This window comes from Actinomadura sp. NPDC000929, from assembly GCF_040492065.1.
In the GTDB taxonomy this organism is placed as follows: Bacteria; Actinomycetota; Actinomycetes; order Streptosporangiales; family Streptosporangiaceae; genus Spirillospora; species Spirillospora verrucosospora.
The window spans coordinates 1-57,372 of the sequence record NZ_JBEUPA010000021.1; the positions used below are offsets into that span (position 1 = coordinate 1).

At 70.3% G+C, this 57,372-nt stretch carries 50 protein-coding genes, 1 tRNA gene and 1 riboswitch; of the genes, 11 read left to right on the forward strand and 40 right to left on the reverse strand.

Going from position 1 to position 57,372, the window contains the following annotated elements; translation table 11 throughout:
- Positions 1–502 precede the first annotated feature (502 nt).
- From ABWI04_RS10770 to ABWI04_RS10785, 4 genes are all read right to left on the reverse strand, one after another.
- Positions 503–826, reverse strand: coding sequence for a histone-like nucleoid-structuring protein Lsr2 (locus tag ABWI04_RS10770; protein ID WP_089316904.1), 324 nt, complete (start codon positions 824–826; stop codon positions 503–505).
- A 973-nt stretch (positions 827–1,799) separates the two neighbouring features.
- Positions 1,800–2,423 carry an RDD family protein gene (locus ABWI04_RS10775; RefSeq protein ID WP_345179791.1) on the reverse strand — a complete coding sequence of 208 codons (624 nt, stop codon included), beginning with the start codon at positions 2,421–2,423 and terminating at the stop codon, positions 1,800–1,802.
- A 7-nt stretch (positions 2,424–2,430) separates the two neighbouring features.
- On the reverse strand, positions 2,431–3,246 hold the full coding sequence (locus ABWI04_RS10780; protein ID WP_353832269.1) for an RDD family protein: 816 nt from the start codon (positions 3,244–3,246) through the stop codon (positions 2,431–2,433).
- 5 nt (positions 3,247–3,251) lie between these two features.
- Positions 3,252–3,773: an amino-acid N-acetyltransferase gene (locus tag ABWI04_RS10785; RefSeq protein ID WP_378189577.1), complete on the reverse strand. Its 522-nt coding sequence runs from the start codon at positions 3,771–3,773 to the stop codon at positions 3,252–3,254.
- Between the two features lie 270 nt (positions 3,774–4,043).
- A riboswitch (cyclic di-AMP (ydaO/yuaA leader) is annotated at positions 4,044–4,251 on the forward strand.
- A 3-nt stretch (positions 4,252–4,254) separates the two neighbouring features.
- Here ABWI04_RS10785 and ABWI04_RS10790 point away from each other — a divergent pair.
- Positions 4,255–5,250: a C40 family peptidase gene (locus tag ABWI04_RS10790; protein WP_345179787.1), complete on the forward strand. Its 996-nt coding sequence runs from the start codon at positions 4,255–4,257 to the stop codon at positions 5,248–5,250.
- A gap of 303 nt (positions 5,251–5,553) precedes the next feature.
- Here the strand turns inward: ABWI04_RS10790 and ABWI04_RS10795 are convergent, their stop codons facing one another.
- On the reverse strand, positions 5,554–5,784 hold the full coding sequence (locus ABWI04_RS10795; protein ID WP_021591725.1) for a transcriptional regulator: 231 nt from the start codon (positions 5,782–5,784) through the stop codon (positions 5,554–5,556).
- A 416-nt stretch (positions 5,785–6,200) separates the two neighbouring features.
- Between ABWI04_RS10795 and ABWI04_RS10800 the strand changes: the two genes are divergently transcribed.
- Positions 6,201–7,295, forward strand: a complete 1,095-nt coding sequence (locus ABWI04_RS10800) for a LacI family DNA-binding transcriptional regulator (protein ID WP_353832270.1) — start codon at positions 6,201–6,203, stop codon at positions 7,293–7,295.
- A 55-nt stretch (positions 7,296–7,350) separates the two neighbouring features.
- Positions 7,351–8,577 (forward strand): cytochrome P450, encoded by a 1,227-nt coding sequence (locus ABWI04_RS10805; protein WP_353832271.1) that lies wholly within the window; start codon positions 7,351–7,353, stop codon positions 8,575–8,577.
- Here ABWI04_RS10805 and lysX read toward each other — a convergent pair.
- The 12 genes from lysX to ABWI04_RS10865 form a co-directional block, all read right to left on the reverse strand.
- Entirely contained in the window at positions 8,564–10,018 is a 1,455-nt protein-coding gene (gene lysX, locus ABWI04_RS10810; RefSeq protein WP_353832304.1) for a bifunctional lysylphosphatidylglycerol synthetase/lysine--tRNA ligase LysX, read from the reverse strand. The genes ABWI04_RS10805 and lysX overlap by 14 nt on opposite strands.
- A gap of 89 nt (positions 10,019–10,107) precedes the next feature.
- Entirely contained in the window at positions 10,108–10,890 is a 783-nt protein-coding gene (locus tag ABWI04_RS10815; protein WP_345179783.1) for a type III pantothenate kinase, read from the reverse strand.
- A 14-nt stretch (positions 10,891–10,904) separates the two neighbouring features.
- Complete coding sequence (gene nadC, locus ABWI04_RS10820; RefSeq protein ID WP_353832272.1) at positions 10,905–11,762, reverse strand: carboxylating nicotinate-nucleotide diphosphorylase; 858 nt, start codon at positions 11,760–11,762, stop codon at positions 10,905–10,907.
- The gene (locus tag ABWI04_RS10825) at positions 11,759–13,672 is read right to left on the reverse strand and encodes an L-aspartate oxidase (RefSeq protein WP_353832273.1); all 1,914 of its coding nucleotides are present in this window, start codon (positions 13,670–13,672) and stop codon (positions 11,759–11,761) included. The genes nadC and ABWI04_RS10825 overlap by 4 nt, the downstream gene beginning before the upstream one ends.
- A gap of 77 nt (positions 13,673–13,749) precedes the next feature.
- Positions 13,750–14,166, reverse strand: a complete 417-nt coding sequence (gene panD / locus ABWI04_RS10830) for an aspartate 1-decarboxylase (protein WP_089316894.1) — start codon at positions 14,164–14,166, stop codon at positions 13,750–13,752.
- Entirely contained in the window at positions 14,166–15,026 is an 861-nt protein-coding gene (panC, locus tag ABWI04_RS10835) for a pantoate--beta-alanine ligase (RefSeq protein WP_353832274.1), read from the reverse strand. Before panC ends, panD begins: the two co-directional genes overlap by 1 nt.
- A gap of 188 nt (positions 15,027–15,214) precedes the next feature.
- The gene (locus ABWI04_RS10840; protein WP_345179776.1) at positions 15,215–16,099 is read right to left on the reverse strand and encodes a Rossmann-like and DUF2520 domain-containing protein; all 885 of its coding nucleotides are present in this window, start codon (positions 16,097–16,099) and stop codon (positions 15,215–15,217) included.
- A gap of 243 nt (positions 16,100–16,342) precedes the next feature.
- Positions 16,343–18,838, reverse strand: a complete 2,496-nt coding sequence (locus ABWI04_RS10845) for an ABC transporter permease (protein ID WP_353832275.1) — start codon at positions 18,836–18,838, stop codon at positions 16,343–16,345.
- The gene (locus tag ABWI04_RS10850) at positions 18,838–19,611 is read right to left on the reverse strand and encodes an ABC transporter ATP-binding protein (protein ID WP_345179773.1); all 774 of its coding nucleotides are present in this window, start codon (positions 19,609–19,611) and stop codon (positions 18,838–18,840) included. Before ABWI04_RS10850 ends, ABWI04_RS10845 begins: the two co-directional genes overlap by 1 nt.
- 291 nt (positions 19,612–19,902) lie before the next feature.
- A complete protein-coding gene (locus ABWI04_RS10855) occupies positions 19,903–20,232 on the reverse strand; it encodes a chaplin family protein (RefSeq protein ID WP_345179772.1) in 330 nt (109 codons plus the stop codon).
- A 162-nt stretch (positions 20,233–20,394) separates the two neighbouring features.
- A complete protein-coding gene (locus tag ABWI04_RS10860) occupies positions 20,395–21,084 on the reverse strand; it encodes a response regulator (protein ID WP_345179770.1) in 690 nt (229 codons plus the stop codon).
- A 73-nt stretch (positions 21,085–21,157) separates the two neighbouring features.
- On the reverse strand, positions 21,158–22,327 hold the full coding sequence (locus ABWI04_RS10865) for a sensor histidine kinase (RefSeq protein ID WP_353832276.1): 1,170 nt from the start codon (positions 22,325–22,327) through the stop codon (positions 21,158–21,160).
- A 100-nt stretch (positions 22,328–22,427) separates the two neighbouring features.
- On the opposite strand from ABWI04_RS10865, the gene ABWI04_RS10870 reads away from it, so the two are divergent.
- The gene (locus ABWI04_RS10870) at positions 22,428–23,444 is read left to right on the forward strand and encodes an SAM-dependent methyltransferase (protein ID WP_353832277.1); all 1,017 of its coding nucleotides are present in this window, start codon (positions 22,428–22,430) and stop codon (positions 23,442–23,444) included.
- Positions 23,445–24,053: 609 nt separating this feature from the next.
- Here the strand turns inward: ABWI04_RS10870 and ABWI04_RS10875 are convergent.
- The 3 genes from ABWI04_RS10875 to ABWI04_RS42805 all read right to left on the reverse strand — a co-directional run bounded on the left by ABWI04_RS10875 (position 24,054) and on the right by ABWI04_RS42805 (position 27,900).
- A complete protein-coding gene (locus tag ABWI04_RS10875; RefSeq protein WP_353832278.1) occupies positions 24,054–25,262 on the reverse strand; it encodes a cytochrome P450 in 1,209 nt (402 codons plus the stop codon).
- Positions 25,263–25,696: 434 nt separating this feature from the next.
- Positions 25,697–26,842: a PH domain-containing protein gene (locus ABWI04_RS10880; protein ID WP_345179765.1), complete on the reverse strand. Its 1,146-nt coding sequence runs from the start codon at positions 26,840–26,842 to the stop codon at positions 25,697–25,699.
- A 398-nt stretch (positions 26,843–27,240) separates the two neighbouring features.
- Positions 27,241–27,900, reverse strand: a complete 660-nt coding sequence (locus ABWI04_RS42805; RefSeq protein WP_502913128.1) for a PH domain-containing protein — start codon at positions 27,898–27,900, stop codon at positions 27,241–27,243.
- 79 nt (positions 27,901–27,979) lie between these two features.
- On the opposite strand from ABWI04_RS42805, the gene ABWI04_RS10890 reads away from it, so the two are divergent.
- On the forward strand, positions 27,980–29,128 hold the full coding sequence (locus tag ABWI04_RS10890; RefSeq protein ID WP_345179762.1) for an NADH-quinone oxidoreductase subunit D: 1,149 nt from the start codon (positions 27,980–27,982) through the stop codon (positions 29,126–29,128).
- A gap of 44 nt (positions 29,129–29,172) precedes the next feature.
- Here the strand turns inward: ABWI04_RS10890 and ABWI04_RS10895 are convergent, their stop codons facing one another.
- The 11 genes from ABWI04_RS10895 to dacB form a co-directional block, all read right to left on the reverse strand.
- Positions 29,173–29,682, reverse strand: a complete 510-nt coding sequence (locus ABWI04_RS10895; protein WP_345179761.1) for a DUF3180 domain-containing protein — start codon at positions 29,680–29,682, stop codon at positions 29,173–29,175.
- Positions 29,679–30,266, reverse strand: coding sequence for a 2-amino-4-hydroxy-6-hydroxymethyldihydropteridine diphosphokinase (gene folK, locus ABWI04_RS10900; RefSeq protein ID WP_345179759.1), 588 nt, complete (start codon positions 30,264–30,266; stop codon positions 29,679–29,681). The genes ABWI04_RS10895 and folK overlap by 4 nt, the downstream gene beginning before the upstream one ends.
- Complete coding sequence (gene folB, locus ABWI04_RS10905) at positions 30,263–30,628, reverse strand: dihydroneopterin aldolase (RefSeq protein ID WP_185028816.1); 366 nt, start codon at positions 30,626–30,628, stop codon at positions 30,263–30,265. The genes folK and folB overlap by 4 nt, the downstream gene beginning before the upstream one ends.
- Positions 30,625–31,062, reverse strand: a complete 438-nt coding sequence (locus ABWI04_RS10910; RefSeq protein ID WP_141580195.1) for a nuclear transport factor 2 family protein — start codon at positions 31,060–31,062, stop codon at positions 30,625–30,627. The genes folB and ABWI04_RS10910 overlap by 4 nt, the downstream gene beginning before the upstream one ends.
- The gene (folP, locus tag ABWI04_RS10915; protein ID WP_353832279.1) at positions 31,059–32,030 is read right to left on the reverse strand and encodes a dihydropteroate synthase; all 972 of its coding nucleotides are present in this window, start codon (positions 32,028–32,030) and stop codon (positions 31,059–31,061) included. Before folP ends, ABWI04_RS10910 begins: the two co-directional genes overlap by 4 nt.
- Before the next feature lie 157 nt (positions 32,031–32,187).
- Positions 32,188–32,793 carry a GTP cyclohydrolase I FolE gene (folE, locus tag ABWI04_RS10920; protein WP_345179801.1) on the reverse strand — a complete coding sequence of 202 codons (606 nt, stop codon included), beginning with the start codon at positions 32,791–32,793 and terminating at the stop codon, positions 32,188–32,190.
- A gap of 32 nt (positions 32,794–32,825) precedes the next feature.
- Positions 32,826–34,829 (reverse strand): ATP-dependent zinc metalloprotease FtsH, encoded by a 2,004-nt coding sequence (ftsH, locus tag ABWI04_RS10925; protein WP_345179752.1) that lies wholly within the window; start codon positions 34,827–34,829, stop codon positions 32,826–32,828.
- 378 nt (positions 34,830–35,207) lie between these two features.
- Positions 35,208–35,771, reverse strand: coding sequence for a hypoxanthine phosphoribosyltransferase (hpt, locus tag ABWI04_RS10930; RefSeq protein WP_345179751.1), 564 nt, complete (start codon positions 35,769–35,771; stop codon positions 35,208–35,210).
- Positions 35,772–35,894: 123 nt separating this feature from the next.
- Positions 35,895–36,893, reverse strand: a complete 999-nt coding sequence (gene tilS, locus ABWI04_RS10935; protein WP_353832280.1) for a tRNA lysidine(34) synthetase TilS — start codon at positions 36,891–36,893, stop codon at positions 35,895–35,897.
- A 66-nt stretch (positions 36,894–36,959) separates the two neighbouring features.
- Complete coding sequence (locus tag ABWI04_RS10940) at positions 36,960–38,069, reverse strand: Rv3626c family coenzyme F420 biosynthesis-associated protein (protein ID WP_345179798.1); 1,110 nt, start codon at positions 38,067–38,069, stop codon at positions 36,960–36,962.
- Positions 38,070–38,209: 140 nt separating this feature from the next.
- Positions 38,210–39,529, reverse strand: coding sequence for a D-alanyl-D-alanine carboxypeptidase/D-alanyl-D-alanine endopeptidase (gene dacB, locus ABWI04_RS10945; protein WP_353832281.1), 1,320 nt, complete (start codon positions 39,527–39,529; stop codon positions 38,210–38,212).
- Between the two features lie 218 nt (positions 39,530–39,747).
- Here dacB and ABWI04_RS10950 point away from each other — a divergent pair, with 218 nt between their 5' ends.
- Complete coding sequence (locus ABWI04_RS10950; protein WP_179837865.1) at positions 39,748–40,239, forward strand: inorganic diphosphatase; 492 nt, start codon at positions 39,748–39,750, stop codon at positions 40,237–40,239.
- Between the two features lie 147 nt (positions 40,240–40,386).
- On the opposite strand, the gene ABWI04_RS10955 is transcribed toward ABWI04_RS10950, so the two are convergent.
- On the reverse strand, positions 40,387–41,622 hold the full coding sequence (locus ABWI04_RS10955) for a C40 family peptidase (RefSeq protein ID WP_353832282.1): 1,236 nt from the start codon (positions 41,620–41,622) through the stop codon (positions 40,387–40,389).
- Positions 41,623–41,790: 168 nt separating this feature from the next.
- Positions 41,791–43,299: an RNA polymerase sigma factor gene (locus tag ABWI04_RS10960; RefSeq protein ID WP_353832283.1), complete on the reverse strand. Its 1,509-nt coding sequence runs from the start codon at positions 43,297–43,299 to the stop codon at positions 41,791–41,793.
- Positions 43,300–43,849: 550 nt separating this feature from the next.
- Here ABWI04_RS10960 and ABWI04_RS10965 point away from each other — a divergent pair.
- Complete coding sequence (locus ABWI04_RS10965) at positions 43,850–44,626, forward strand: MerR family transcriptional regulator (RefSeq protein ID WP_353832284.1); 777 nt, start codon at positions 43,850–43,852, stop codon at positions 44,624–44,626.
- Positions 44,623–47,046 carry a VIT domain-containing protein gene (locus tag ABWI04_RS10970; protein WP_353832285.1) on the forward strand — a complete coding sequence of 808 codons (2,424 nt, stop codon included), beginning with the start codon at positions 44,623–44,625 and terminating at the stop codon, positions 47,044–47,046. Before ABWI04_RS10965 ends, ABWI04_RS10970 begins: the two co-directional genes overlap by 4 nt.
- Positions 47,047–47,492: 446 nt before the next feature.
- Here the strand turns inward: ABWI04_RS10970 and ABWI04_RS10975 are convergent, their stop codons facing one another.
- Positions 47,493–48,944, reverse strand: coding sequence for an MFS transporter (locus tag ABWI04_RS10975; RefSeq protein ID WP_345179737.1), 1,452 nt, complete (start codon positions 48,942–48,944; stop codon positions 47,493–47,495).
- A 102-nt stretch (positions 48,945–49,046) separates the two neighbouring features.
- Between ABWI04_RS10975 and ABWI04_RS10980 the strand changes: the two genes are divergently transcribed.
- Complete coding sequence (locus ABWI04_RS10980) at positions 49,047–49,421, forward strand: MarR family winged helix-turn-helix transcriptional regulator (RefSeq protein WP_345179736.1); 375 nt, start codon at positions 49,047–49,049, stop codon at positions 49,419–49,421.
- Between the two features lie 116 nt (positions 49,422–49,537).
- Here the strand turns inward: ABWI04_RS10980 and ABWI04_RS10985 are convergent, their stop codons facing one another.
- Together ABWI04_RS10985 and ABWI04_RS10990 are read right to left on the reverse strand one after the other, a co-directional pair.
- Complete coding sequence (locus ABWI04_RS10985) at positions 49,538–50,071, reverse strand: DinB family protein (protein WP_353832286.1); 534 nt, start codon at positions 50,069–50,071, stop codon at positions 49,538–49,540.
- A gap of 428 nt (positions 50,072–50,499) precedes the next feature.
- Positions 50,500–50,793: a hypothetical protein gene (locus ABWI04_RS10990; RefSeq protein WP_345179732.1), complete on the reverse strand. Its 294-nt coding sequence runs from the start codon at positions 50,791–50,793 to the stop codon at positions 50,500–50,502.
- Positions 50,794–51,279: 486 nt separating this feature from the next.
- Here ABWI04_RS10990 and ABWI04_RS10995 point away from each other — a divergent pair, with 486 nt between their 5' ends.
- Positions 51,280–51,639: a hypothetical protein gene (locus ABWI04_RS10995; RefSeq protein ID WP_353832287.1), complete on the forward strand. Its 360-nt coding sequence runs from the start codon at positions 51,280–51,282 to the stop codon at positions 51,637–51,639.
- A 368-nt stretch (positions 51,640–52,007) separates the two neighbouring features.
- Here the strand turns inward: ABWI04_RS10995 and ABWI04_RS11000 are convergent.
- The 3 genes from ABWI04_RS11000 to ABWI04_RS11010 form a co-directional block, all read right to left on the reverse strand.
- Positions 52,008–52,083 (reverse strand) — tRNA-Thr (locus ABWI04_RS11000).
- Between the two features lie 64 nt (positions 52,084–52,147).
- Entirely contained in the window at positions 52,148–53,629 is a 1,482-nt protein-coding gene (locus ABWI04_RS11005; RefSeq protein WP_345179728.1) for an alpha/beta hydrolase, read from the reverse strand.
- 92 nt (positions 53,630–53,721) lie between these two features.
- Positions 53,722–54,414 (reverse strand): TetR/AcrR family transcriptional regulator, encoded by a 693-nt coding sequence (locus ABWI04_RS11010; RefSeq protein WP_353832288.1) that lies wholly within the window; start codon positions 54,412–54,414, stop codon positions 53,722–53,724.
- Positions 54,415–54,519: 105 nt separating this feature from the next.
- On the opposite strand from ABWI04_RS11010, the gene ABWI04_RS11015 reads away from it, so the two are divergent.
- A complete protein-coding gene (locus ABWI04_RS11015; RefSeq protein WP_353832289.1) occupies positions 54,520–56,007 on the forward strand; it encodes an MDR family MFS transporter in 1,488 nt (495 codons plus the stop codon).
- Positions 56,008–57,017: 1,010 nt separating this feature from the next.
- Here the strand turns inward: ABWI04_RS11015 and ABWI04_RS11020 are convergent.
- Complete coding sequence (locus tag ABWI04_RS11020) at positions 57,018–57,227, reverse strand: hypothetical protein (RefSeq protein WP_353832290.1); 210 nt, start codon at positions 57,225–57,227, stop codon at positions 57,018–57,020.
- Positions 57,228–57,372 lie beyond the last annotated feature (145 nt).

A 57,372-nucleotide genomic window follows, 5' to 3' on the forward strand; every position in this document is an offset into this window, starting at 1 on the left:
TCGGTACCGATGTAGTTGTGGTTGAGCATCCTGGCCTCTTCCTGAGCCAGAACGACAACCCGCCGCGCGCGGTCGGTGAACCTCTCGAACATCTCGTCGCTCCTCACAGAGCGGTTGGGCAGAGTCCGGAACGTCCGGAACTGTCCTTCCGCATGCTAGCCCGCCCCGAGGAGGCCGCCCGGTGCACTCCCACCAGGAGACGTTCCCCAGCTATGCGCTGTTCAGTCTCATCCAACTACCGCATCGGTGCGTCATGTTCCCGCTACGCCCCAAGCGAACGAGGGGCTTTCCGCAGGTCCGTCAAGGCGCGGGCCGAGAGTGCCGAATGGGGGTGGAGTTTCCACCCGCGCGCCCTGTGTACCTCACGGCGGACTCGCCGAACCGCACAGGCGCTACGCCACAAGCGAACGACTCCGTCCCGCGAACGGGGGACGACTCACGGCGCCAACGGCGAACGGCCCGCCTCGCGAACGAAGACGGGCCGCGTGCGGTCCGGGCGGGATCAGTTGGCCGCCTCGTACTGCTCGATCACGTGGGCCGGGATGCGGCCGCGCTCATTGACCTTGATGCCGTTGTTCTTGGCCCAGGCGCGGATCTCGGCGCTGCGCTCACGGCTGGACGCGCCGCGCTGCCGGCGGCGGCGGTTGACCGTGCCCGCCTTACGGGACTTCTCAACGAACGGCTGCAGCGATTCCCGCAGCTTCGTCGCGTTGGCGCCACTGAGGTCGATCTCGTAGGAGGCGCCGTCGATCGAGAACGCTACGGTCTCGTCCGCCTCGCCACCGTCGAGGTCGTCGACGAGAAGCACTTGAACCTTCTGTGCCATGGGGACAGACCTTTCAGCTTGAGCAAACTCCAATCGAGTGACAAAGATATACCTAGAACTTCGCGGATGACAATTCCGCCATCCACCGGAACCGACACTCGCGCGAAGTCGCCTTGCCGCTCGTTACCGGCTGTAATCGGCCTCGTCGTTTCGGGTGCGCACGTCCCTCGGGTCACGGCTGGGTCCGGCCGGGCGTCCATGAATTTCCAAGCGGCGGCGGCGCGCCCGGGTTTTCAGGGGTGACCGGTGTCACGAGGTGGTGCGCTGACCTGCACCGCCGTCCGCGCATTGGTCCAGGTTTGCACGCGGCGGCGCGGCGATTAACCTCCCGTATCGCTACTAACCGCGTGCCCGCACTGGAATACGCGGCCGACCCGGGCACCTGATCAACCTCCGGACCGGCGGATGTGGACGAATAACGCCGGGGCGGCCCGCACCGAAATCTGTTGCCGCGGCCGGACCTCGAGAAGTCCGCGCCCTGCTCAGGACGCGGATGCGGCACACCGAGCACCATCGCCATGAAATCGGGAGATTTGGACACAATCCCACCGCCGACCCCAGTTCTTCGGCCCGGTGCCGCCGACCCGAGCGGAGCCGTCCTCCGGCCGCACCGCCGCCACCGGCATGCCGCACGAAAGGTCCGTTCCAAGGGCGAGAGCTCGCCATCCGGAGTAAGTCCACGGCCGCCGACAAGCGGCGTCGTTCCGGTCACCGCAACACCATCGGAGGGAACTGTCAAAGCGGAGGCGACGTCCGGGACGAGACACATCCCACCGGTTTCAGGACCGTAACCAGAACGAGCGGGCATATGCCGTCGACACCTCGGACGTCCGGAAACAGCGGCCATCTCGACCAAAGCATGTATGGCACATGCGAGTGGACCAGGGCATGCGTCCGGCCGCGCCCGTGAGTGCGCGGTATCGGACGGGTGTTATCGGACCCCGCACGCACTCCCGGTGCGGCGGAGAGGGCCTCAGAAGGCCGAGGATTCGGGCCGCGGGCGTTTTACCACGAGGGTGCCCGCGAGCCTGTCATGAACAGCCTGGCGGCGACTGCCCTCGAACAGGACCCCCGCGTTCACGACCCAGAAGACGCTCGCGAGCAGACCGAGTACCGGAATCGGACGCAGCCCGATCGGCACCGAATAGACGGCGGCCCGCAGAACGCAGCGCAGAACGTCCGGGCGCGTGGACGCGTCCACGACCTCAGCACCGTTGGGAGCGGCGGCCTCCGCGGGCTCGGGGGCCGCCACGGGCACGAAACCCGGCACGGACACGGGAAGGGCCGACACGTCACCGAGACCGGCGCTCCCGCCCGCTCCGCCGCTTCCCTCTGGCGACGCTTCAGGGGCCTCCTGAGCCGTCGCAGCGACCACCTCGATGCCCGCGACGCGCTTGCCGAGCGTCCGGCCCCAGAGGGCGAGCTGGACGGCCTCGTACAGCAGCATGCATCCGGCCACGGCGGACGGGGCGATGACGTCCGCCGTGTGCCCGGACACCAGTTCGCGGACGACGAGAACGACGGGGACTCCGACGACGAGCGTGTCGACGACGCGTGCCAGGAGCCTCTGCCCCGGCTCGGCGAGCGTTGCCGCCATCGTGGCCTTAGCCCGCGTACTCGGAGTACTCGGACTCGTCATATCCGACCCGCTCGTCGATGACGAGCGTGCCGGCGAAGCGGTCGTGCAGCGACTGGTGCAGAGGCTGATCCCAGATCGCCCACAGGTAGGCCATCAGCGCGCCCGCCCAGACCAGCACCATCCCGTACGCGGCGTAGTCCCACACCATCACCGCGAGGACGAGGAAGAAGAACACGCCGAGCTGGTAGCCGACGTGGGTGATCCCCGCACGCCAGACAGCCTGCGTCGTGGTGATCGGGGTGCCCGCGGGCCTCGCCTGAACGACCCCCAGGCCCAGAACACGCTTCCCCAGCGTCCGTCCCCACATGGACAACTGCACGGCCTCATAGATGAACGGCAGCACAGACAGGACACAGAAGAGGGTGAAGATGATGGGCCAGTTCCACACACCACCCTCGTCCTCCGTCTTGCTGCCCGGCTTGCCCAGACCGAACGCGCCGATCGTCACCGGCAGGACGAGTGCGAACCCGAAGACCGCGACGAGCGCGTTGTCGATGATTCGCGCGCCCGCCCTACGGTGAATGGGCGCCAGCGCCACGTCACCGCCGCCGTCGTAGGAACCGCCGCCGTCGTACGAGCCGTAGTCCTCGTAGCCGGGCTGCTGGTTCCACTGCTGCTGCTGCGTCTGCCACTGCTGCTGGGGCTGCTGTTCCCACTGCTGCTGCGAGGACGGCTGCTGTGGTTGCTGCCACTGAGAACCTTGGTACGGAGGGGGCGGGCCGTAGGAACCCTGCCCCTGCTGGGGCTGGTAAGGCCGCCCGCGGTGGGGGGAATCGCTCATTCGGGTCAGTCCTCCAGGCGAAGCAACATCCGGGTGTTGCCCAACGTATTCGGCTTGACCCGGTCGAGGTCCAAGAACTCTGCCACGCCTTCGTCGTAGGAGCGGAGAAGTTCCTCGTACACCTCTGGCGACACCGGAGTCCCCAGGATCTGCTGGAAGCCGTGGCGAGCGAAGAACTCCACCTCGAAGGTAAGGCAGAACACACGGCGGACGCCGAGTTCTCGCGCGTTCTCCAGGAGGCGGGTCACGATGCGGTGCCCGATTCCCCGTCCGCCGCATCCCTTGTCCACGGCGACCGAGCGGACCTCCGCGAGGTCCTCCCACATGACATGGAGCGCGCCGCAGCCGATGATCGGCCCGGGCGTCCCGTGCTGCACGTCCTCGGCGACCCAGAACTCCTGGACGTCCTCGTACAGCTTGACCGTCGTCTTCTTCAGCAGGCGACGCCCCGACCCGGCGTACAGGTCGACGAGCCTGCGGATCTCCTGGACGTCGGCGGTACGGGCACGCCGGATCACGACTTCCACAAACAGGCGAGATTATCGAACGCCGCAGCGCACCAGGGCACGCCCTCCCACCCTTCCGCGCCGGGCGGCGCGCGCTACTGACTAGATAAAAGGGGCCAGGTACTGCCAGGGGCCGACCGAGAGGGGGGCGACAACACCGCGCGCGGGACGCGTCCGCCCGGCGTTCTCCTCGTTCACCGCGCCGCGTGACCTGCGAATTCGCATGTTCTGGTTGGCATCCAATGCGGGGTCCGTTAGTGTCCTGCGCTGACGTCGGCCCACCGCAGGACGGGGGCCGATCCGCCGAGTCCCCCGGGTCGCAACCAGCTGCCCGAGGAGCCGGGGACCCACTTTCGGAGCGTTTCGGGAGATCTCCCTGAGCGACCGAATGCGAGGGGTGAATCCGCGACCGCGGGCGATCGGTTCGCTCACGGGCGCGGGCGGGCTGCTCCGGCCCCGACCCGTCAGCTGACCCGGTAGGCGGCTGAGGAGAGGAGTATTCGTGAAGCGATCGCGGCATGCTTCCCTTTCACGCTTCCGGGGGCGCGCGACCATCGTGGTCGGCGCGCTCGCCGTCGTTTCGGCCGCTCCGCACGCGATCGCCCCGCAGACGATCGCCGTCGCGCACGCCGACCCCGAGCCCTCCGCCAAGGAGCTGAGGACGAAGGCGCTCAAGCTCGCCGACCAGCTGGAGCAGCTCACCGAGCAGTACAACGGGCTCAAGGTCAGGCTCGCCCAGTCGCAGCGCGCCGCCAAGGTCGCCACGGAGAACGCCAAGCGGCAGGAGAAGACGCTGGAGACGCTCCGCCAGAAGGTCGGATCCCTCGCGGCGACGAGCTACATGCAGGGCGGCTCCGACCCCACGGTGTCGTTCGTCGCCTCCCAGGACCCCCAGTCCGTCCTCGACCAGGCCGCGACCCTCCACTACTTCGCCAAGCAGGACAGCACCCAGGTGCTCGGGCTGATGCAGGCCATGCAGTCCGCTCAGCGGGCCCGCAAGTCGGCCGAGGCCCGCGCCAAGCAGGTGAAGGAACTGAAGACGCAGCTCGACTCGCAGCGCACGAAGATCACCGACGCCTACGAGAAGATCCGCGGCAAGCTCGTCGACAAGGACCCGACCCAGCTCGCCAAGCTCCCCGTCATCGGCACCGGCAAGGCGGCGCAGGCGCTCCGCTACGCGATGAGCAAGATCGGCCGCCCTTACGTGTGGGGCGCCGCCGGTCCGACCACCTTCGACTGCTCCGGCCTCACGATGTGGGCCTACAAGCAGGTCGGCATCAACCTGCCGCACTACACCGGCAGCCAGTGGAACGCCGGAACGCACGTGTCGCGCAGCGAGCTCCAGCCGGGCGACCTCGTCTTCTTCTACGCCGACCTGCACCACATGGGGATCTACGTCGGCGGCGGCAAGATGCTGCACGCCCCGCACACCGGCGACGTCGTGAAGATCGCCTCCATGGACGGGCGCCCCTTCGCCGGCGGCGTCCGCGTCGCCTAGAACTCCGCCGTCGCACGACCGGCCAGGCCGGTCAACGCATGGCGTGCCGGCCGACCGCGGTGTCGAGTGACGCATCGCCACGGCATAGGCCGGTCAGTCTGGTCGTGAGGGATGAAGCCTGCCGGAGATCGGGGCGGGTCAGGTGGCCTGTCAGGCCCGAACGCCGTCCGCGGCGACGCCTCCTGCAGGGACCTACCTGCCAGGGCGCGGGCGCCGCCGCTGCGGGGGTGGACGGAATTCGGATCAACCGCCGTTTCTCCGGGTGACGCTCGCCGTCCCCTGGCGAGCGTCGGGGGTGCCTCGCTAGATGAGCTGCCTCCGGGCCGCCCACACCACGGCCTCGATAGGGGTGTTGACCTCCAGCCGGTCGCAGATCGTCCGCAGCCGGCGCCGCAAGGTCCGAGCGCTCAGTTCCAGCTTGCGTGCCGCCACATCGGCGGTGACACCGCTGGCGATCTGGGCGAGCAGCCGGATCTCTTCCTCGCTCAGCCCGAAATCGTCGGTGCCACGACGTGCGAGTGTGGCTGTTTCCACTCCGTCCTCCCTCGTCCGTGGTGATGACCGCGGGGATGCAGCCGTCCGCTGCACAGGCACGGGTTGGGCCTCGATCTGTACGCGCGTTGGGTTGCCGGGTCCGGACCCTTCCGGACTTAGATCATCGGGTTCCTTTTCTGTCTCGCGCGCTTGGCCGGAGGTGGCCGCATGGCCGATTGCGGGGGTGTACGGGGGAACTCCGGGTGACGATTCACTCGTTGGCCTGCCGAGAAAGACGGGATGTGATCGCCAGCCATCCGCCCGTCCCCTCTCGCCGAACCCACCGGTCCTCGCGGTGAACGAAGATCGTGAATCGTTTCAAGCTACGCTTCGGCTCGGAACGCTAGGCGGCCGGATCCGGCCCGTCAAGCGCCGGTCAAGAGCGTTGTGTGCCCGATCGCTCACCATGTGTGACCGTGCATTCGGCGCCCCGCCATGCCAAACTCCACTACCTGGGAAAACGCCCATGGAGCGGGACGAGGAGCGAGTTGCCACAGACCAGTATTCGTGAGGTCGCGAGGCGTGCTGGAGTCTCAGTTGGGACCGTTTCGAATGTCCTAAACCGGCCAGATCTCGTGGCCGAAGCTACCCGTGACCGCGTCCGCGCCGCGATCGAGGAGCTCGGATTCGTCCGCAACGAGTCCGCGCGCCGGCTCCGCACGGGCCCCGAGCGGACCGCGGGCGAGTTCGGCGACCAGCCGCGCCGGGCGTTCGGCGTCCTCGTCGAGGACCTCACCAACCCCTACGCGACCGACGTCGCCCGGGGCGCCGAGGCGGCGCTCAACGCGGCGGGCCACGACGCCCTGTGGCTGTCCAGCGACCACTCCCCCCGCAAGGAGCGCCGCCTGCTGGAACTGCTCGCCGACCAGCGGGCCGCCGGGGCCCTGGTCATCCCGGTCGGGATCGGCCCCCGCGACATCTCCCGGCTGCGCGCCGCGGGCATGAGCGTGGTGCTGATCGACCGGGACGCCTCCGACGTGTGCTCCGCCCGGGTCGACCACGTGGCGGGCGGCGAGGCCGCCGCCGCGTACCTCCTCGGCATCGGACGCGATCGCATCGCGTTCGTGACCGGGATCCCCGAGCCGCAGCCCTGCGTGGAGCGCCGGGACGGGGCCGCCCGCACGATCGTCGAGGCGGGCCTCGGCAAGCCCCCGGTCCTGGTCAAGGACGCCCTGAGCCCCACGGAGGGGCAGGCCGCGGCGCACCAGATCATGGCCATGTCCCCCGTGCCCGACGGCGTCTTCTGCGCCAACGACCTGCTCGCGATCGGCCTGATCAACGAGCTGACCCGGCTCGGCGTCCGCGTCCCCGAGGACATCGCCGTGATCGGTTACGACGACATCGAGCTCGCGGCGAGCGCCGCCGTGCCGCTCACCACCGTCCGCCAGCCGCGCCGCGAGCTCGGCTGGGAGGCCGCCGAGCTGGCGATGGCCGAGATCAGCGAAGGCAAGTCCCACCAGCACCGCCAGGTCGTCCAGCGGCCCGACCTGGTGATCCGAGAAAGCGCTTAGCGTCCCGCGGCCGGCGCTGTTGACATCACGTCCAGGATTCGGGTCCGCTGGAGGCATGGAGGACAGGACGGGTCAGGCGGGGCAGGCCGGGGCGACCGCGATACTCGGCTTCGATCCGGGCGACCCGGCGTTCCGCGCCGATCCCTACGCCCATTACCGGACGCTCCGAGCCGCCGGTCAGCCCCTGCACCGGACGGACGTCGGTCTGCGCGTCACCGCGTCCCACGAACTGTGCGAGCGGGTCCTGCGCGATCCGCGGTTCGGGCACCGTCCGTCGGGCGGCCGCATGTGGCGCGACATGCCGGCGCGGCACCGGTCGTTCCTGACCATGGATCCGCCCGACCACACGCGGCTGCGCCGGCTCGTCAGCAAGGCGTTCACGCCCCGCCTCGTGGAGCGGCTGCGGCCCCGGGTCGAGGAGCTCGTCGACGCGCTGCTGCGGCCGCTCTCCGGCGAGGTCGACCTGATCGCGACGCTGGCCTACCCGCTGCCCGTCATCGTGATCAGCGAGATGCTCGGCGTCCCCGCCGAGGACCGCGACCTGTTCAAGGGCTGGTCGGACAGCCTCGCGCGCGGCCTGGACCCGGACTTCCTGCTGCCGGAGGCCGAGATCGCCCAGCGGGACGCCGCGCGCGACGAGTTCGCGGAGTACTTCCGGGTGCTGGCCGCCAAGCGGCGGGCCGAGCCGCGCGACGACCTCCTGAGCGCCCTCGTGGGGGTTTCCGACGGCGGAGACGTCCTGTCGGAGCAGGAGCTGCTGGCGACCTGCATCCTGCTGCTCGTCGCGGGCCACGAGACGACCGTGAACCTCATCGGGAACGGCGCGCTGGCGCTGCTCCGCGATCCCGCGCAGTTGCGGGTGTTTCGGGAGCGGCCGGACAACGCGCGGGCGGCGGTGGAGGAGCTGCTGCGCTTCGACCCGCCGGTGCAGCTGACCCTGCGGTCCGCGCTGGAGGACGTCGACCTGGACGGCACCCTCGTCGAGCGCGGGAAGCTCGTCCTGCTGCTGACGGGAGCCGCCAACCGGGACCCGGCGGTCTTCGACGACCCCGACCGACTGGACCTGCTCCGCTACGCCGACGGACGCGACACGCCGAAGCACCTGTCGTTCGGCCACGGCGCGCACTTCTGCCTCGGGGCGCCGCTGGCCCGGCTGGAGGGCCGCGTCGCGCTCGGCAAGCTGTTCGAGCGCGACGTGGCCCTCGCCGCCGGCGACCTCGTCTACCGCGACAACCTCGTGCTGCGGGGGCTGCGCGACCTTCCGGTCGTCATTCGGGCTTGACCAGCGGGAACAGGATCGTGTCGCGGATCCCCTTGCCGGTGAACGCCATGATCATGCGGTCGATGCCGGCGCCCATCCCGCCGGTGGGGGGCATCGCGTACTCCAGGGCGCGCAGGAAGTCCTCGTCCAGTTGCATGGCCTCGGGGTCGCCTCCCGCGGCGAGCAGCGACTGCTCGGTGAGGCGGCGGCGCTGCTCGATCGGGTCGACCAGCTCGGAGTAGGCGGTGCCGAGCTCCGTGCCGAACCCGATGAGGTCCCACTTCTCGGTGAGCAGCGGCTCCTCGCGGTGCTGGCGGGTCAGCGGGGACGTCTCGACCGGGTAGTCCATGACGAACGTGGGCTGGACGAGGGTGTGCTCGACCAGCTCCTCGAAGAGCTCCTGGACGAGCTTGCCCTGCCCCCACTTGGGATCCCAGGAGATCTCGCGGGCGTCCGCGAGCTTGCGCACCGACTCGATCGGCGTGTGCGGCGTGATCTCCTCGCCGAGCGCCTTCGACACCGCCCCGTACAGGGTGATCCGCGGCCACTCCGCGAGACCGAGGTCGATCTCGACGCCGTCATGGACGACCACGGTGGTGTCGAGGGCGGCGACGACCGCCTTCTGGTACATCCGCTGGGTCAGGTCGGCCATGTCGTTGTAGTCGAGGTAGGTCCCGTAGGCCTCGATCATCGTGAACTCGGGGTTGTGCGTGGAGTCCGCGCCCTCGTTGCGGAAGTTGCGGTTGATCTCGAAGACCTTCTCGATCCCGCCGACGACGAGCCGCTTGAGGTACAGCTCGATCGCGATGCGCAGGTAGAGATCCATGTCGTAGGCGTTGATGTGCGTCTTGAACGGGCGCGCCGCGGCCCCGCCGTGGATCGGCTGGAGCATGGGCGTCTCGACCTCGAGGTAGCCCTCCTCGTGCCAGAAGTCGCGGACCGCGCGGACGGTCGCGCTGCGCAGCCGCGCCATCCGCCGCGCCTCGTCGTTGACGATCAGGTCGACGTAGCGCTGCCGGACCCGCGCCTCCGGGTCGGTCAGGCCGGCGTGCTTCTCCGGCAGCGGCCGCAGGCACTTGGAGGTGATCGCGAACCGGTCCGCCATGATGGACAGCTCGCCGCGGCGGGAGGTGATGATCTCGCCCTCGACGCCGACGTGGTCGCCGAGGTCGACCTCGCGCTTCCAGAAGTCGAGCTGCTCCTGCCCGACCTTGGCCAGCGACAGCATGACCTGGAGGTCGCCGCCGGCGTCGCTGATGGTGGCGAAGCACAGCTTCCCGGTGTTGCGGATCAGCATGACGCGACCGGTGACGCCCGCCTTCTCGCCCGTCTCGGTGCCCGGCTCCAGGCCGGTGTGTTTCGCGCGGATCTCGGCGGTCGTCGCCGTCCGCGGGAAGGTCACCGGGTAGGGGTCGATCCCGCTCTCGCGGAGCCGGTCGAGCTTCTCCCGGCGCACGCGCATCTGCTCCGGGAGCTCGTCGAAGGTCTCGTCACTCACATCGCAAGGCTATCCAGCCCGTCCGGTGCGGGCGAACGAGTTCGCGCCGGACGTCAGGGAGTGTTCCGCTCGTAGATCAGCCGGAGGCCGATGAGGGTGAGCCACGGCTCGAACTCGTCGATGCTGCGGGACTCCTCCAGGACGAGCGGGGCGAGGCCGCCGGTGGCGATGACCGTGACCTCTTCCGGGTCCTCGGCGAGCTCCTCCGACATGCGCTCGACGATGCCGTCCACCTGGCCGGCGAAGCCGAAGATGATCCCGGACTGCAGCGCCTCGACGGTGTTCTTGGCGATCACGTTGCGCGGCCGGACCAGCTCGATCTTGTGGAGCTGCGCGCCGCGGGAGGACAGCGCGTCGATCGAGATCTCGATGCCGGGGGCGATCGCGCCGCCCACGTACTCGCCCTTGGCGGACACCGCGTCGAAGGTGGTGGCGGTTCCGAAGTCGACCACGATCGCCGGCCCGCCGTGGGTGTGGACGGCGGCGAGCGCGTTGACGATGCGGTCGGCGCCGACCTCCTTCGGGTTGTCCATCCGGACGGGGACGCCGGTCTTGACGCCCGGCTCCACGATGACCGCGGACACGTCGCCGTAGTAGCGGCGGCACATCTCCCGCATCTCGTGCAGGACGGAGGGCACCGTGGAGCACAGCGCGATGCCGCTGATGTCGGTGTCGGCCAGCAGCGGGCTCTGCTGGACGAGTCCCTGCAGGACCACCGCGATCTCGTCGGCCGTGCGCCGCGGATCGGTGTTGATCCTCCAGTGCTCGATCACCTCGTCGCCTTCGAAGAGACCGAGAACGGTCTGGGTGTTACCGACGTCGATGGTCAGCAGCATCAGGTCCCCGCTGTTCAGGTGAAGTCAAGGCCGATGTCGAACACGCGCGCCGAGTGCGTCAGCGCGCCGACGGCAAGGTAGTCCACCCCGGTCACGGCGACGTCTCGGGCCCGCTCCAGGGTAAGGCCACCACTGGCCTCGAGCTCCGCCCGCCCTGTCACGAGCCGGACCGCGTCGGTCATCTCGGCGTCGGTCATGTTATCGAGCAGGATGCTCGTGGCTCCCACCTCCAGGGCCTCTTCGACCTGCGCGAGGGTGTCGCACTCCACCTGGACGTGGAGGGACGGGTACACGGCGCGGATCGCCTCGTACGCCTTGGTGACGCCGCCGGCCGCCGCGATGTGGTTGTCCTTGATGAGCGCGGCGTCGTGCAGGCCCATCCGGTGGTTGACGCCGCCTCCGCAGTGCACCGCGTACTTCTGCAGGGCCCGCAGGCCGGGAAGGGTCTTGCGGGTGTCGCGGACCTTCGCCTTGGTGCCCTCCATGGCGTCCATCCACCGGCGGGTGGCGGTCGCGATTCCGGACAGATGCGTGAGGAGGTTCAGAGCCGTCCTCTCCGCCCTGAGGATCGCCCGGGTCGCGCCGCTGACCGCGATGAGGACCTGCCCGGGCACGACGCGGTCGCCGTCCTCGACCTCCGCCTCGTAGGCGACGTCCAGGAGCTCGAAGACGACGCACGCCACCGGGACGCCCGCGACGACGCCCTCCTCGCGCGCCCTCAGCTCCCCGCTCGCGGTGTCCTGCGGCGCGAAGATCGGGGTGCTGGTGACGTCGACCTCGCCGTCCTCGGCCAGCGCCGTCCGGACGAGGTTTTCCACAGCCTGTGGATCCAGCCCGGCGGCGGTCAGCCTCTGCGAGAGTTCCGGTGTCATGAGCGCTTCCCTTCCAGAGATTCGTAGGTGGTCGTCAGGACGTTCCCCGCCAGCCGGGTGACGAGGTGGCCGCGCCACGTCCCGTCCGCGCGCTCGGGGAAGTCCTCCCGCCAGTGGCTCCCGCGCGTCTCCTCCCGCCGCCGCGCGGCCGCCACGATCGCGCACGCGACGGTGTACAGGTTGGTGGCCTCCCAGGCCTCCACCCCGGGCTCCGCGGTCCCGCGCCCGAGCCCCTCCAGTTCGCGCACCGCGGCCTCCAGCCCGTCGGCCCGCCGCAGGACCCCCGCGTAGGAGGTCATGATCCGCTGGATCTCCCCCCGCAACGCCGGCTCCAGCAACCCGCCCGACTCGCCACCCGTGGCTCCGTACACGTCCTGCACGGCTCCCGTCGGGCCCTGCCCAGGCACCGGACCGGCCTGCCCGGTCGCCGAGACGGCGCCCTCATGCCTCGCCGAGACGGCCTGCTCGGGGGCTGGCGCGGCCTGACCCCAAGCGGGAGCAGCCTGCGCGGGCACCGGAACAGCTTGTGCCGGCGCTGAGACAGCCTGCACAGGGGTTGGCTCGGCCTGCTCGGGGGCTGGCGCGGCCTGCTCCAGGGGTGGCGGGGTGGTGGGTGTGTGGTTCGAAAGGAGGTCAGGGGCTGGTGCGGCGGGGGGCGGGTGGGAGGCGGGGAGGTCGTCCGAGAGGGCTTCGGCGATTCTGGCGGCGAAGACCAGGCCTTCCAGGAGGGAGTTGGAGGCGAGGCGGTTCGCACCGTGGACGCCCGTGCAGGCGACCTCGCCGCAGGCGTACAGGCCGGGGACGGACGTGCGACCGTGCAGGTCCGTGCGCACGCCGCCGCTGGCGTGGTGGGCGGCGGGCACGATCGGGATGGGCTCGGTCACCGGGTCGATGCCGTGGTGGCGGCACGCGGCCAGGATGGTCGGGAACCGGGTCTCCCACATCGCCGCGCCGAAATGGCGGCCGTCGAGCAGCATGTGGGACGCGCCCGTCTCGCGCATCCGGGTCATGATCCCCTTGGTGACGACGTCGCGGGGGGCCAGCTCGGCGAGCTCGTGGCGTCCGGTCATGAAGCGCACGCCGGCGTGGTCGACCAGGTGCGCGCCCTCGCCGCGGACGGCCTCGGAGATCAGCGGCTGCTGTCCGGTCGCGCCCTCGCCGAGCCACAGCACGGTCGGGTGGAACTGGACGAACTCCAGGTCGGTGACCTCGGCCCCGGCGCGCAGCGCGAGCGCGACGCCGTCGCCCGTGGAGACCTCGGGATTGGTGGTGGCGGTGAACACCTGGCCGAGCCCGCCGGTGGCGAGCACGACGGCGCGGGCGCGGACGGCGCCGACGCCGCCGGGCTGCCCCTCGCCCATGACGTGCAGGGTGACGCCCGCGGCGCGTCCCGCGGCGTCCTTCAGCAGGTCCAGGACCAGGGCGTGCTCGATCACCTCGACGCCCGAGTCCTTGAGCTCGGCGAGCAGGGCGCGGCTGATCTCGGCGCCGGTGGCGTCCCCGCCCGCGTGCGCGATGCGGCGCCGGTGGTGACCGCCCTCGCGGGTGAGCGCGATGTCGCCGCCGGAGCGGTCGAAGGCCGTGCCGAGGTCGATCAGGCTGCGGACCGCGTCCGGCCCCTCGGTGACGAGGGCCCGGACGGCGTCCTCGTCGCAGACGCCGACACCCGCGGTGAGGGTGTCGGCCAGGTGCTCCTCGGGGGTGTCGTCGGGCGCGAGCGCGGCGGCGATGCCGCCCTGCGCCCACCGGGTCGACCCGGCGTCCAGGAGGGCCTTGGTGACGAGCAGCACCCGGCCGTGGGGGCGGCAGCGCAGCGCGGCGACCAGGCCGGCGATGCCGGACCCGATGACGACGACGTCGGCGTCGGCGGTCCAGCCGGGCGCGGGGGCGTGCAGAACGGAAGGGATCACGAGCCCTCCTCCGGGGTCGGTTCTCGTCATTATGACCCTAACCCCGGAGCGGCCGAACCCCCGGCCCCCGCCGAAGGTCAGTTTCGGATCAGGTCGCCCCGGGTCGTGCTGGTGCCGGGCACCGGCTCGGCCGGGTCCGAGCCCAGCGAAATGATCTTGTTGGAGCGGTCGACGTGCACGACGGCGGGGACGAACTCGCGGGCCTCGGCGTCGGTCATCTGCGCGTAGCTGATGATGATGACCAGGTCGCCGGGCTGCACGAGGCGGGCGGCGGCGCCGTTGATCCCGATGACGCCGGAGCCGCGCTCGCCTGCGATCAGGTAGGTCTCCAGGCGGGCGCCGTTGTCGATGTCGACGATCGAGACCTGCTCGCCGGGCAGCAGGTCGGCGGCGTCCATCAGGTCCTGGTCGATGGTCAGCGAGCCGACGTAATGCAGGTCCGCCTGGGTCACCGTGGCGCGGTGGATCTTCGACTTGAACATCGTCCGGAACATCAGTGCTCCTTGCCGAGCTGGAGGGGAACGTTGTCGATCAGGTGGGTGGTGCCGACGCGGCCCGCGACGGCGAGGACGGCCCGGCCGGAGTGCGGTCCGGTGATCTCGGTGAAGGTCGACGGGTCGACAAGTACCAGGTAGTCCAGGGCGAGGGGCGGGTCGGCGGCCTCGGCCTCGGAGAGGACGGCGCGCGCGGCCGCCAGGACGGCGTCCGGGCCGGAGGCGGCGGCGTCGGCCCCGGACCGCAGGGCGCGCGAGAGGGCGAGCGCGGTCCGGCGTTCGGGGGCGGACAGGTAGCGGTTGCGGCTCGACAGCGCCAGCCCGTCCGGCTCGCGGACGGTCGGCGCGCCGATCACCTCCACGGGGACGTTCAGGTCGGCGACCATCCGCCGGATCATCGCGAGCTGCTGCGCGTCCTTCTCCCCGAAGACCGCCACGTCGGGGCGGACGAGGTTGAGCAGCTTCAGCACGACGGTGAGCATCCCGTCGAAGTGGCCGGGACGCGCGGCCCCCTCGACGACCTCGCCCATGGGCCCCGACTTGATCGTGACCTGCGGCTCCTCCGGGTACATGACCTCGCGCGCCGGCGCGAACACGAAGTCCACGCCCTCGGCGGCACATGCCTCCAGGTCGGCGGCGAACGTGCGGGGGTAGCGGTCGAAGTCCTCGCCCGGCCCGAACTGGAGCGGGTTGACGAAGACGCTGACCGCGACCGCGTCCGCCCTGCGGCGGGCCTCCCGCATCAGCGACAGGTGCCCCTCGTGCAGGGCGCCCATGGTCGGGACGAGCGCCAGCGTCCCCCCGGTCTTCGACCGGGCCTGCGCCAGTTCCTCGCGCGTGCGCGCGACGATCGGTGTCACGACGCGTCCGTCCCCTCACGCGACGGCGGGCGCCGGCCGGGGCCGCGCTCGCCGGAAACGCCAGAAACCAATGCCGTTCCCTTCCTGTCCGGTCGGCCGGTGCCTTCGGCCGGGCCCTGTCTGTCGGTCGGAGGTGTCTGCTGGTCGGAGAGCTGTTCGTCGGTCGGAGCCGTCTGCGGTCGGGGCCCTCAGTCGGCCAGCGCTTCGAGGAGCCGTTCGGCGTCCTCGGGTTTGAGCAGTCCGGCGCTGAGCGCGCGGTCAGCGGTGAGGCGGGCCAGCGCGATGTAGGCGCGGCGGCTCTCCGCCGACACCCTGCCGAGCTCCTCGACGTGGCCCGCCACCGTTCCGGCGTCCCCGCGCGCGACGGGCCCGGTGAGCCCGTCGATGCCGAGCCGCAGCCCGTTGTCGAGGGCGGCGCCGAGGAGCGGACCGAGCATCCGGCCGGGCTCGGCCACGCCCGCGGCGCGCAGCAGGTCCATGGCCTCCACGACCAGCGTGACCAGGTGGTTCGCGCCTCCGGCGAGCGCCGCGTGGTAGAGCGGGCGCGCCTCCTCGGTGATCCAGACGGGTTCGCCGCCCATCTCCAGGACGAGGGCCTCGGCGACCGGGCGCAGCGGCTCCGGCGAGGTGACGCCGAACGAGATGCCGGTGAGCCGGTTCACGTCGTCCGGGCGCCCGGTGAAGGTCATCACGGGGTGCAGGGCCAGCGGCAGCGCGCCCGCGCGGGTGAGCGGGTCCAGGACGGCGGTGCCGTAGCGGCCGCTGGTGTGCAGGACGAGCTTGCCGGTGACCGGGACGCCCGCGGACACGAGCCCGGTCGCGAGCTCGGGAAGCTCGTCGTCCGGGACGGTCAGCAGCACGAGGTCGGCGGCGGCGACCACGTCCTGCGGGGTGGCGACGTCGGCTCCGGGGAGGCGTTCCTCGACGCGGGCCCGCGACCGTTCCGAGACGGCGGCCGCGGCGACGACGCGGTGGCCCGCGCGGGCCAGCGCGGCGCCGAGCGCCGTGCCGACGCGGCCGGCGCCGACGACGCCGACCGCGAGGCGCGCGGGGCGGTCCTCCGGGGTCTCCATCTCGCTCTTCCGGGGGGTGTGGGGGGTCGCCCCCCCACCAGAGACAGCGCTCTTCCGGGCGGTGTGGGGGGTTGCTCCCGCACCGGGGCCCGTCCCGTTTCCGGGCGTGCCGGAAGAAGGGGTGACCTGTGGGTCCATCGGTTCGTTCCAGTCCTCAGGTAGGTACCGGACGTGCGCGCACCAGGCTACCCGCGGGACCCGGCCGCGCGGTCCGGTGGGTGACGATCGTCACCCCGCCCCCATTCAGTCATGCGCGAGGGACTCCACGATGGACGTCTTCGCGGCGCGCCGCGCCGGGAGCACGGCCGCGGCGGTCCCGGCCGCGCCCGCGAGGACCACGAACCCGACGACCTGCAGGTAGGGCAGCGAGAAGACGGAGTCGCTCGCCATCGCGTTCGTCGCGGCCCAGCCGAAGCCGACCCCGAGCACGACGCCGGTGGCCGCGCCGATGACCGCCATGACCAGCGCCTCCACCGACAGCATCCGGCGCAGCTGGCGCTTGGTGAGGCCGAGGGCGCGCAGCAGCGCCGACTCGCGGGTGCGCTCCACGACCGACAGGGTCAGCGTGTTGGCGATGCCGAAGAGGGCGATGACGATCGCCAGCCCGAGCAGCCCACCGAAGATCATCAAGACCGTGTCGATGGCCTTGGTCATCGTCTCCTCGAACTCGGCGGACGAGGAGACCTTCGCCGCCGGGTAGGGACGCGCGGCCGCGTCCACGACCCGGCGCGACTGGGAGGCGGGCACGTCGTCGCGGGTCTTGACGTAGATCCCCGCCGGGTCCACGGCGCCGAAGTACCGGGTGAAGTCCCGCTCCGGGACGATGATCCCGTCGAGGCCCGCGCCCGCCGCGTAGACGGCGGTGATCTTCACGGGGACGGCGCCGTTCGCCGTCCGGATCCGCAGCGTCTCCCCCAGCGCCCGGCCGGACGTCTCGGCCGTCTTCTCGTCCACCATCGCCGTGCCGGGCTTCAGGGCGGCGTCCAGCGACCCGCGTTCGAACTCCGGCTTGAGGATCCTCCCGAGCGCCGACGTAGTGATCGTCGATATGTCGGCCTCGTCGCCGCCGACCCGGGTCTCCTTGCGCCGGGTCTCGACCACGGCGGCGACCTCGGGCCGGGTGCGCAGCGTCTCGGCCAGCGCGTGCGGGAGCGTCCCGTCGAAGCTCTGCGGCCGGATCTGGAACTGGACGGGGAACTGCTCCTCCAGTTTGTGCGCCGCCGTCGCCTTGCCGCTCGCCGCGACCACCGCGAACAGGCTCATCAGCCCGACGCCGACGGTCAGCGCGATCGTCGTGGTGGCGGTGCGGCGGGGCGCGCGCTGCGCGTTCGCAACCGCCAGCCGTCCCGGGACGCCGCCGAGCCGCGCCGGGACCGCGCCCGCGACCCGTCCGAGCGGACGGACGAGCGCCGGCATGGCCGCGATCACACCGAGGAAGAACACGCCGCCGGCGAACGCGACCGCGTACATCGCGGTCTCGCCCTTCTCCATGCCGAGCGAGCCCAGACCGCCGATGGCCAGCCCCGCGGCGCCCAGCAGGACGGCGAGGACGGTGCGCACCGGGCCGAGCCTGAACCGTCCGGCGCCCGGCTCCAGGTCGGCGCGCAGCGCGGCGACCGGCGAGACCCGGGTGGCCGCGCGGGCGGGCAGCAGCGCGGACAGGACCGTGACCACGATCCCTACCGCCAGGCCGACCAGGACCGTCCGCACCGCCAGGGCCGGCCCGGCGACGGCCACGCGCTCGTTCAGCTTGCTGACCACGACCAGCGCGCCCTCGCCGAGGCCGACCCCGGCGACGAGGCCGAGCAGGGAGCCGACCAGGCCCACGACGGCCGACTCCGCCACCACGCTCCCGAACACCTGCCGGCGGGTCGCGCCGACGCAGCGCAGCAGCGCCATCTCCCGCATCCGCTGGGCGATCAGGATCGAGAACGTGTTGTAGATGACCAGGGCGGACACCAGCATCGCGACCAGCCCGAAGATCAGCAGACCGGTTCTGATGATCTTGGTGTCGGCGCCGGCGGCCCTGGCCAGCCGCGCGCCGAGCTCCTCGCCCGTGTACACGCGGTAGGCGTCTCCCGCGGCGGCCCTGACGGCGGCCCCGGACCCGCCCGCGACGTCGAGCTCGCGATAGGTCTTCTCGCCGGTCATCCGCATCGCGGTCGCCGGGTCGAAACCCACGGCTCCCCGGAAGCTCGCCTCCTGGTCGATGCCGAAGTCGACCAGTCCGACGACCGTGAACCGGTGTGGCCGGTTCCCGTGGTCCAGGACCGTCACCGCGTTCCCGACGGAGTAGCCCTCCCGCTTGGCGAGCTGGGTGTCGAGCACGGTCTCGCCAGCGCCGGAGGGGGGACGCCCCTTCTCGACGTCGTAGCGCAGGAGACGTCCGGACGGCACGGACATCCCGACCGTCGGGAAGTCGCCGACCGCCTTGCCGTCCTTGCCGACGAGGGCGGCGTCCCCCTTCACGGCTCCCTGGACGTCCGTGACCCCGGGGAGCGCCTTGATCTGTCCGAGCAGCGCCGGCGGGACGCCCTTGTCGGTGTCGTCGCTCTTGGGCAGCACCGCGTAGTCGACCTTGTCGGCCGACCTGGCGAACGTCTTGGAGACGCCCTCGTCCAGCGTGTCCGTCAGGACGAACGTCCCCGAGATGAAGCCGACGCCGAGGGTGATCGCCACCGCCGTGAGCAGCAGCCGCAGCTTGTGGGCGCGCAGGCCCGCCAGAGTCGTCCGCAGCATCACGCGCCCAGGCCCTTCAGCCGGTCCAGGACGGTGTCCGGGGTCGGCTGGAAGATCTCCGAAACGATCTCCCCGTCCCGCAGGAACACCACCCGGTCGGCGTACGAGGCGGCCACCGGGTCGTGGGTGACCATCACGATCGTCTGCCCCATCTCGCGGACCGAGGAGCGCAGGAACCCCAGGACCTCGGCGCCCGCGCGGGAGTCGAGGTTGCCGGTCGGCTCGTCCGCGAAGATCACCTCGGGCCGGGCGACGATCGCCCGGGCGCACGCCACCCGCTGCTGCTGGCCGCCCGACAGCTCGCTCGGCCGGTGCCCGAGCCGTTCCCGCAGGCCCAGGGTGTCGACGACCCGCTCGAACCACGCCCGGTCGGGCTTGCGGCCTGCCAGCTCCATGGGCAGCAGGATGTTCTGCTCGGCGGTGAGCGTCGGCAGGAGGTTGAACGCCTGGAACACGAACCCGACGCGGTCGCGGCGCAGCATGGTCAGCTGCCGGTCGCCCATCCCGGTGATCTCGGCGTCGCCGAGGACGATCCGCCCGCCGCTGACGGTGTCCAGCCCGGCCAGGCAGTGCATCAGCGTCGACTTCCCCGACCCGGACGGCCCCATGATCGCGGTGAACGCGCCCCTGGCGAACCCGACGCCGACCCCGCGGAGCGCGTGGACGGCCGCGTCACCCGACCCGTACACCTTGGACACGCCCTCGGCTCTGACGGCCGGCGGCGCCCCGGCGGCGGGGGATCCCCCGGGCGGCTCGGCGAACGTGCTGGTCACGGTGACTCCTTCGGGTCGTGGATGGACGCGCTCCACGCTAGGAACCAGCGCCGTCCCTGCCATCGACCCGGCGGCCACGCTCCGCCTCACTCTCAAGGCCATCCGGCTCGCCCGCGTACGACCTGAGTCGTACGCGTCCGTCCCTCCGCCCGCCGACCCTGCCCGAGGCCCCATGGCGCCCGCCCTGACGCTCGTAGAGCCGGCCGGAGCGGGGCCGGACGTGCGAAGGCGCCGGAGACATCGTCGGTCTCCGGCGCCTCGAAGACGGGTGGCAGGCCCGTCCAGTGCGTGTCAGTGCCCGTAGTTGACGGACGCGCCGCCCTTGCAGTGGGCGCTCGCACCGCCGACGACGGCGATGGCGTTGCCGCAGACGTCGATGGGCACCGAGATCGGCGCGATCACCTGGGTCCCGTTGAGAATCCCGAAGTTGCCGCTGGTGCTGTTGTGGCTGAACCAGTTCTCGTCGTGGTCCTTGCCGTGGTGACCCTTGTCATGGTGGTGGCCCTTGCCGTGGTCATCCCACCCGCCACCGTAGGTGGCGGCGTACGCGGGCGCCGCTGCGAGGGCGGAGCCGGCGATGGCGAAGCCGAGGATGCCGGTGGCGGCAAGCTTCTTGAACACGAGAGTCCTCCCGTACGTTGGGCTTAGCAGTGCCCGAGGTGACATTGCCGACGTCGCCCGCTGAGAACGGCGTCGCGTACGGTAGTTACCCGGCTACGTTAAGGAAGATCGAATGGGCGGCCCAGGATGCCGCCAAATGATGATCATGGACTGATCAAGGCATTATGCGGATGGGCCGGTCTGACCGCTTTTGACCAGACCTGTCTCGTAAGCGAACACGACGGCCTGCACCCGGTCGCGCACGCCGAGCTTCATCAGGATCCGCCCCATATGGGTCTTCACCGTGGCCTCCGAGACGTAGAGCCGACCGGCGATCTCCGCGTTCGACATCCCGCGCGCGACGAGCCGCAGCACCTCGTTCTCCCGGTCGGTCAGGCTCTCCAACGCCCCGACCGCCTTCTCCTCGGCGTCCGGCAGATGCACCGCGAACCGGTCCAGCAGCCGCTTGGTCGTGCTCGGCGCCACCACCGCGTCCCCCGAGTGCACCGCCTTGATCGCCTCGATGAGCTGCGCCGGCCCCGCGTCCTTCAGCAGGAACCCGCCCGCGCCCGCCTTGATCGCGGCGAACGCGTACTCGTCCAGGTCGAACGTGGTCAGGATGACGACCTTCGGCCCGGACCGCGCCACCACCTGCCGCGTCGCCTCGATCCCGTCCATCCGCGGCATCCGGACGTCCATCAGCACCACGTCCGCCCGCGTGTTCCGCAGCAGGTCCAGCGCCTGCAACCCGTCCCCGGCCTCCCCGGCGACCTCGATGTCGGGCTGCGCGTCCAGCACCATCCTGAACCCGGCCCGCACCAGCTCCTGATCGTCCACGAGCACCACCCGGATGGGGGCCGCCACGTCCGTCATGCCATCTCCCTGTCCGCGGCTCCCCGCACACCCGGCGAGGGACGCCGCAAGCCCTGGTCACGCCCGCCGCCGGTCACGCGGCGACCTCCTCGCGCACCGGGAGGACCGCCGCCACTTCGAAACCGCCGCCGGTGCGCGGGGCGGCGGTGACCGTGCCGCCGTACACGGCGACGCGTTCGCGCATCCCCGCCAGCCCGTGGCCGCGGCCGTCGTCGGGCGCGGCCGCCCCGCGGCCGTCGTCGACCACCCGGATCTCCAGCGCGTCGCCGGAGTAGGACAGCCGCACCGACACGCTCACCCGCGGGCCACCATGCTTGAGCGTGTTGGTCAGCGCCTCCTGGACGATCCGGTAGACGGTGAGCTGGCGCCCCTCCGACATGGCCTCGGGGTCGCCGTCGACCTCGAACTCCACCGGCAGCCCGGCCGCGCGGACCTGTTCGACCAGCTCGTCCAGTTGCGCCACGCCCGGCTGCGGCGCGTACGCCCCCGCGTCGTCGTCCTCGCGCAGCACGCCGAGGAGTCGCCGCATCTCCGCGAGCGCCAGCCGCCCCGTCGTGGAGATCGTGTCGAGCGCCTGCCGAGCCCGCCCCACGTCGGTGTCGATGGCGTAGGACGCGCCGTCCGCCTGCACCACGATCACGCTGACGTTGTGGGCCACCACATCGTGCAGTTCCCGGGCGATACGGGCGCGCTCGGCCGCCATCGCCACCTTGACCTCGTTGTCACGCTCGCGCTCCAGCCGCTCGGCCCGCTCCTCCACCGAACGCAGGTACGCCCGCCGCGTGCGCATGTGCAGGCCGAGGACGTACACGCCCGCCACCAGCACCGTCATCATGACGAACGTGAACTTCCGGTCATCGGCGCCGCTCGGGTAGCGGTAGGTGACCATGACCGCGCCCACCTCGCCGATCAGGGCCGCCGCGAGCCCCCAGCGGAACGTGCACCCGGCCGCGACCGTGTAGAGCCCCATCAGGACCGCCACGTTCGCCGGCACCGGGATCTGCCCCACCACGCACTGGACGCAGGAGACCAGCGCGACGACGGCGAAGACCGTCCGGGGGAACGTCCTGCGCAGCACCAGCGGCCCCGCCAGCGCGAAGGTCAGCAGCACGTAGAGCCCGGCGCCGATCCCGCTCGGCCCCACCAGCAGCGACGGCACCGAGAAGAACACGACCGGCAGCGCGAAGAAGGCGTCGACGAGCGGCTTCTTGCCCCGCAGCCACTCCCATGCGCTCGCCACCATGCCGACAGCGTACGTACCCGCAGGTCACTCCCGGATCAGCCGCAGGTCGGACCCGCGTCCACCGCAAGGATGGCCCGCCACCCACGGTAACGTCGCAGTCGTGGAGTCGCTGGTTTCCGGATGGCTGACGTGGCGCACCGCGATGGAGCGGGCCCTCTACGGAGAGGACGGTTTCTACCGGCGCGAACGCCCCGCCGAGCACTTCCGCACCTCGGTGCACGCCTCGCCGCGGTTCGCCGCCGCCATCGCCCGCCTGCTGGTCGAGGTCGACGCCCTGCTCGGCCACCCCGACCGGCTCGACGTGGTCGACATCGGCGCCGGCTCCGGCCGCCTTCTCGGCAACATCCTGGCCTGCGTGCCGCCGGATCTGGAGGCCCGGCTCGTCCCGACGGCGGTGGAACTCGCGCCGCGCCCCGCCGACGTCCCGTCCCGGATCGTCTGGCGCCCCGACCTGCCCGCCCGCATCACCGGCCTCGCCGTCGCGAACGAGTGGCTCGACAACGTGCCGCTGGACGTGGTGGAACGCACCCCCGAGGGCGTCCGGACCGTGCTGGTCGACCCCTTCAGCGGCACCGAGCGGCCGGGGCCGCCGCCGTCCGCCGAAGACACCGGCTGGCTGGATCTGTGGTGGCCGCTCGCCGAACCCGGCGACCGCGCCGAGATCGGGCACCCGCGCTGCGCGGCCTGGGCCTCCGTGATCGGCCGCCTGTCCGCCGGGCTCGCGCTCGCCGTCGACTACTCGCACTCCCGCGAGTCCCGCCCCGTCTACGGGACGCTGACCGGCTACCGCGACGGCGCGACCGTCCCCGCCGTCCCGGACGGATCGTGCGACGTCACCGCCCATGTCGCACTCGACGCCTGCCTGGTCGCCGGCCGCCGCGCCGGCGCGACCTCCAGCCTCCTGACGACCCAGCGCGAGGCCCTCCGCGCCCTGGGCCTCTCGGGAACCCGCCCACCCCTCGACCTGGCCCACCGGGACCCGCGCGCCTACGTGGCCGCCCTCTGTCACGCGGGCGAAGACGCCGAACTGACCGACCCCTCAGGCCTGGGCGGCTTCGGCTGGCTGACCCAGACCACCAACATCCCCCTCCCCAACCTCCTAACCCACCCCACCTAACCCCGGACCCAAAACCACCCGCAAAGACCATCCACCCCGAACCGGCCGCCAACTCAGCCCGCCCCAGAAGCCATCGCCCCCCACCCCCCTTGGTCACCGGCCCACCCAACCCCACGACCGCCACAGTCGAAGCCACGCCGCCGGACGACGCTCGACACCGTTCCCGCAAGCCTCACCGCCACAGACCAGCGCCACCCGCAAAAAGCGCCTTCTCCAACAAGCCACGCAGACTTCACCAAGCTCCCCCTCCAGCTCAACTCCAGGACGTGGTTCGGCTCGGGCGGCCCGGCGTCGGCGGGCGCGTTCTCGACGGGCGCCGTGTCAGATGGCACCGTCGCGGTCCTTCCAGTACGGGTCCCTGAGCTTGCGCTTGAGGAGCTTGCCGTTGGGTTCGCGGCATCGCCTCGATGAAGTCGACGGACCTCGGCCACTTCAAAGAGTCGCCAGCCACGCGCGGAGCGGCTTGAGCCACGCGCGCAGCGGCTTGGACCACGCGCGCAGCGGCTTGGACCACGCGCGCAGCGGCTTGAGCCGCGTGCGCAGCGGCTTGAGCCGCGTGTGCGGCGGCTTGGGTCGTGCGTGCGGGGGGGTGGGGCGGGCCTGGGGTGGTTAGCGCTCTACGTGTAGGGCGGTCAGGCCTCTCAGGACGTAGCCGGGCTTCCACTTTGGTTCGGTGGTGAGGCGTAGGGCGGGGGTTGCGCGCAAGAGCGCGCCGAATGACTCGGTCATTTCGATGCGGGCCAGGGGGGCGCCCAGGCAGTAGTGGATGCCGAGGCCGAAGGTGATGTGCGGGTTCGGGTCGCGGCCCAGGTCGAGCCGGTTCGGGTCGACGAACACCTCCGGGTCACGGTTGGCGGACGCGAACTGGAGGGCGACCTCGGCGCCACGCGGGATGTCGACGCCGGCGACCCTGATGTCCTCCAGCACCCATCGTTCGAACATGGGCGCCGGGGTGTCGTAGCGCAGCAGTTCCTCGACCGCGGTGGGCACGAGCGACGGGTCGGAGCGGAGGCGTTCCAGCTGGCCGGGGTTGCGGAACAGCGTCCACCAGCCGTTGCCCGTCGCGTTCACCGTGGCCTCGTGGCCCGCGTTGAGGAGCAGGACGCAGGTGCCGATCAGCTCGTCCTCGGTGAGCCGGTCGCCCTCGTCAACGACGTGGGCCAGGGCGGTGATGAGGTCGTCACCCGGCTCGCTCCGCCGGGCGCGGGCGAGGTCGCGAAGGTAGTCGGAGAACTCCACGGCCGCACGGACGGCGGTCCGCTGGACCTCCTCGGGCGGGTTCAGCTCGTACATGCCGCAGATGTCGGCCGACCAGGGGCGCAGCAGGTGCCGGTCTTCGACGGGGACGCCCAGCATCTCGGCGATCACGTTCACCGGCAGCGGTTCGGCGATCTCGGCGAGCAGGTCGCCGCCGCCACTGTCGGCGAGCCCCGTCGCGAGCTCCTCGGCGAGGCGCCGGATCATCGGACGCAGGCCCTCCACCATGCGGGCCGTGAACGCCTTGGACACCAGGCGCCGCAACCGCGTGTGGGTGGGCGGCTCCACGTCGAGCATCCCGGCGCGGATGAGATCCCAGAAGGGTTTGAGGAAGTCGGGCTCCGGCTCCTGCCCGAACTCCTCGTGACTCGCGATGTGCAGGTACGACCGCCCGAGGCGACGGTCGCGCAGCAGCCCGTCGACGTCCTCGTAGCGGCTGATCACCCACTGGCCGGTGGGTTCGTGGAAGAACACCGGTTGCTCGGCGCGGAGCCGCTCGAACACCGGATACGGGTCCGCCACGAATTCGGCGGACCAGGGGTCGTAGGCCAGGTCGCTCATGAACCGACGATATGTGCCCTTTGCGGTCGACTGGGGCGGAGCCGAGCAACCGAGCACGGGTGACGGCCCCCATGGCAGGCGTATCTCCCCCAAGACCCGGTCGGACACGGGTGCGGCTCTCCGGCATCGTGCCCATGCCTGAGGCGGGGCCGCGAGCCCGGTGCCGTCGAGAGATTTCTCGGCGCCGGCGGATGATGCGGCCGATCAGCGAGCGCCGGCCCGGGCGGTTCCAGCCGCTCCGGGCGAACTCGATGATCGGATCAAGGCTGATGATCAAGCGCCTGCGAAGTCCCATCGGGGCGCCTCCTTCCACGTGATCGCGTTCGCTCCCGGGCGGGGTCGGCCCGCCCTCCCCCCTCGGGCGGGCCGACGTGTTCCATCGTCGGAGGACGCCGGGGGGCGCGGAAGGAGAACGCGATCCTGTGGATAAGTCGTCAGCGGGCCCAGTGGGTGGGGTCGCCGCCACCGGCGCGGCGGGCGGCGAGGGCTCGGCTCACGGTGGACTCCACGATCGCGCGGGCCTCGCCCAGCTCGCGGTCCGCCGCGGCCACCTGGACCGGCCCCGGAGGCGCGTCCACGTGGACGGTCGCCAGGCCCAGCAGGCGCTGGAAGGGGTTCACGGTCAGCCTGACGCTCTGCGCGCGCGCGTGGGCGATCACGTCCGTGCGGCGGCAGGGCCATCCGTGCCGGGTCACGAAGACCACGTCGTCGGTGCCGGCGCCGTCCGCATGCTCGATCGACACGGTCTTGGACGACGCGGGGACGAGAGCGACCGAGTCCACCTGCGTCCCCGGGAAGACCTGCGAAACGAGGTGCATGGCGACTTGGCGCGGCGCGACGGGGAGAAGGGTCGACGAGAGCGCTTGGCGCTCGCCCGCGTATCCGGCGACGGTGACGTCGACGCGGGCCCAGCCCAGGCTCCGCCAGATCAACGGTTCGACGATGCTGACGGCCTGGACGCGGCCCGGCGGAAGCGTCTGCATCCGGGTCTCCAGCAGGCCGTAGCGCAGGCGGATCCCGTCCGGTGACATCGCGACCGTGAAGTTGGCGTACATGACCAGAGGTGCGATCACGGCTCGGATGAGGCCGAGCAGGACCGGGATGGTGACGGCCAGGATGCCGCCCTCCGCGTACATCACCAGGAAGATGAGCGACGCGAGGAAGAGCAGCACCGTCCCCAGGACGGGCAGCCGCACGATGAGCGACCCCAGCAGAGTGCCGAACGGTACACGCCACAGGTGCCGTTCGGGCGCTTCCGGAGTTTGGCCCGGGAGTCCGGCCGCGCGGGCGAGGAGTTCGGCACGCAGCTGTTGCGCCGACTGCCGGCCCAGGTAGCGGAGGGCGATTTCGCTCTGCTCGCCCCCTGCCAGCTCCACGCGCACTTCAGAAAGCGCGAACACCCGCGTCACCAGCGGACGCACGACGTCGATGGCCTGGATCCGCGAAAGCGGGATGCGGCGCGCGTTCTTACGGAGGATGCCGGTTTCGACGACGAGGTCGTCGTTGTCGACACGGAAACGCAGGGCAAGCCAGGTCCACAGGCCGGTTCCTACTGCGATCAGTCCCATGGGGATGGTCACGAGGATGAACCTCAGGATCACCTCCGGCGTGAGCGCCAGGGTGATGCCGCTGCTGGTCTGGGTCAGCAGCAGCGGGAAGCCGAGCAGGACGAAGTAGATGATGAGGAAGACGAACGCGCGAAGCGGGGCCGTTGCCCAGTGGAGCCTGTGCGTACCCTCCGAAAAGCGGATCGGTGGGCGTTGCGGCTGCGGCGGTCCGTACGCGTACGGCGGACGTGGCGGGCCGAAGCCGGGACGGGGCGGCGGGTAGGGCGGTCCCGCAGGGCGACCATAGGGGCCCGCGGGTCCAGGCGGTCCGGGCGGGCCCGGTTGTCCATGTGGACCAGGCGGGCCCGGTTGTCCAGGCGGGCCGGGCGGGCCGGATCGTCCAGGCGGGCCATACGGGCCGTAGGGGCCGTTCATAGGCCCATGCCCCGCTCCTCGCCCTTCTGCGCGAGACGGTCACGCAGGAGCGCGGCCTCCGCAGTGGGCAGTCCCGGAATCGTCGCGTCCGTAGCCGCGGCGGCGGTGTGCATGCGGACGGTGGCGACACCCATCCACCGCTCCAGAAGCCCGGCGGTGACGTCCACGAACTGCATCCGCCCGTAAGGGACCACGATGAGCCGCCGGACGAGGACGCCGTGGGTCACGATGAGGTCGTCGCCACGCTCGGCGTAGCCGTAGGCCCTGCGGTCCAGCTCCGCGACAACCCAGGTGAGGATGACCCCGAGGACGACGGCGACGACCCACATGGACGCCGCGACCACGGTGCCGTTCCTCCACACGATGAAAGCGCCAACGCCACCCACGGGAATCGCCCACAGGACCGCGGTGAGAAGCCTGTGCCAGGCATGGCGTTTGGAGATGGGCGACCAGTGAAGGCCGGCACCAGGCGCGAAGGCCTGGTCCGCCTGGTAGATGGGCGGCCCCTGCTGCGGCGGGTATGGTGCCCCTGTCTGGCCCTGACCAGGTGGCTGACCGCCGTGGCCCGGACCGGACGGCACGGGCGGACGCACCGCGCCCTGCTGTCCGGGATGCGCGGCGGGATCGAACGGCGGTTCGCCGTGGCTCGCGTTCATTGCCCCCTAGTCAATCGGATAACGACTACCGCTCGCCATGGGACCATGAAGCAGTGATCGGAGTGGCGGAGGCGCGACCATGACCACCGAACGGATCGTCGGGATCGGTGCGGGCGCCAAAGAGCTCGCCACCGAGGACATGACCCTGAACATCGGCCCCCAGCACCCGTCCACGCACGGCGTGCTCCGGCTGAAGCTCACCTTGGACGGCGAACGCATCTCGGCGGCGGAGCCCATCGTGGGCTACATGCACCGGGGAGCGGAGAAGCTGTTCGAGGTCCGCGACTTCCGGCAGATCATCGTCCTGGCGAACCGGCACGACTGGCTGTCGGCGTTCTCCAGCGAACTCGGCGTCGTTCTGGCCGTCGAACGCATGCTCGGCATGGAGGTCCCCCTACGCGCGGTGTGGGCGAGGACGCTGCTGGCAGAGCTGAACCGGATCCTCAACCACCTGATGTTCCTGGGCTCCTACCCGCTGGAAGTGGGCGCCATCACCCCGATCTTCTACGCGTTCCGCGAGCGTGAGGTCCTGCAACGCGTCATGGAGGAGATCTCCGGTGGACGCATGCACTACATGTTCAACCGTGTCGGCGGGCTAAAGGACGAGCTGCCCGCCGGTTGGACGGCGCGCGCGCGGGCGGCGGTCTCCGAGGTGCGCGCCCGCATGGGCGACATCGACGACCTCATCATGGGCAACGAGATCTTCCGGGCCCGTACCAGGGGGGTCGGCGTCCTCACCCAGGAGCAGATCCTGCAGTACGGGGTGTCCGGGCCCATCGCGCGCGCGTCCGGCGTGGACTTCGACCTGCGCCGGGACGAGCCCTACCTCGCCTACGGCGAACTGGACGTCCGCGTGGTCACCCGGTCGGAGGGCGACTGCCTGGCACGCTTCGAATGCCTGCTCGACCAGGTGCACGCTTCCCTGGACCTCGCGGACGCCTGCCTGGACCGCCTCGCTGAGCTCCCGCCCGGCCCCATCAACCAACGGCTGCCGAAGGTTCTGAAGGTGCCAGAAGGACACACCTACGCCTGGACGGAGAACCCGCTGGGCATCAACGGGTACTACCTGGTGTCGCGGGGCGAGAAGACACCGTGGCGGATGAAACTGCGGTCCGCGTCGTTCAACAACATCCAGGTGCTCGCGGAACTGCTGCCCGGCACCCTGGTCGCCGACATGATCGCCATTCTGGGCTCGATGTTCTTCGTCGTCGGCGACATCGACAAGTAGCGCGAAGCCCGCAAGTCACCCGGCGCCGCGACCCCCGACGGACCTCAGGCCCGGGACGCGCCGGGTTGGTCGCGCTGCTCGTCGTCCGGTCCCTTCGGAACCCGGCACGCGTACTCCAGGAAGAACGCCGCCGCCACCAGCACGATGGCCGCGAGGAAGGTGCCGCCGCTCACGAAGAAGTCGTGGCGGGGCGTCGACTTCTCCAGCGACGCGGAGAGGCTGACGGCGAAGCCGCCGAACACGCCCGCGATGACCGCCGCGGAATGCGCACTGGCCTTCCCCAGGGCCGCCAGGCGCGCCACCGCCAGGGGATCCAGAGGCTTCCCCGGCTTGCGGGCGGAGTCCGCCGCGCGTCCGCTGGAGGGCTTGCGGCGAATGCGGCGCAGGACGTTCAACCCTGTGAAGGCCTCACCGAGGGCGAGCAGCAGCAGCGTCGGCACCGCGGTCCACGGCAGCGGGGGCAGCGACAGATAGGCAGAACGCAGCACCGCCCAAGTGATGACCCCTATGACGACCACGAGGGCGACGAGGAACAGGGGGCGGGACGGCTTCATGCAGGCTGCTGCAGAACCAGGTCGTCACGCCGGCGGCATGCCGACGGGCCGCCCTCCGCCTGCTTAACCTCGGCCAGGTCTCCCACGCGACCGTGCCCGGCCAGCAGCACGTCGGGCTCGATGTCTGCCCACGGGACGAGGACGAACGCGCGCTCGTGCGCGCGCGGGTGCGGGAGCGTCAGATCGGGGTCGTCGGACGTGATGTCGCCGAAGGTCACGATGTCGATGTCGAGGGTGCGGGGGCCCCAGCGGACCAGGCGTTCGCGGCGCATCGAGTTCTCGATGTTCAGGACCCGCTCCAGCAGGTTCTCCGGGGGCAGCCGCGTGTCGGCGATGAGCACGATGTTCAGGAAGTCGCCCTGCTCCGGGATGCTCTCGCCGGGCGGCGCGTAGGGGGCGGTCTCGTAGACCGGGGAGAACGCCACGAAACTCAGCCCTGGCGCGTCGAACAGGGCGTCGACCGCCTCCTGGATGTTGTCCAGCCGGTCCCCGAGGTTGCTGCCGATCGAGAACACGACACGGTGCTGGACCAGCATGTGCCCACCGGTGGCGGTGCGGTCGGGCATGCGGTCGGACGCTGTCATGGGCGACTCCTCGTGATCTTCACGGCGACGTCGGCGAAGGGGTGCGGGATCGGGGCGCTCGGCTTGTGGACGGTGATCTCGACCTCGGACACCAGTCGATCTTCCAGACATATCTTCGCCAGCCGGTCGGCCAGCGTTTCCAGGAGGTTCAGGGGCTCCCCCTCCACGGCGGCGACCAGCCGGCCGGCGAGCGTTCCGTAGTCGACGGTACGCGAGAGGTCGTCGCCTTCCGCGGCGGGGCGCGTGTCGAGGCCGAGGACGGCGTCCACGACGAACTCCTGGCCCAGGTCGCGCTCGGCAGGCAGGCACCCGTGGCGGCCCCGCGCCCGGAGCCCGCGCAACTCGATGCGGTCGAGAGTCATTCTTCCTCTGCATCCACGACGTTGAGGACGGGGGAGCCGTGGTGAAGCAGAAGCCGCCACTCCCCACCCGCCCGTACGAACACGTTCGTCGCCACGATGCTTCCACCGGCGAGGAACCCTGCTTCGGTGTCCTCGTCGGCGGTCAGGATGTTCTCCTTGCACGTCACCACGGCGTGGTCGCCGTACACGTCCGTCTCCACGTCGGTGAGCACGAACTGGATGTAGGACGTGTTGGCCATGATGAGCGCCCACGATCGCAGGACAGCCTCTCGTCCCCGCAGCATCGTCCAGCCGGGGTGGACGCAGGAGACGCCGTCGGCGTACGGGCCGTCCGCCCAGACCGCCGACATGCGGTCGAAGTCACCGGCCTCGAACGCGGCGTAGAACTCGGCATGGACCTCGTCCACGTCGGCGCGGTTCACGGCACGGCTCATAGGCGGGGACTCCCGTCGTCGTTACTGGCGTCGTCGTTGCTGTCCTTGGTAGCGCTGTCCTTGATAGCACTGCCTTTGCTCGCGCTTTCCTGGCTCACGCTGTCGGGGCCGGCCAGACGCGCCGCGCGCATCGCGGCCGCCACCCGTACCGCGTCCGCGTTGGGCCGGACCCTGTGCACCCTTACGCACCATGCCCCGGCGGCCGCAACGAGAGACGTGATGGCCACGGTCGCGTCATCGCATTCGCCGAACGGACGGCGCGTCCCGTCCGGTTCCGCAAGGAGCCGCGTCAGGAACCCCTTGCGGGACGCGCCCACCAGGACGGGGTAGCCGAGACCAGTGAACGCGTCGAGATGGGCAAGCAGCGACCAGTTGTGCCCCGTCTCCGGGTTCTTGGCGAAGCCCAGCCCAGGGTCGAGCACGATCATCGACGGATCGACGCCCTCCCCCAGCACGGCGTCGACCCTGTGCAGCAGTTCGTCGCGCACCTCACGAACCACGTCCGTGTAGATGGCGCGGTTGTACATGTCATGGCTGTGGCCGCGCCAGTGCATCACCACGTAGGGCACGCCCGCGGCGGCCACCACGCGCGGCATATCAGGGTCGGCCAAGCCGCCGCTCACGTCGTTCACCAGCCGCGCGCCCGCGCCGACCGCGGCCTCGGCGACCTCGGCGCGCATGGTGTCGACGCTCACGGGGACGTTCTCGGCCACGAGCGCCTCAATGACCGGAACCACGCGGCGCAGTTCCTCTTCTTCGGACACACGCTGCGCACCAGGCCGCGTCGACTCGCCGCCCACGTCCACGATGTCGGCGCCCTCGCCCACGAGATCGAGCCCGTGGCGGACCGCTTTCTCCGGGTCGAACCAGGCTCCGCCGTCGGAGAAGGAGTCGGGGGTCACGTTGACCACGCCCATGACGAGGCACCGCCCTGGCTCGGGCAGCCCCGGAACGGCGGCACTGGTCATGTCACCCAACCCTATGCCTTGCGATCGACCCGCCGGAGCGGCCCTCCAACCGCCTCATCCGTCCGGCATACCCTCTCCGGAAGCAGCAGAACGGGCCTCAGCTTGACGCTGAGGCCCGTTCAGACGTTCAGGCAGACTCGGGGAGCCCGAGTGCCCGTCAGCGGCCGAGAATCAGGCTCATCGCCTCGGACCGCGTCTCGGGGTGGTCCCGGAAGTCGCCGCGCACCGCCGACGTCACCGTCTTGGCGCCCGGCTTCCGCACCCCGCGCATCGTCATGCACAGATGCTCGGCCTCGATCACCACGATCGCGCCGCGGGGCTCCAGCACCGTCATCATCGCGTCGGCCACCTGGCTGGTGAGGCGCTCCTGCACCTGCGGCCGGCGGGCGTACACGTCCACCAGCCGGGCCAGCTTCGACAGACCGGTGATCTGGCCCTTCTTGTTGGGCGTGTAGCCCACGTGCGCGACCCCGTGGAAAGGCACCAGGTGATGCTCGCAAACGGAGTACACCTCGATGTCCTTCACCAGGACCATTTCCTCATGGTCGGCGTCGAACACCGTGGTCAGCGCGTCCTCGGGCTTCTGGCGCAGGCCCGCGAACTGCTCGGCGTACGCGCGCGCCACCCTGGCGGGGGTGTCGCGCAGCCCGTCGCGCTCGGGGTCCTCCCCGATGCCGATCAGGATCTCGCGCACGGCCTTCTCGATGCGCGCGTGGTCGAAACGCCCGCCGTGCAGGGTCTCGCCCGGCGGGTCGTTCTCGATCGGCGCCTCGTCGTACGGGATCGCCAAGGCCGTCAGCTCTCGCCCGGGGCCGGGTCGACGGCCTCAGAGGTGACGCCGCTCTGGCCGTTGTTCTTGGTCAGGTCGGCGACGTCCTGCGGGCCGAGCAGGGCCAGCTCCTTGGGCGTGAGCACCGGCGGACGGTCGGACGGGAGGCGCTTGCCGTAGCCGGTGTAGGAGTTCTGGTGCGGCCGCTTCTGGATCGGCGCGAAGATCTCCAGCACCTGCTGCTTGGACAGCGTCTCCTTCTCCATCAGGTTGACGACGAGCTCGTCCAGGACGTCCCGGTACTCGACGAGGATCTCCCACGCCGTGTCGTGCGCGCCCTCGATGTAGCGCCGGACCTCGTCGTCGATCGCGGAGGCGATGTCCTCGGAGTAGTCGCGCTCGTGGCCCATGTCGCGGCCGAGGAAGACCTCGCCCTGCCCGGTGCCGAACTTGCGCGCGCCGAGGCGCTCGCTCATGCCGTACTCGGTCACCATGTTGCGGGCGATGGAGCTGGCCTTCTCGATGTCGTTGGCCGCGCCGGTGGTCGGCTCGTGGAAGACCAGTTCCTCGGCGGTGCGGCCGCCCAGCAGCATGGCGAGCTGGTCGGTCATCTCCGAACGGGTCGTGAGGAACTTGTCCTCCATCGGGAGGGTCATGGTGTAGCCCAGGGCCCGTCCGCGCGGAAGGATCGTCACCTTGTGCACCGGGTCGGAGTTCGGCAGCGCGTGAGCCACCAGGGCGTGGCCGCCCTCGTGGTAGGCGATGATCTTCTTTTCCTTCTCCGACATCACCCGGGTCTTGCGCTCCGGACCGGCCATGACGCGGTCGATGGACTCCTCCAGGGTGTCCATGTCGATCAGCTTGCGGTCGAAGCGCGCGGTGAGCAGCGCCGCCTCGTTGATCACGTTGGCCAGGTCGGCGCCGGTGAAGCCCGGCGTGCGGCGCGCGATCACGTCGAGGTCGACGTCCTGCGCGAACGGCTTGCCGCGACCGTGCACGCGCAGGATGCCCTTGCGGCCCTCCAGGTCGGGACGGTCCACGGTGACCTGGCGGTCGAAGCGGCCGGGACGCAGCAGCGCCGGGTCGAGGATGTCGGGACGGTTCGTCGCGGCGATCAGGATCACGCCGCCCTTGACGTCGAACCCGTCCATCTCGACCAGCAGCTGGTTGAGGGTCTGCTCGCGCTCGTCGTGGCCGCCGCCGAGGCCCGCGCCGCGGTGTCGGCCGACGGCGTCGATCTCGTCGATGAAGATGATCGAGGGGGCGTTGGTCTTGGCCTGCTCGAACAGGTCGCGGACCCGGGACGCGCCCACGCCGACGAACATCTCGACGAAGTCCGAGCCGGAGATCGAGTAGAACGGCACGCCCGCCTCGCCGGCGACGGCGCGCGCCAGCAGCGTCTTGCCGGTGCCGGGCGGGCCGTACAGCAGCACACCCTTGGGGATCTTGGCGCCGATGGACTGGAACTTCGCCGGGTTCTGCAGGAAGTCCTTGATCTCTTCGAGCTCCTCCAGGGCCTCGTCGGCCCCGGCCACGTCGGCGAAGGTGGTCTTCGGGGTGTCCTTGGTGATGAGCTTGGCCTTGGACTTGCCGAAGTTCATCACCCGTGAGCCGCCGCCCTGCATCTGGTTCATGATGAACAGGAAGATCAGCACGATGACCACGATGGGCAGCAGGCTGAACAGCAGGTTAAGGAAGAAGCTCTGCTTCGGGACATCAACGTTGTAGCCGCCGGACAGCTTGCCGGCGTTGGCCTGGTTCTGAAGCTGCTGCTGCAGCTGGAGGCCCTGGCCCTCGACCCAGGAGGCCTGCTGCTGCTTGCCGTTGGTGAGCGTCAGCTCGATCCGCTGGTCCTTGTCAATGATCTTGGCGGACTTCACCTGGCCCGCGTTGATCTCCTGGACGACCTTGGATGTGTCGACCTTCTCGAACGAACGGCCGGGGTTGACGCCCCACATGACGAGGGCGACCAAGAGGCCGAACAGCAGGATCCACAGCAGCGGCCCGCGAAAATAGCGCTTCACGTCCATTTATCCGGTTACCCCGTAGGGGCCCGTCCCTCCTGACCAACTCTGTGTGCGATCCTCGCCCGTCCCTGGGGACGGACGCCACTGCGACCAACAATGCGACCAACGGGAAGGCCCGTCGCCCGGGGCTCCGGTCCCACCGTGGCGGCTTCCCTCATATGGCTTCCCGAACCCAGGGTCCGGGACACCGACGGTACACCGCAGGCGTAGGAGACGCAGCCGACGCCGTTCTCCCGCATCCCTTGCCTATACCCGTCAACGACCTTTGCAACGATTCGTCACGGTCCCTTGTTCCCTGGGGGCGTTGGTGCGCCTCCGGCCGGCGTGGACATGTCCGGGCGATCCGGGCCTCCCCGCCCCTGCCGGCAACCTCCTGGACGCTCAGGCTCCGTCCCCGCCGTACACGTGCGGGGCCAGGGTCCCGACGAAGGGCAGGTTCCGGTACCGCTCCGCATAGTCGAGCCCGTAGCCGATGACGAACTCGTTCGGGATGTCGAAGCCGATGTACTTCACGTCGAGTTCGGTCGTGACGGCCTCCGGCTTGCGCAGCAGCGCGCAGATCTCCAGCGAGGCGGGGTTGCGCGAGCGCAGATTGCTCACCAGCCACGACAGCGTCAGGCCCGAGTCGACGATGTCCTCCACGATCAGGACGTGCCGGTCGAGGATGTCGGTGTCGAGGTCCTTCAGGATGCGGACGACGCCGGAGGACTTCGTGCCCGAGCCGTAGGACGACACGGCCATCCAGTCCATGGAGGCGGGCGAGTGCAGCGCCCGCGCCAGGTCGGCCATGATCATGACGGCGCCCTTGAGGACCCCGACGAGCAGCAGGTCCCTGCCGGCGTAGTCGGCGTCGATCTGCGAAGCGAGCTCGCGCACCTTGGCCTGCAGGTCGTCCTCGGAAATCAGCACCTTCGCCAGGTCGTTGCCCAGGTCCTTCTCGTCCACAACCCCACCTCATAGCTCAGACCTCGCCCGTCCGGTGGGACGGACGTCGGACGGACACCGCCGCGCGCCGTTCGGGCAGTGCGCGGCGGACGCGGCACGTGATGATCCGCACACACCGCGACGTCAAACCGGGCCGAACAGCAGCTTTCCAGACCTCCTGAAGGCGCGCAGCCCCCCGGGCAGATCCACGTGCCGCTGGCCGTGCCAGGCCGTGACCAGCCGATCCACTGCATCGATATGGACCGCCGCGAGCGTACCCGGTGGGCTGCCGGCCCTGACCGCCGCCGTCCGCAGCACCCTGGTGCGGACGGCTCTGGGCAGCCCTGCGAGCCCTTCCAGGCGGACCGCCACCGTGTAACCGTCTTCGGAGACCTCCAAGTCGGAGTAGGCGCGAGCGCTCATCTCGTCTAGGGCGTCGGCGTCGTCGCGCAGCATCCTCGCCGTCCGCGCCAGTGCTTCGGCCACTCCCGGGCCGAGCGCCTCCTCCAGAGCGGGAAGGGCCTCGTGCCGGACGCGCACGCGCGCGAAGGCACGGTCGATGTTGTGGGGGTCGTCCCAGGGGTCCAGGCCCATGGCTTTGCAGGCGCGGCGCGTGGTGGCGCGATCCAGTCCCAGCAAGGGCCTTAGGTAGAGGACGCCACTGGAGCGTCTGAAAGTGGTGGGCATGCCGGCCAGCGAGCGGGCCCCCGAACCACGCGCCAGCCCGAGCAGGACGGTTTCGGCTTGGTCGTCTTGCGTGTGACCAAGCAAGACGCCCGTAGCGCCGAATCGAGCGGCGGCACCGTCCAGGGCTGTGTATCGGGCGTCCCGGGCTGCGTTCTCTGGGCCGCCTGGCCCGTCGACAGTGACCGCGACAGATCCCGCTGGGTCGAGACCGAGGCCGACCATGGTTCGGACCACCTCGTCGGCACGCTTGTCCGAGCCGTCCTGCAGGCCATGGTCGATGGTGATGCCTCCGGCCCGACGCCCTGCCCTGGGCGCTTCGAAGGCCAGCGCCCCAGCGAGCGCCAGCGAATCAGCGCCCCCGCTGCACGCGGCCAGCACCATCGCGCCCTCAGGCACGTCGGCGAGCACCCGGCGCACCGCGAGACGCACCGCTGCCACAGCCGGATCAGGGCCCATGGCAAACGTCTACCATCACACGGCGCCGCACGCCCAAGGCAGGCAAAGCCTCAGGGTCGCTGTGGGTCAGGCCTCGTTGGCCTTCGGCGGAGCATCGATGGCGCGTGTGCCGACGACCCTGCTCATCCACAGCGTGGGTTCCTTGATTTCGTCGTGGCTCGGGAGCGTCTCCGGCGACTGCCAGACCTGGTTGAAGCCGCTCATGCCGACCTCGGTGACGACCCTCCGCACGAACCGCGACCCCTCCGCGTACTGCTTCATCTTCAGGTCGATGCCGAGCAGGCGCCGGATCGTCTTGTCGAGTTTGGAGCCGCCCGAACGCCGTCCCTGGAAACGCGACCGGATCTGCTGGACGGACGGCACCACCTCGGGGCCCACGGCGTCCATGACGTAGTCGCCGTGCCCTTCGACAAGCGTCATCACGGCCGTGAGGCGGTCGAGGATCTCCCGCTGCTCAGGCGTCTGGATCGCGTCGATGAGGTTGGAGTCACCGCCGCGCACGGCGTCGGCGACGGCCTCGGCCGCGTCCCGGATGCGGTCCAGCATCATGCCGGGGTCGAGGTCGGACGCGAGGAGGAACTTGGTCATCTGGTCCTGGACGTACTCGCGCAGCCAGGGGACGCCGGTGAACTGGGCGCGGTGCGTCTCCTCGTGCAGGCAGACCCAGAGGCGGAAGTCACGCGACTCCACACCGAGCTCCTGCTCCACATGAACGATGTTGGGCGCGACCAGAGTCAGCCGCCCTGTCGGCGCACGCCCGGACGGGTCCGGCGGCAGGAACAGCTCGTACTGCCCCAGGACGCGGCTCGCCATGTACGCCAGGATCGCGCCCACCTGCATGCCCGTGACGCGAGAACCGACCGCCTGGACGACGACGTTGCCCGCCCCACCGAGGGGGCCGCCGTTCCCCTTCGCGGACATCTGCTCCATGAGCGGCTCCAGCACCACCCGGAAACCGTCCACGTTGGCACGGATCCAGCCGGGCCTGTCCACGATCGTCGCAGGGTCGGGGTCGAGCTCGGACGCCATCCCGGTGAAGTCCCGGACGTGCCCGTGGGCGATCTTCGACAGGTCGCGCAGCTCCTTGACGACCTCACGGGCCTCGGCATGGGTGACCTGCGGCCCGGGCCTGACGAGCCGGGTGCCGGCCTGGACCGCCAGGTTCCAGTCGATCATTGAGGCGCTCATGTCACCACCGTACGTTCGGAACGCGGCGCCGGAGCGCCCTGCTTGGTCGTTCAACGAACAACCGTTCTGGTTATCTCCCGTACGGGCGCCCCCACACCCGCGCCGCGGCTCGGGTGTGGGGTCTCAGATCAGCCGCATCCGCAGGTGGCCACCGCTGCGGCGAGCTGGTCGAGCTTGCCTGGGTCGACCGGTCCCTTGCCATCTCCTGCCATGAACGCGAAGGCGAGCAGGCGCCCGTCCGCGTCGTAGGCGAGTCCGGCCAGGGTGCTGACGCCCGCCAAGGTGCCGGTCTTGGCGCGGACCATCCCGGCGCCCCCTTGGCTGGCCGTGACGGTGTAGCGGGGCGGGCTCAACGTCCCGGAGAACCCTGCGATGGGCAGGCCGGTGATGACCGGACGCAGCTTCGGGTGGTCCCCGCCTGCGGCGAGAGAGACGATCCGGGCCAGCGCGATGGGCGAGATGCGGTTGAGCGGCGACAACCCACTGCCGTCGTTGACCGAGACTCCCTCGGCCACGCCCAACCCGGCCAGAACCTGCCGGACGGCCTGCGCGGCATCGGCGAATGTCGCGGGACGTCCCAGATTGATGGCCACCTGGCGGGCCACCGCCTCGGCCACGTCGTTGTCGCTGTCGGTCAGCAGATGCTCCACGAGCGCGGACAACGGCGGCGACTGGACGGCGCCGAGTTGCGCAGCCCCCTTCTCAGCGATGGTCGAACGACCGGCCCTGGCACTGACCCCGTTCTTGGACAGCAAGCGCGCGAACTCCCTGGCCGCAGCGGAAGGCGGGTCCGAAACCCGTGTCTTGCTGGACGGGTCCGATGGCGCTACACGTCCCTCATCGACGGTCAAGGCGCTGACAGGCGCCACCTCGCCGTCGGGCAGATAGTTGGGTTTCCAACCCGCAGCCGTTCGGGGCCCCTGGTAGGCGGACGAGTCGTAGTCCACGCGCACCTGGCCCGCGCCAGACGCCTTCAGGGCCGTGGCCGTCTGGCGGGCCAGATCCGCAAGCGACGCATAGGGCGGGTGGTCGGCTCCGGCACGCGGCGGCAACGCCGTCAGGGTAGGATCCCCGCCTCCGACCAGAATGATCCCGTCGCCGGCGCCGCGCACGACCCGGGTGGTGATCCGGTGGCCCGGCCCGGCCGAGGCCAGCGCCGCCACCGACGTCGCCAGCTTCGTCGTCGAGGCCGGGGTGGCGGGCTGCCCGGCGCGCAGCTCGTACAGCGGCCGCCGGGTCTCCGCGTCGACGACCACCGCGTTTATCTTCGCCTGCGGTCCCCCGATCAGCGCGGACAGCCGCCCCGCCAGGGCGGACGGGTCGGGCGGACGGCCCGACCCGGGCTCCGCGGCGGGCATCGCGGCGGACGACGGCGCGATCCGCACCAGGTCGCGCGCCGCCACGCTGGGCGGTTGCGGCGACAGGCGGCGGTCGGGTGTGAGTTTCACCACTGCCAGACCTGCGGCGACGGCGAAAACGTTAAGGAGGGACAGCGACAGGACTGCGAGGGCCCGGCCCCGTCCAGGCACGTGACCGCCCCTCTCCCACTCAGCACTCACCAACGTGCGACATCCTTATACAGGGGAACACTCACCTGTGGTGCCGGCCTCGCCCACAGGCTCCCGAAAGACTATTCACTGCGAGCGCGCAGGGAGCGGAGGACATCTTGGATTTCGACGTCACGATTGAGATCCCGAAGGGTCAGCGGAACAAGTACGAGGTGGACCACGAGAGCGGCCGCATCCGGCTCGACCGCATGCTCTTCACCTCCACGCAGTATCCGGCCGACTACGGCTTCGTCGAGGACACCCTCGGCGAGGACGGCGACCCCCTGGACGCCCTGGTCCTGCTCCAGGAACCGACGTTCCCCGGCTGCCTCATCCGCTGCCGCGCCGTGGGCATGTTCCGCATGACCGACGAGGCCGGCGGCGACGACAAGGTCCTGTGCGTCCCCGCCACCGACCCCCGCATGGAGCACCTGCGCGACATCCACCACGTCGCCGAGTTCGACCGGCTGGAGATCCAGCACTTCTTCGAGGTCTACAAGGACCTGGAGCCCGGCAAGTCCGTCGAAGGCGCCAGCTGGGTGGGCCGCGTGGAGGCCGAGCAGGAGATCGAGCGTTCCTTCAAGCGCGCCTCCGACCAGGGCGGCCACTGAGCCGTCTCCGGCCCGTGCGGCCGGCCGGGCCGTGCGGAGTCGCGGACGGCACCGACCCGCTCCCTGCCGCCCACGCGACGCTCGCGACGAACCCTTCTGTAGGACTCCTGCAGAAGGGTTCTCGCTTTGTACGGGGGTTGGGCTCTATCAGCCCGCAGGGCGTGTGGCACCGATCAGGTCGTGCCGGTGGATGCTCGCTATGCGCACCCGTGCACCGGTGTAGGGCGCTTCCACCATGCGTCCATCGCTGAGGTAGAGCCCGACGTGGTGGATCGTGGCGGGGTCGGAGCGATTGGTCGCGAAGAAGACCAGGTCACCTGCGCGCAGTCTGCTGATGGGAATGTGCGGTCCGGACGTCCACTGGGTGCCCGTCCAGTGGTCGAGCCGCACACCCGCCTTGTTCCACGCGTACATGGTCAGGCCTGAGCAGTCGAAGCCGACCGTACCGGCACCCTGATCGATGCCGTAGGTCGGCCCGTCCATGTCGCCCCCGCCCCAGGAGTAGGGCGTGCCGAGCCACTTGAGCGCCGCCTCGACCGCGATGGCACCGCGCGCCTCTGGTGGCACCTCCTTCGGAACGGGGAAATCCGAACGGAACTTGCGCGTCTGCGCCTTCTCCCGCGCTCGTTCCCGCGCACGTTCCCGCGCACGCTTGACTTCCGCAGCATGCGCCTGGGCCTTACCAAGCTTGTCTTCCAGACGGCGCTTATCCGTCTCGATGCGCTGGACGGCCTCCTGTTGGGTGGCCACAGCGTCCTGTGCGAGCCGTTTGGCCTCGTCGGCGCGCCTCGTGGCTGCGCCTTGCTCGTCCAGCGCGGTCTTCGCCTGGCGGCGGAAGACGTCCGCAACCGTCTTGGAGGCCTCGACCCGGCGGAACATGGCGGTCCGTCGTTCGGCGAGCATCTTCACCATGCCCGCGCGGTCCATGAAGCCTTGGGGCCCGCCTTCCCCCGCGACCGCCGAGGACATCGGGTCGTAGCCGGTGTTGTCCTGGTAGACCTGCGCGGCGAACGTCGCCAGTTCGGCTCTGGCCTGCTCCACTCTCCGGTCCGCCTCGGCGAGCCTCCCTTGGACGTCCCTGTACGTCTCCTGCGCGCGCCGCAGTTGCACGAGTTCCCCGTTGTAGCGCTCCACGGCGGCCTCTGCGGTGACGGCGAGCCTGTCGAGTTCGCCGTCGGCCTGGGCGAGCATGGCCTTCGTCCGCCCGACCTCGGCCGCCTGCTCCCTGACGTCGCGTTCGCTCCGTTCGACGTCCTTCGCGCTAGGGCCGGGCGGGTCGGACGGACGGGCGGACGCGCCCGGCACCAGCACGCTCATGCCGATCGCGAAGCCGGAGGTGAGAGTGACCAACCGCAGTGCCCTGCCGGCGGAAGGCAGGGTCACGCGACGGCGACGTAGCTCGGGTGCGCCAGGTGCCATGATCACGTCCTCCCCGCCCGCGTTACCGCCTAGCGCAAATGATCAGCTACGAAGCGTAGTTGACTCGGGAAAAGGCAGGTAGAAACGCCACGCGGTGGCCGTCCGCAACGGGGGAAGGTCAGTCGCCGGGCGTCAGGTGCTGAGCGCAGGCCGCCATGTGACGTGGACCAGATGCCCGCCGGGTCGGAAGGTGACTGTGCTTTCTCCGTGGGACTTCTGCCCTCGTGAGACGTGCACATGGACCGTTACGCTGTGCCCGGCTGCAAGATGCCCATAAGCCGGACTGACTGCGAGAGGGCCTCGGCTCCTCGCCTTCCAGGCCACTGGGTTGCCCTCTGCCCATAACTCTATGGAGCCGTTCGCTCCTCCGGCCAGGTCCAGGAATAAGGGTGAGACCACGAGCGCGCCTGCGGCCGCGGACTTCGGGGACCCATCCGAGAACGCCAGCAGCGACGACATGCCTAAGAGAGCGGGCGGCGGAGCGGACGAGTTGCGCGCGCCCAAGGGAAACGGGGCCGAGGGGACGGCGTCGAGGGTGTCGGAAGCACGTGGACGCGCAGGCATCTGCTGCCTGGATCCGGGCCTCTGGGAGGCGCCGGGAACCGCCGTCGGACGCGGGCCGGCGTGTTCGTCCCTGTTCTCACGCTGGGCACTGACGACGTACATGGACGCGACCCCGGAGGCCGACAGGAGTGCGACGGCCATGAGCACGGCAGAGGCACGACCGACCTGTGCGTAGAGCCCGGTCGCCCCGTCCTCCTTGGCGGTCCTACGGGTGCGGCCGAACCGCCAGCGCCGGCCCTGGCGAGCCACCCGTTCGGGACGCCCGAAGGCGGTCTGGAGGGGAAATCCATCGGACCTGAAATCCGTGACACGCGTGGCCACGAAGAGCCTGTAGCCGACCAGCTCCGGATCCAGGAAGCAACTCATCACCCTGAGCCGCATCTCCGGCGCGGGCTCCGCCTCCGGGAGCAGCCCGAAGACCTTGGCGGCCGACAGGGTTCGGGGACGGAGAGCCCCACAGGCGGAACACTCTCGCGCGTGCTCCATCAGCCGCTTGCTGATGTCGTAGGTGAGCTCACCATGCCGCTCACGGATGAGGAGAGCCCTCTCGGGGCAATCGTAGGGGCCCTCGTTCGTGAGTATCTCCGCGGTCAAAGCCGCTTCGAGTGCGCCGTGCGCGTCGTCGAGTGCCATCTGCGCGTCCCTCGCCGACAACCCGAACACGGCGGCAAGGTCGGGTACCGACAACTGGCGCCTGACGCGCAGCTCCAGGATCTCTCGCGAGAGAGGCGGCAGCGACATCACCGCATGCCACGCCGTGAGGCGCTGGTCGACGTCCTCCTGGTCGTGACTGGCGACCGGCACGTCCGGCACCTGGTGCCTGGACGGCATGCGGCGGGCGCACTCCAACCTGGCGATGGCATAGAGCCATGGTCCGAACCGGTCGCGTTCCCGCAGCTCGCCTATGTGCGCCTCGGCCACGATGAAGGTGTCCCGCAGGGCGACCTGTGCCGCGTCGCGTCCCCTCAGCTGAAACCAGCAGTACGCGTAGAGCTTCTCGGCGTAGGCGTCGTAGACCGCGGCCGGGGCGCCGGGGTCGCGCTCGCGCAGCGTCTCGACCAGGAGATGGTCGCTCATGCCAGAAAAGGTAAAGGCTGCGGACGCTCGTTACCAGCAAATTCAAGAGATCACATCCCAATACCGAACAGCACTCTTACCCCATAAACAGATCTATTGGACACCGTGTCGCTATTAATAGACTTTGGGTGCTTCGTCCGAGATACTGCAAGGTTCACCGAGTTCGTATGACCAGGACGTCGCCCCGATGAGCGACCGGAAGGCCACCGAGGGTGACACCCGGACATTTCGGACCTCGGCTCCGGAGCGACCATTTCTACAATCGGCGAGGCTGCACTTCCGGCCACGGCCATAAATGCCTAACCAAACGGTGAGCCAGGCAACGAATGTCGCCACTATGACGCCTCAAAGGGCAATTCGGCCACGGCTTCGTCTCCGAGCATGCCCGACGCACGTCCAATGCAACGTTCGGCGACGGCGCCCGCCACGAGACCGAGCCCGAGTCGTCCGGGAGTCGGCATACCCGAGCAGCGTCCGGGAGGGCCGGTGCAGCACCGCTCCCCCTCGATCGCGATTGACACTGTCATCGTGACAGTGTCATCATCAAGCTATGGACGACGACACCTGGACGATCGCCGAACTGGCGGACCATGCCGCCGCGGCTCTCGCGGCGGGCGCGTCCGCACAGGTCAGCGGCCGGGTGCGCGACCTGCCCAACGAGCGGCTGATCCGCTGGTACACCACGATCGGCCTGATCGACCCCCCCCTCGGCCGCCGCGGTCGCACCGCCTTGTACGGGCCCCGCCATCTCCTCCAGCTCGTCGCGGTGAAGCGGCGACAGGCCTCGGGCCGCTCCATCGCCGAGATCCAGATCGAGCTCGCCGCCGCGACCGACGCGGAACTCGCCAAGATCGCCGCAGTTCCCCCTCCGTCGGCCGACCTGCCGGCGCCCGCCCCTTCCTCCGGAGCATCCGGCCCCCTCGGCTCGAACGCCCCGGCCATTCGGGACGCAGATCAGGCTCCCCACCGCGACTCCGCGGCAAGACCGGAGGGCCAGGGCATGCCGCCCCCAGCCCGCCCGAGCGCGGCGGGCGGCGAGAGAGGCAACTTCTGGAGCACGCGCCCCGATGTGTCATTCCGGCCGAACGTCGATGTCAGCGGCTATGGCGAACCCCGCCCCGCTCTCGTCCAGGGCGTCCGTCTCGCGCCCGGCCTCACCGTGCTTCTGGAGGTCCCTGACCTGAACGGCGACGACGTCGCCGCCATCGAGGTGGCCGCGCGTCCGCTTCTCGACGAACTACGCCGCCGCGGCCTGCTCGCCCCGGCACGGCCCCCCGCCGAAAGCCCCGACTTCCAGCCCGCCGACCCACCCCGGAGGATCCAGTGACCGTGCGTATCCTGCCGCTACCCGAGCCCGCGCCGCCGGTACCCGACCACGGGCTCGGCGCGCTCAGCACCGGCAGGGGAAACCTGCCGCTCGACTCCGTGGACGTGCACGCGTCCATCACCGGCCTCGCCGCGGGCATCGAGGTCGTCCAAGGCTTCCGCAACCCCTTCGACGAGCCGCTGGAGGCCACCTACATCTTCCCTCTGCCCGACCGCGCCGCCGTCACCGCGATGCGCATGGAGGCCGCGGACAGGGTCATCGAAGGGAAGCTGAAAGAGCGCGGCCAGGCGCGGCAAGACTACGACACCGCCATCGCCGCGGGTCAACGCGCGGCCATAGCGGAAGAAGACCGCCCGGACGTGTTCACCATGCGGGTGGGCAACATCCTGCCGGGTGAGCGAGTCACGATCAGGCTCTCCCTCGACCAGCCGCTGCCGCACGAGTCGGCGTCCAGCGCGACGTTCCGCTTCCCCCTCGTCGTCGCGCCCCGCTACATCCCTGGCGCTCCGCTCGACGGCGAGCGCGCAGGCTCCGGCACCGCCGACGACACCGACGCCGTGCCGGACGCGTCCCGGATCAGTCCGCCCGTCCTGCTGCCCCACTTCCCCAACCCGGTTCGCCTGGCCGTCACCGTCGACATCGATCCGGCGGGGCTTCCCCTCACCGAGATCCGGTCGGCGTTGCACGTGGTCGCCGAGGCAGGCGATGGCGAACGGATGACCGTACGCCTGCTACCGGGCGAGCGACTCGACCGCGATTTCATCCTCCGCCTCGACTTCGCCCCCCACGAAAGCGCGGCCCTCTCCCTCATCCCCGACGAGTCCGGCGAGGAGGGAACGTTCAGCCTCACGGTCCTGCCTTCCGGGGAGGTGAGGCCCCGGCCACGCGACGTGGTGCTCGTCCTCGACCGTTCCGGCAGCATGCACGGCTGGAAGATCGTCGCCGCCCGCCGCGCCGCCGCCCGCATCGTCGACACCCTCCGCGCCGAAGACAGGTTCGCCGTCCTGTCCTTCGACAGCGTCATCGAGCGCCCGCGCGACCTCGGCTCCAGATTGGTCGACGGCACCGACCGCAACCGGTTCCGCGCCGTCGAGCACCTCGCGGCGCTGGGCGCGCGGGGCGGCACGGAGATGCTCACCCCGCTCGACGAGGGCTGCCGCCTGCTCACCGACCCCGCCCGCGACCGGGTCCTCGTCCTCATCACCGACGGCCAGGTCGGCAACGAGGACCAGCTCCTCGCCCACCTCGAACCGCGCCTGCACGGCATCCGCGTGCACACGGTCGGCATCGACCAGGCCGTCAACGCCGGCTTCCTGAACCGCCTCGCCTCGATCGGCCAGGGCCGCTGCGAACTGGTGGAGTCCGAAGACCGCCTCGACGAGGCGATGGAGCACATCCACCACCGGATCGCCGCCCCCGTGGCCACCGGTCTCTCCCTTCACGCCGACGGGCTGGAGATCGTCCCGGGCAGCGTGGCGCCCACCCGGCTGGGCGCCCTGTTCCCCGGCGTGCCGCTCCAGATCGCGGGTAGGTTCCGCGGCGCGGCTTCCGGCGCCCTCTCCGTGCGGGGGACGGCGTCCGACGGCACGACCTGGGAGCAGCACGCCACCGGGGTGGTCGCCAAGAACTCGGCCGCCCGATCGATCTGGGCCCGCGCGCACCTGCGCGACCTAGAAGACCGCTACACGGTCGGCGGCGCCGGTGACCTGGAACAGCGCATCATCTCGACCTCCCTCCGGTTCGGCGTCCTGTGCCGCTTCACCGCGTTCGTCGCCGTGGACAGCCGGGTCGCGACCGAAGGCGACGCTCCGCACCAGGTCGTTCAGCCGGTGGAGATGCCCCGCGGCTGGGCGGGAGCCGCACCGATGGCCGCCCCGCGAATGGCCCCGGCCGCCTTCTCCGTGGGAATGGAAGGCGCCGCCCCGCCGGCAGGCGGAGCTCCCCCTCCCCCCGCCATGCCTTCGGCGCCCATGCCGGCCGCCCCCACGGGCCCGCCCCCGATGCCGCAAGGCGCCCCGGCCGGCTACGGCGCGCCGCCCCCGCCCCCAGCCCGCTCCTTCGGCCGCCCCGCCCGCCGCGCCCGACGAGCGGCAGGCCCTGCGCCCTCACCCCTCGCCGGATTCCAGCAGGAACTGGCCAACGTCCTGGGTCGCCTCCGCCAGGTCCCCGACACTCGGGAAGAGCGCGTCCAGCACCTGCTGAGCGAGCTTCTCCCCATCCTGGAGTCGATCGTCCAGCGAATGCAGACCCTTTCCTTGGACACCAAACCCCTCGCCGACCTTCGCGATGACCTCCACCGCCTCCGGCCCACCGCCGACCAGCCCACTGTCAACGACCAGTGGACCCAGGCCCTCCAGGTCCTAGCCGACTTCACCGGCGAATCCCCGCCCCGCCGCCCCTTCTGGAAACGTCCCGGCTAACCCAAGGCGGGGGCGCCTCCAACGGGAGACGCCCCCGCCACACCGCACGCCGCAAACAACGCGGCACTCCACACCAGCACCCACCCACGCCACCGCACCCCATCCAGCCGCAGCGCTTCGCCTAGGTTCCCCACACCTAACGGCACATCAAGCACCCAGGAACGTCACAGATTCAGCGACAGCGCTCATCCCCCAGGAGCACAGTCGCTCCCAGACCCGCCAACGCCCCCGAGTTCGCAAACCCCGCCAGGCACACACACCCCGCTAAACGCGCACTTTCCCCTAGGTGCGCAGCTCCCGCCGGGCGCTCGACCGCCGTTCACGCACAGACGCCCCCGGTGCGCGAGCGCTGCCGGGGGCGGGGAGGCTTGAGGGACCGTCGAGGAAAGGTGTGGGCCGGGACGCGCGGTGGGTTGCGCGGCCCGGCCCACAGTGGCGGAGGGCGGTCAGGTGTGCTTCGGGCGGTAGCGGCGGAGGAGCGGGATCAGGTTCAGGGCCAGACCGATCACGGCGACGGCGCTGACCAGGTTGACTCCGGGGTGGAACTCGCCGAATCCGTCGCCGCCGGCGGCCGTCCCGCCCGCGACCAGGGCGGTGACCAGGGCCAGGACCAGGGCGGCGCCGACCTGGCCCGAGGTCTGGACGAGACCCGAGGCCAGCCCCTGCTCGGAGTCGTCGATCCCGTCCGTGGCCTGCGCCATGATCGAACTGAAGCCGAACGCGAACCCGCCGCCCAGCAGCAGCATCGTGGGCAGGATCGTGAACACGTAGTGCGGAGCGTTGCCGGCGGTGGCCAGGAACCAGGCGTAGCCGAGGCTCAGGGAGGTCATCGAGCTGATGATCAGGCGCGGCGTCCCGTAGCGGTCGATCAGGCGCCCGACGAACGGCGAGCCGAACGCCACGAGGAGCCCGGCCGGCAGCAGGGCCAGGGCCATCTTCAGCGGCGACCAGCGCAGCACGTCCTGCAGGTAGAGCGTCATCATGAACTGGAAGCTCAGGTACGAGCCGAACAGCGCGACGATGCTCAGGTTGGCCCGGACGATCGAGCCGATCCGCAGGATGCCGAGCCGGATCAGAGGGTGGCGCACCTTGTTCTCGGTGACGAAGAACGCGATCAGCAGGGCCGCCGCGACGGCGACGGAACCCAGGGTGACCGGGTCGAGCCACCCGCGCTCGGGTGCCGAGACCACGGTGTAGACCGCGAGCAGCATGCCCCCGGTGAGCGTCAGGGCACCGAGGATGTCGTGCCCTCCTTCGGCCGCCGACCGGTCCCGCGGGATCAGCGCGATGCCGGCGACAAGGGCGAGGACGGCGAGCGGAACGGGCGTCAGGAACGTCCAGCGCCACCCGAAGCTGGTCAGCAACCCGCCGAGGATCAACCCGGACGAGTAGCCGCTCGCCCCGAAAACGGAGAACACCGACAGCGCGCGGTTGCGCGCCGGGCCCTCGTGGAAGGTGGTGGTCAGGATGGACAGGGCGGTCGGCGCGGTGAACGCGGCGGCCAGCCCCTTCACGAACCGCGTGGCGATCAGCAGCGTGCCGTCGTTGACGAGACCGCCCACCAGCGACGCCACGGCGAACACGGCGAGAGCGGCGAGGAACACGCGGCGGCGGCCGAGAAGGTCGGCGGTGCGCCCGCCGAGAAGGAGCAGCCCGCCGTAGCCGAGAACGTAGCCGTTGACGATCCACTGCAGTGACGTGGTCGAAAGGCCCAGTTCAGCACCGATCGACGGCAGCGCGACGCCCACCATCGAGACGTCGAGTCCGTCGAGGAACAACACGGCGCACAGGACGGCGAGGACTCCCCACAGCCGGGGAGTCCAGGTCTGTTCGGCCGGCGCGCCCACGGCGCCCGGCCCCCGGACAGCGGAGTCGGGTGAGGTCTCGGTGATAGTCACGTCGAGGGACAGTACATGCACATGCATCAAATGTCCACGCACAAAGTTCCGGCGAATTTAATGCTTGTGCATCTGATGCGCTTGCATGGTAAGATGCGCGGCATGGAGGCGGAGTCAGTCCTGGTGGACCGCTGGCGCAAGCTGGCGACCTGCTACAACACGGTCGCATGCGCTCTGGACCGCGCCTTGCAGGACGTCCACGGCCTGAGCATGAGCGAGTACGAGACGCTCGACCGCCTCGTGGATCAGAACTGTGAGAAGCGTCGCATGCAGGACATCGCCGCGGCCATGTACCTCAGCCAGAGCGCCCTGTCCCGGACGGTCGCCCGTCTGGAGAAGCACGGCTACGTCCAGCGCGGGCTCTGCGAGGCCGACCGCCGCGGCGTCTTCGTGGAGATCACCGACGCCGGCCGCCGCTGCCACGCCGACGCCCGCGACACCCACCTGAAGATCCTCGCCGAGCACCTGACCGACTGACCCGGGACGTTCAACCGCGGCCGCTGTGACGGGCTCGAATACTTCGGAGACCTCTGGCGATCGTGGACTCTGTCAGGCGCACACCCTCCGCTGTCGACGGCTGCGCTGATCGGCAGCTACTCGCCGGTCGTCCCGTCCAACAGCTCGCGGGCAACGTCGAGGTGGCCGACATGGCGCGCGTACTCCTGGAGCAGGTGGAAGAGGATCCTGCCGAGGGAGGGAGCTTGTTCGGACGTCCGGAAACGACCACCCAGACGAGCTCGGTCGTTCAGTGCGGCACCGTCCAAAAGAGCGCGCGTATGCGAGACCTCCGACCGATAAGCGTCCATGACCTGGGCGGTGGCCCGGTCAGCAGGGACGGTCCATTCAGCCTCGTCGCCACCGGGCGGGTAGGCGAGAACGTCTTCGGCGGCGAATCCCCAACGCATCCACCGGCGTTCGACCCAACCCAGGTGCTGCACCAGGCCGAGCGGTGACCACCCCAACGGCTCGACCGGCTCGCGGAGCTGCTCGTCCGAGAGCCCGGAAAGCTTGCGCATCAGCGCTTCGCGATACCACTCCAAGTATCCGAGCAAGAGCTCGCGGGCGTCTGTCACCTCGACGCCTGGACCATCGAGAGGCGCGGGCACCTGGCCCGGAGGGTTATGCATCCGCCGAAGGGTAGTGCGGCTCCTGTCTCCAGGCCGTCTCAGCAGGCACAGGGCAAGGCATTATTCAGAACCTTCGCTCCTGTTGCGCAGTCTCGTCAGACGAAATCCGCGCTCGCCATGCCTGCCGGGTGGCCGGGCGGCCATTGCACGAGCTCGATCCGGTAGCCGTCGGGATCCGTCAGCCATGACGTCCGGAGCCCCGACCCCAGGTCAGCCGCCGTCTAGCGCCGGCTCCCCACACTGGACTTCTGCAATCACGACCAGCTCGTACCCGAGCACGGACTAGAGGGCGAGGGAAGGGCCGAGGTCGGGGGTCGCGCAGGCCGAGGTGCGACATGGGCACGCGCGGCCGATTCTTGCGACCCCTGCACGCCATCGTGGCCGAGTTCCGGCCCTGACTCATCGCAACGGACAACTCTCGCCCCTTCTCACAGAGGGGTGAACCTGATCCTCCAGTCGCCTTCGGCTCGCACATGCAGGTAGGTCGAGCCCGACAGGTGGGCTTCGGCGTAGGTGGCACCCTTGCCGGACAGAACCCGCTGGCCCTGCTCGAAGTCCGTCGTGAGTTCCGTGAGAGAGAAGTCGCCGTGCTCGGCGTGCGTCATCTGGACGATCGCGGGGCCTCCCATGTAGCGGAAGACGAAGGAGCCGCGCGAGGAGATGTGGTCGCGGGCCGCTGGGACGGTGTCGAAGCGCTGCAGCCACGCGGACCACCGCCCCATTGTCTCGATCCGCAGGTGGACGTGCTTGTCCTCACGTACAGGGAGCGGCGCCACAACACGGCTTCGGTGCCCTCGAACTCGAAGCAGAACCCGTACGTCTCCCGCTTCGACGAGCTTGACCACGCTTTTCCGCTCGCCGCCGTGGAGGCGGACGACGAGCACCTGCGGGACGCGTGGTTCACGATAAGGGAACTTGTGCTCCCTGGCTCCCCTTCCCTGAACTCGCTGGCTCTTGCGTACGCCCGGCGGGCACGTCTTATAGGGCGCGGGTTCTCCAGGAGCGCGCGGCGCAGGGGCTGGGGCCCGAGACCCGCGCGGTCGAGAACTGGGCGCGGGTGCGCGCGGCTCGGGCGGCGGTGGCGGGCGTCGGCCGGTCGCGATGGGCGGCATGCCCTCGCTGATCCTCACCCCGTCCGCCGCGCACACGTCGATGATCCGGGTGACGCCCCCCTCGGGGGTCCAGGAGAGACGGTCGACGGACGTGCCGTGGCGCGGGTCGAAGAAGCACAGGGGACGCCGGGGCGGCGCAGGGTGGCCCGCGAGGCGGGCGTCGACGCAGGCGAGCGCGTGGCGGCCCTCGTCCAGCGCGATCAGCACATCCGCGGCGTCCGCGCGGTCGCGGTCTCCGACGAAGGCCCTCTTGGCCTGCTCATAGGCATCGAGCGCCCGCGAGTAGTCCGTCAGGAGATCGGCGTCCGCGGCGTGCTGCTCGGGTACGAAGGGGTGTCGCGCCAGCGCCTCGCCGAGGGCCGTGATTTCGGCGTCGATGAGGGCGAGTTCGTCCGTACGTCGCCGGCGGAACAGCCTGAACATGAGCGAGACCTCTTCATCCCCCGAATCCGGTGAGATCGTATCGAACCGGCGCTTACAACGGCTCCCAGAAGGGACGCGCCTGCCCGACACCGCACCCCACACTCAAGTCCTGCGCCAACTCTGCCCACGACGGTCGCGTCAGGTTCGCATGGCGGCCATGCTCGGGCTCACGGTTCGCGCACCTCCACGCGACGACCCTTCTTCTTGCGGGTGCGCCCGTCCACATCGTCGCTGCTCGGCTCGGGCACGCTGACCCGGCCACCACGCTTCGGTCTACGCGCACGCGGTCCGCTCGGCCGAGGTGGTCCCAGGGGAAGTGTTCGCGCGGGGCATGAAGGGAGCGGTCTAGGCACCGCTGTAAGCGCAGAGGCCCCTTCCGGGATCAGAAGGGGCCTCTGAGGTGGAGCCGCCTATCGGAATCGAACCGATGACCTATTCATTACGAGTGAATCGCTCTGCCGACTGAGCTAAGGCGGCGTGCCATGCGGGGCATGGCGGAAGCAGTCTACCGGGTGTTGGGGGGTGGGTGCGCACTGGTTATTCAGCGGCAGGTGGTCCCGTTCTTGGGCGGGTCGGCGCTGATCAGGTAGTCGTCGGTGGCCTTGGTGATACAGGAGTTGCCTTGGAGGTAGGCGGTGTGGCCGTCGCCGTCGAAGGTGAGGAGGACGCCGCTGGAGAGCTGGCCGGCCAGGCTCTGGGCCCACTTGTAGGGCGTCGCGGGGTCGCGGATGGTTCCGATGACGACGATGGGGGCGGCGCCCTTGGCGGTGATGGGTTGGGGTGCTTGTTCGGTCTGGGCGGACCAGTAGACGCACGGTAGGCCGCCCCAGACGACGAACGGTCCGAAGCGGGGAGCGACCTTCTTGGCTTGGGCGGCTGCCTTGCCGTAGGCGGCGAGGTCCGGCGGGTTGGGCTTGTCGACGCAGTTGACGGCCATGTTGGCGTCGGTCTGGTTGCTGTAGGTGCCGTTGGCCTTGCGTTCGACCATCTCGTCCGCGAGAGCTAGGAGAAGAGTGCCGTCGCCCTTCTGCGTCGCCTGGGTGAGCGCCTGGCGCAGAACGGGCCAGTACTCCTTGACGTAGAGGGCCCGGGCGATGCCCATCACGGCCAGGGACTCGGTGACCTTGCGGGAGTCGCGCGTGTTGCTGAGGGGCTTCTTGTCCGTGGACGCGAGGAAGGAGGAAACCTGGCCGATGACCGCGTCCGGGGTGTTGCCGAAGGCGCAGCCGCCCGACTTCACGCAGTCGTCGGCGAAGGCACGGAGAGCGGTCTCGAAGCCCTTGGCCTGCTCGATCAGGAGGTCGGTGGACGACAGCTTCGGATCGACGGCGCCGTCCAGGACGAGGGCGCGGACGTTCTTGGGGAACTGCTCGGCGTAGAAGGCGCCCAGGTACGTGCCGTAGGAGGCGCCGTAGTAGGTGAGCTTCTGGTCGCCCAAGGCGGCGCGCAGGACGTCCATGTCGCGGGCGGCGTTGACCGTGCCGACGTAGGGAAGCTCCGAGTCGGCCTTGGCCTTGCAACGCTGCGCGAAGGCCTTGCTTGCGCCGCCTAGCTGGTTGGTCTCGTTCGGGTCGTCTGGGGACGCGTCGGTGGCGAAGAACTCGTCCAGCTGGGGTCCGGTGTTACAGCGGACGGGCGCGCTGGACGCCACCCCGCGCGGGTCGAAGCCGACGATGTCGAATCGCCGGCGCAGGTCGTTCCCGAAGGTGCGGGCGGCCTGGCGAACGAAGTCGACCCCGGAACCGCCGGGACCCCCAGGGTTGGTGAGCAGTGAACCGATCCGCTCGGACTTGTCTTCGGCCGGGAGCCGGATGAGCGAGATGCCGACCTTCTCGCCGGACGGCTTGGTGTAGTCCAAGGGGACCTGTACGGTCGCGCACTCGAACCCGTTGCGACAGCCCTTCCAGGACGGTTTCTGGCCATAGAACTGCCCCAGGCCCGTGGGGACGCTTGCGGCCTGGCTCGTGTTCCTGTCCCCGCTGTCGCAGCCGGTGGCCGCCGCCAGAACCAGCACAGCGGCCACGCTGATGAGTTTCGCTGCCCGCACCCGGTCCCCGTCTCGTCGTAGCTGCACGTACGCCGCCGCCTACGCTACGTCGGCATGGTGGTCGAGGGCTACTTCCGTCGGTATTCGTGTTCGATGCCGTCCAGCACCCACTTGAGGCCCAGCTCGAAGCTGTCACTGCGGTAGAAGCCCGTCTCCAAGAAGGGCTTGAGGTGCGGGAGTTCGCCCTGTTCCACCAGCAGCCGTACGTACGACTGCTCCAAGGGGGTCGTTTGGACGCGCTGGGGGGCAGTATCGGCGGCCTGCTGCTCCATCGTGATGAAGCCCAGCATGTAGTGGTCGATCGTCTTGACGATGGCCAGCATGCCTTCCGGGTCGTCGGTGAGGCGGGCGGCGGCGGCCAGGGTCTGCTCGATGTGGCGCAGTCCGTTGGGCCCGATGCGCGGGGAACGTCCCGCGAGTTGCAGCATCCACGGGTGCCGCAGCCCGGCCTCGCGCTCCCTTCGAGCGATCTCGATCAGCGCCTCGCGCCAGCCGTCCGGCAGCTCCCCCTGGACCAGCACCTCTTCGGCGACCACGTCGTACATCAGGTCGAGGAGGTCCTCTTTCGCGTCGATGTGCGTGTACAGGCTCATCGCCCGGACGCCCAGCTCGCTTGCGATGCGGCGGATGGACACCGCCTCCAGGCCCTCCGCGTCCGCCAGCCTGATCGCCGCTTCGACGATCGCCTCGCGGGTCAGCTTCGGCCTGCGCCCGCCGCGCGGACGCGTCCACACATCGCCTGACCTCGGTGTTGCCGCCACACCAGAGATCGTACGCGAGACGCCGTATCGATACGGTGTACGGATCTGACGATACGCTGTATGGTGTTGCCGATACGGCGTACGGAAACCTGAGGGGGAACGGGGATGACCACGGCAGACACCGCACCGTCCGTCCAGAAGGCACCCATCGATCCGCACCTGCGCAACATCGCCATCGTCGTGGTGCTCGGCGCGATCATGACGGTCCTCGACAGCACGATCGTCAACGTCGCGATCACCGCCCTCGGCCGGGACTTCGACACCTCCCTCGCGACCGTCCAGTGGGTCGTGACCGGCTACACCCTCGCCCTCTCGATGGCGATCCCGCTGACCGCGTGGTCGGTGCGGCGGTTCGGGGCCCGGACGATGTGGCTCGTCTCGCTCGGCCTGTTCATCGGCGGGTCGCTGCTGTGCGGGCTCGCCTGGTCGTTGCCCTCATTGATCGTGTTCCGCGTCCTGCAAGGGTTCGGCGGCGGCATGCTGATGCCCGTCGGGCAGACGATGCTCGTCCGGGAGGCCGGGCCTGACCGGATGGGCCGCGTGATGAGCATCGTCTCCGTGCCCGCGATGCTGGCCCCGATCCTGGGGCCGCTGCTCGGCGGCGTGATCGTCGACAACCTGAGCTGGCGGTGGATGTTCTTCGTGAACGTCCCGTTCTGCGCGCTGGCGCTGGTGGCGGCCCTGAGGATGCTGCCGCGCGACGGTGAACGCAGCACGGACGCCCGGCTGGACGTCATCGGCATGCTGCTTCTGTCTCCCGGCCTGGCGGCCCTGGTGTACGCGCTTTCTGAGGTCGGCAACGGGGCGCATCTGACCAGCGGACGCTTCCTCATCACGGCGATCGCCGGCGGCGTCCTCGTCGCGGCGTTCGCGGCCCACGCGTTCCGCAGGGGCGACGGCGCCCTCATCGACCTGCGCCGTCTCGGCACCCGGGCCTTCACGGCCGCGACCGGCGGACTCTTCCTCTACAGCGCCGCGATGTTCGGCCTGATGATCCTCGTTCCGCTGTTCGCGGGGATCGTCCGCGGGGAGTCGGCTCTGGACGCGGGCTGGTTGCTGGCCCCGATGGGGGTCGGCGCGATGGCCACCATGTCGGTGTCGGGACGGCTCGGCGACCGTTTCGGCGGACGATGGCTCGCGGTCGGCGGCATTCTCTGCGTGCTCGCCGGGACGGTGGCCCTCACCACCCTCTCCCCCGGCACCGGACGCGCCACGATCATGGCCGCGATGCTCGTCGTCGGACTCGGCCACGGCATGATCGCGCCGCCCCTGATGGCGATGGCCTACCAGGGCCTCCCCCGCGAAGCGGTGCCCGCCGCGACCACAGGCGCGAACATCCTGGTCCGCATCGGCAGCTCGTTCGGCACGGCGGTGACGGCGGTCATCCTGCAGATCGGGATCCGCCACGAGATCCCCGGAGCATCCGGAAGCCTGGACGAGGCCGCCGGACACCGCACAGCAGAGACACCGTCCCTCCTGGCGAACGCCTTCACCGACACCTTCTGGTGGACTGCGGTGTTCCTGGTGGCGGCCTTGGTCCCCGTCCTCACCATCCCGCGCAAACCTCAACAAAGCCAACCCGCCACGGCCTGACCCGCCCGGACGGTCTCGTCACAGGAAGCGATGATCCCACGGCACTCACTCCGCGAGACCGGTCAGACCGCCGCGTAACTCGGTCCCCTCTGCCCCAGGCCTCGGCTGGACCGGGCCACTCTGAGACAGGCCGCAGCTGGATCCGGCCGATCCGGGGCAGGCCGTCTGATACGGCCCGGTCTCAGACGCGCCCATCGGACCACGCCGGGGCCGAGACAGACCGGTCGGAGCAGGCCACTCGAAGACGGGCCACTCCGTCCGTCTGAGACGGGCCGGTCGGACCGGTCCGGCCTGCCCCAGACTGCTCTGGGACGGGCCCCTAGGAAGAACCGGTTCGAGGGCTCTGAGACGGCCAGTCTGCGGCTAGGCCGCACTACAACTGGCCGGTCCCAAGGCAGGCTGGGGCCGGGGCAGGACCCTGCGGGAGGGCTGGGCTGGGGCTGGGTGGTTTGGGGGTGGGGTTAGTTGTTGGTGGGCTGAGAGGTGGGGGGTGGTCCTTGGTTCTTGCCGGTGCCTCGGTTGGGGGCTAGGGAGGCGCAGGCTTGCATGGCCTTCTGCTCTGCTGCGGATCTTGTGGGGCGGATGCCGGTCGGGGGGTTGTCTGTTGGGGCGTTGGACGGGCGTCCGGTTTGCGGACTGCCTGGGCCACCGGTCGGGGAGTCGCTCGGACGGTTCGGCGGGCGGCCAGTTGGTGGCGCGCCGCCGGGGGCCTTTCCGCCGTCCGGGATATCTGCGCCCTGCTTCTCAAGGCAGGCGCGGAATGAGGCCATGGGATCGGCCACGGCCGTCTTGTCCGAGCCTGCAGCGGCGGTGCCGCCGTTTCCGCAGGCTGTGCTTAGCAGGATTGTTCCGGCGGCGGTCAGGATGCCGAGCATCCGCATCGCGCGCATGCTGCCCATTGAGATCTCCCTCTTTCATCGCTCTGCCGGGATCTCCGGGCAACGGCCGGAGCGCTCGTTCACGGTGGTCGCGGTCAGCGACCCATCCCGGCCCGGGGAGCCCTGGACGATTCAACGGTCGGGGCGCTCGTTCACGGTGGTCGCGGTGAGCAAGCCGTCCTGGCCTGGGGAGCCCTGGACGGTGACGGCCGTGCCCGCGTCGAGGTCGCGTAGCCCGCCGTCCTCGACGATGCGGATCTTGGTGGTTCCGGTGGTCTTGACCTTCACGGTCTCGCCGGAGGCGGTGCGCAGGTACAGGGTGTTGCCGACGACCTTGGTCACCGTCCCGGTGGTTCCCGAGCCGTTTGGACGGTTTCCTGTCCCAGGGCCATTGCCTGGGGCGCTGCTGGGGCCGATGCCCGGGGCCCCGCCCGGTCCGTTGTTGGTACCCGGGGCGCCGTAGCCGCCTTGGGGTCCTGCGGCGCCA

Bases quoted from the DNA above. Each gene is read 5' to 3' on its own strand.
- ABWI04_RS10960 (WP_353832283.1), bottom strand. From the start codon at position 43,299: ATGAGCGACCATCTCCTGGTCGAGACGCTGCGCGAGCGCGACCCCGGC.
- ABWI04_RS10860 (WP_345179770.1), bottom strand. From the start codon at position 21,084: ATGACGGACGTGGCGGCCCCCATCCGGGTGGTGCTCGTGGACGATCAG.
- ABWI04_RS42805 (WP_502913128.1), bottom strand. From the start codon at position 27,900: ATGAACGCGAGCCACGGCGAACCGCCGTTCGATCCCGCCGCGCATCCC.
- folK (WP_345179759.1), bottom strand. From the start codon at position 30,266: ATGACAGCGTCCGACCGCATGCCCGACCGCACCGCCACCGGTGGGCAC.
- ABWI04_RS10865 (WP_353832276.1), bottom strand. From the start codon at position 22,327: ATGGTGGCGAGCGCATGGGAGTGGCTGCGGGGCAAGAAGCCGCTCGTC.
- ABWI04_RS10780 (WP_353832269.1), bottom strand. From the start codon at position 3,246: ATGAGCGATTCCCCCCACCGCGGGCGGCCTTACCAGCCCCAGCAGGGG.
- ABWI04_RS10980 (WP_345179736.1), top strand. From the start codon at position 49,047: ATGGAGGCGGAGTCAGTCCTGGTGGACCGCTGGCGCAAGCTGGCGACC.
- ABWI04_RS10815 (WP_345179783.1), bottom strand. From the start codon at position 10,890: ATGCTGCTGACCATCGACGTCGGTAACACCCAGACCGTTCTCGGTCTC.
- ABWI04_RS10910 (WP_141580195.1), bottom strand. From the start codon at position 31,062: ATGAGCCGTGCCGTGAACCGCGCCGACGTGGACGAGGTCCATGCCGAG.
- ABWI04_RS10895 (WP_345179761.1), bottom strand. From the start codon at position 29,682: ATGAAGCCGTCCCGCCCCCTGTTCCTCGTCGCCCTCGTGGTCGTCATA.
- ABWI04_RS10840 (WP_345179776.1), bottom strand. From the start codon at position 16,099: ATGGAGACCCCGGAGGACCGCCCCGCGCGCCTCGCGGTCGGCGTCGTC.
- ABWI04_RS10965 (WP_353832284.1), top strand. From the start codon at position 43,850: ATGGACGACGACACCTGGACGATCGCCGAACTGGCGGACCATGCCGCC.
- ABWI04_RS11015 (WP_353832289.1), top strand. From the start codon at position 54,520: ATGACCACGGCAGACACCGCACCGTCCGTCCAGAAGGCACCCATCGAT.
- lysX (WP_353832304.1), bottom strand. From the start codon at position 10,018: ATGCGCGTGCGCCGGGAGAAGCTCGACCGGCTCCGCGAGAGCGGGATC.
- nadC (WP_353832272.1), bottom strand. From the start codon at position 11,762: ATGACACCGGAACTCTCGCAGAGGCTGACCGCCGCCGGGCTGGATCCA.
- ABWI04_RS10775 (WP_345179791.1), bottom strand. From the start codon at position 2,423: ATGGCGGCAACGCTCGCCGAGCCGGGGCAGAGGCTCCTGGCACGCGTC.
- folP (WP_353832279.1), bottom strand. From the start codon at position 32,030: ATGACCAGTGCCGCCGTTCCGGGGCTGCCCGAGCCAGGGCGGTGCCTC.
- ABWI04_RS10845 (WP_353832275.1), bottom strand. From the start codon at position 18,838: ATGCTGCGGACGACTCTGGCGGGCCTGCGCGCCCACAAGCTGCGGCTG.
- ABWI04_RS10875 (WP_353832278.1), bottom strand. From the start codon at position 25,262: ATGAGCGACCTGGCCTACGACCCCTGGTCCGCCGAATTCGTGGCGGAC.
- ABWI04_RS10940 (WP_345179798.1), bottom strand. From the start codon at position 38,069: ATGATCGACTGGAACCTGGCGGTCCAGGCCGGCACCCGGCTCGTCAGG.
- ABWI04_RS10770 (WP_089316904.1), bottom strand. From the start codon at position 826: ATGGCACAGAAGGTTCAAGTGCTTCTCGTCGACGACCTCGACGGTGGC.
- ABWI04_RS10890 (WP_345179762.1), top strand. From the start codon at position 27,980: ATGACCACCGAACGGATCGTCGGGATCGGTGCGGGCGCCAAAGAGCTC.
- panD (WP_089316894.1), bottom strand. From the start codon at position 14,166: ATGTTCCGGACGATGTTCAAGTCGAAGATCCACCGCGCCACGGTGACC.
- ABWI04_RS10985 (WP_353832286.1), bottom strand. From the start codon at position 50,071: ATGCATAACCCTCCGGGCCAGGTGCCCGCGCCTCTCGATGGTCCAGGC.
- folB (WP_185028816.1), bottom strand. From the start codon at position 30,628: ATGACTCTCGACCGCATCGAGTTGCGCGGGCTCCGGGCGCGGGGCCGC.
- ftsH (WP_345179752.1), bottom strand. From the start codon at position 34,829: ATGGACGTGAAGCGCTATTTTCGCGGGCCGCTGCTGTGGATCCTGCTG.
- ABWI04_RS10990 (WP_345179732.1), bottom strand. From the start codon at position 50,793: ATGGGGCGGTGGTCCGCGTGGCTGCAGCGCTTCGACACCGTCCCAGCG.
- tilS (WP_353832280.1), bottom strand. From the start codon at position 36,893: ATGGGCCCTGATCCGGCTGTGGCAGCGGTGCGTCTCGCGGTGCGCCGG.
- ABWI04_RS10805 (WP_353832271.1), top strand. From the start codon at position 7,351: ATGGAGGACAGGACGGGTCAGGCGGGGCAGGCCGGGGCGACCGCGATA.